The following is a 50,863-nucleotide window of genomic DNA, read 5'->3' on the forward strand; positions in this document are numbered from 1 at the left end:
TAGGTGAACCTTTTTATAGTACGAAAGAAAAAGGTACCGGTATTGGATTGATGTTAAGTTATAAAATTATTGAAAGTCATCAAGGAACAATAAGTATAATGAGTGAGGTTGGTGTCGGGACAACTGTAACGATTTACTTGCCAAAAATGCAGAGTAAACAATCTCTATCAAATTGTGATGATAGATGTATTTCAATACGTTCTAATATTAAATCTTAAAATACTTAATACCCAATAACAAAGCTAAGCTTTTGTTATTGGGTATTTTTATATTTAATTTAGTAAACTTTACCTTTTCTTTATGTTTGTTTTAATTTCTATTAAGTTTTGAACGTTATATTTATATGCGTACAAAGTAATGTGTGGAAATTGTACATTACTTTTAATATAGAAAGCGTAAAAGTATTAAAAATGTTGTAAGGAGGAGATTATGACGAGGTGAAAAAGAAAGAGAAAAAGAGTGGTAGAGCAATACCGATGCGCTTAAATATTTTATTCTTTTGTGTATTTTTATTATTTTCTGCCATGATTATACAGTTAGGTAAAGTACAAATTGTCGATGGAGAGACATATAAAAATGAAGTAGAGAAGAGAGAAAATGCAACTGTAAGTCTTTCCGTCCCGCGTGGGAAAATATTTGATCGAGAAGGGAATCCAGTTGTTGATAATAAGTCTTTACGCACGATTACGTATACAAAGGTGAAAGGTGTAAAATCAGAAGATATACTAAAAACTGCAAGACAACTTGAGGAAATAATTGAAATGCCGCAAGAAGATATAGACAAGTTAACTGAGACGGATAAGAAAGATTTTTGGATGCAATTAAATCCAAAACTCGCACAAAATTTAATATCAAAAAAAGAAATAGACAAGTTTAGGGAAAAAGATATTACGGGTAAAGACCTAGATAAGAAAATAGAAGATTTAAGAAGAAAGCGTGTTACAGATAAAAATCTTCAAGAGTTAACAGCTCAAGATATAAAAGTGTTAGCTATTAAAAGTAAAATGACTGCAGGTTACCAAATGACTCCTCAAATTATTAAAAAAGATGTGAGTGAAAAGGAATATGCAAAAGTTAGTGAAAATTTAGGAAATCTTTCAGGGGTAGACGCATCGGTTGATTGGGAGAGACACTATGTAAATGATGGCTTATTTCGTTCAGTCCTTGGAAACGTTTCGAATGCTGATGAAGGATTGCCACGTGAACGATTAGATTATTATTTAGTGCGTGATTATAGCCGAAATGACAGGATAGGGAAAAGTTACATTGAGCAGCAATACGAGGATGTGCTTCACGGCTCGAAAAAAGAAGTGAGAAGTGTAGCTGATAAGCAAGGAAATACAATGAGAATGGAAACAGTTTCTGAGGGGAAAAGTGGGAAAAATTTAACGTTAACAATTGATATGGAATTACAGAAAAAAGTTGAAGAGAGCATAGAAAAAATATTAAAGGCATATAAAGGTTCAGAATCAATGTTAGACCGTGCTTTCGTTGTAATGATGAATCCGAAAAACGGCCAAGTATTATCAATGGCTGGGAAAAAGCTTATAGAAAAAGACGGAAAAACGGAAGTAGAAGATTATGCTTTAGGTACGATGACAAGTTCATATGAGCTTGGATCAACTGTTAAAGGTGCAACAGTATTAACAGGATTTGAAACGAAAGCTATAACACCAGGTACATATTTTTATGATGCACCAATGAAGTTTAAAGGAACTAAGGAAAAAAAGTCTTGGAAAGAGTTCGGAAATATTGATGATCTAAGGGCGTTACAAGTTTCTTCAAACGTTTATATGTTTAATACAGCATTGAAAATTGCAGGTGTAGATTATGTGAAAAATAGTTCGTTAAATATTAAACAGGAATATTTTGATAAAATGAGATATTATTTCAGGCAATTTGGATTAGGTGTTCCAACTGGTATTGATTTACCGAACGAAACAGCTGGACAAATTGGTAAAAAAGATAATCAACCTGGTTTCTTACTAGACTACTCGATTGGACAGTATGATACGTATACACCACTTCAGCTTGTACAGTATATTTCGACTATCGCAAACGGCGGTTATCGAATGAAACCACAAATTGTTCAAGAGATTAGAGAACAAACCGCTCAAAAGGATGAAATCGGTAAAGTGATGCATGCAATAGAACCTGTTGTTTTAAATAGAATTGATATGAAAGAAGAATATATCAATCAAGTAAAAGAAGGGTTTAGAAGAGTATTCCAAGAAGGGGATGGAACGGGAGTAAGGGCGTTCCAAAAAGCACCGTATAAACCAGCTGGCAAAACAGGAACTGCACAGACTGTATACGGTGGAGAAAGTGATATTGGGAGAAATGAGAAAGGCGATCGTAGAGAATGCTATAATTTAACATTAGCAGGATATGCGCCATATGATGATCCAGAAGTAGCATTTTCCGTTGTAGTACCATGGGTTATAAATGATAAGTCGGGTATTAACTCTGATATTGGGAAAGAAGTTTTAGATGCTTATTTTGATTTGAAAAATAAGCGATTAACTGGCGAAGCACCAAAAACTTATGACTCTAAAGAGAATTAATATATACGAAACGTCTCTAGCATTTATATGAACTAGAGGCGTTTTTACATACGAATAGGTTAGAAATGAGGTATATATGAAGCAATTAATTCTAAAAGATTGGAGAAAAATATGCAGCTATATTTTAATTATAATAGGCATTCTTTTTATTAATAAGTCATTTTTATTTTGTATGGTAGAAGGAATTTCAATGCAACCTACTTTGAATGAAAATAATCGAATACTAGTTAATAAGGCTAGTATCTATTTTTCTTCTTTTCATCATGGTGATGTTGTAATAATAAAAAAAGAAGACGAGCCTACATACTACGTGAAACGAATTATTGGATTACCAGGGGATAACGTACAAGTAAGAAACGATGTGGTATATATTAACGGCAAAAAACGAGATGAGTTGTATATACAGTTAGATATGTCACAAGTATCAAATCGTTTTTCAAACTTTAGAGAAATGAAAGTTCCCACGCATAAATTATTTGTGTTAGGTGATAATCGAAATCATAGTAAAGATAGTAGGAATACGCTTGGACTAATTGATGAGTCAAATATAATAGGTAAAGTAAAAATGGTATATTATCCATTTGATCAAATAAAATGGTTAAAATAATTCTATTAACTATTCACGTTTTATAAAATAATTCATATATTGATAGCATAGGACAAGCAGAAAAGCTTATCCTAACCTCACAGAACACTCCTTATCACAGTTAGGCATCTACTTATGTAGATGCCTTTTCCGATGAATAATAATTATTTATCAACCTAAAGTAGTAAGCAAATTGGGACTATTAGGGGAAGATTGCTTGTAATAATTACAGTACGATTAATAAGAACATTGAATTGTAAGGAGTGAGAAATACGTGTTGAATATTTTAATAGTTAATTTTCCTGCAGAGGGACATGTAAATCCTACATTAAGTTTAGTAAAGGCTTTTACTGAAAGAGGAGATAAGGTACACTATATTACAACGGAAAACTTTAAGGAAAGGCTTGAAGTTTTGGGAGCTATTGTACATACTCATCCGGATTTATTAAAGGAGATTTCTATTGATAATGAAACTTCCTATGGATTAACAACTTTCTTTCATGTACATGTTCAAACTTCTTTATATATATTAGAAATTACGAAAGAATTATGTAAAAGCATAAATTTTGATTTCGTAGTTTATGATATATTTGGTGCCGGAGAGTTAGTAAAGGAATATTTACAAGTTCCAGGCATAGTTTCCTCTCCTATATTTTTAATTCCACCAGAAGTATTGGAAACCTTGCCTTTTCATCCAAATGCAGAAAAACAATTCCAACCCGATGAACTCTCTGAAAAGTTACTGTATCAAATGGAACATGAATTTGGAGTAAAGCCCAAAAATCATCTTCAATTTATGCAAAATAAGGGAGACATTAGTCTCGTGTATACAAGTCGTTATTTTCAACCTAATAGCGATTCGTTCGGAGAAAAGAATGTTTTTATTGGGCCGAGTATGATAAAGCGCAAAACAAATATAAAGTTTCCACTTGAATTGCTTTCAAAAAAGAAAGTTATTTATATTTCAATGGGAACACTTCTTGAAGGGCTCGAACCATTCTTTAATACTTGTATTGATGCTTTTTCAAATTTCGAAGGGATTGTAGTAATGGCGATCGGTGATAGAAATGATATTTCAAAAATTAAGCAAGCTCCAGACAATTTTATTATATCCCCTTACGTACCTCAATCAGAAATATTAAGTGAAGCAAATGTTTTTATTACACATGGTGGAATGAATAGTGTACACGATGCAATTCATTACAATGTCCCATTTGTGATAATACCGCATGATAAAGATCAACCAATGATAGCGCAAAGATTAACTGAACTTGAGGCAGCACATAGATTATTGAAAGAGCATGTTAATGTGCAAACTTTAAAAGAGGCGGTAACAGACGTTCTTTCAAATGAAAAGTATAAACATGGCATTCGAAAACTGAATGAAAGTTTTTTAGGGTGTGGTGGTTCCAAAAGAGCCATTGCAGTTATTGATGCTCTTTTAAATAAATAGTTCGGACAATATACAAGCATAGAGGCTCTACCTTTATGCTTGTATATTATTATCCAGCAAATTGTACAGCAGTATTTGCATGTAAAAAAGCAGTATCAAAAACAGGAACAGTAAGGTCATTTTGGGAAATAAGTAATGGTATTTCAGTACAGCCTAGTAATATACCTTCCGCACCGTTTTGAATTAATGAATTGGTAATTTGTATTAGTTTCTCTCTTGAAGTTTCTGAAATAATGCCTCTACTTAATTCGTTTAATATGACGTGATGGATAAAAGTTCTTTCTTCGTCATTTGGGATAAGTGTCTCAATGTTATATTTTGCTAGTCGCGATGTATAAAAATCTTGTTCCATCGTTTGTTTCGTTCCTAATAGTCCGATACGTTTTATATTCTGTTCTACCATTTCTTTAGCACTTACATCACCGATATGAAGAAGTGGAATTGATATTGCTTGTTCTACTTCCTCAGCAAATAAATGGACTGTATTTGAACACATTAATAAACATTCCGCCCCGGACTTTTCAACCTTTTTAGCAACTGTGACTAATTCGTTTTTTACTTCTTCATATTGATGGTTTTGTAATAAAGTAGTTACTTCTCCAAAATCCATACTATATAAAACGAGCTTCGCATTTTGATCGTATTGAGAGAGTGTTAGCGTATTAATATGTTTATAGTATAGTGATGTAGATTCCCAGCTTAACCCACCAATTAAACCAATTACTTTCATCATACATTCCCCCTTGTAACAATTTCGAATCCATTATTTCATAATTCCGATAAGAATACAATGATTTAAATACACTATTTAATAAAAAATAAAAATAATTAGAAAAGTGTTGAAATTTATCTTTCTTAGTGCCATAATACGAATTACAAATTAATACTTATCCAGAGAGGTGGAGGGAACGGCCCTAAGAAACCTCAGCAACCCCTATGTGCATTCATAGGAAGGTGCTAATTCCGCAGAGGACACGATGTGTTTTTTGAAAGATAAGAGGATTCTTGCACGTGAAAGAAAATGACCTCTTATGTAAGAGGTCATTTTTTGTTGTATAGAAAGGGAGTGTCGATGCATAATTCATTATTAAAATAAATATAGAGTAATGAAAGCTGACTAATTTGAGAGGAGAATTGAAATGAACAAATTATCAACAAAGTTAGTAGTAGCAATCGGAATCGGAGCAGCTTTATATGGGATATTAGGACTTTGGGGATTTACTATTGCACCAAATACATTTATTAAACCTGGATTAGCTATATTAACCATTTTTGGAGCGTTATTTGGTCCAGTAGCAGGACTGTTAATAGGACTTATCGGTCATACCGTAACAGATACGATCTCTGGTGGGGGGATTTGGTGGGGCTGGGTTCTGAGCTCAGGAATTATTGGTTTTGCGATGGGGCTCATTCAAAAAAGAGGTGGGTTTAATGTGAAAAATGGGTCGTTTAGTAAGGGAGATATTTCTTATTTAGCAATTACTGGTTTAGTAGGTATTGTCATTGCTATTATATTTGCTGGGGTATTCGATATTATCGTGATGGGAGAACCGTTTGACAAAATTGTTATACAAGTATTAGGGGCAACCATTGCTGATGTTATTGTTTTCTTAGTTCTTGGATTACCGATTACAATTGGCCTAGCAAAATCGAATAAAAAACATACACATTTAAAAATTGAAAAGTAGGGATGTTAACATGCAACCAATTATTTCGTTTGAAGAATTCAGCTTTCAATATAAGCATGCTGCGCAGCCTACTTTGAAAGATATTACATTTCATATCAACCCTGGAGAAAAAGTACTAATTGCTGGACGAAGCGGTTCTGGGAAGTCGACATTAGCTCATTGTATTAATGGGCTAATCCCATTTTCGTATGAAGGGATTAGTACTGGTAACGTATTAATTGCTGGTAAAGACCCGAGGAAAGGCAGTATTTTTGAACAGAGTAAGCATGTAGGAACAATATTACAAGATCAAGATGCTCAGTTTATTGGCCTTACAGTAGAAGAAGATGTCGCTTTTTATTTAGAAAATGAATGTGTAAATCAAGATGATATGAAAAAGAGTGTTGCAGACTCATTAACAAAGGTAAAGATGCATACTTTTCGTAAACAAAGTCCGCATGAATTATCAGGAGGACAAAAACAAACGGTTTCTCTTGCAGGTCTCTTAACAACAAATGCGGATATATTATTGTTCGATGAACCTTTAGCAAACTTAGATCCGCTAAGCGCCATACATACGATAGAACTTATGAAAGATATACATGCACAAACTAATAAAACAATTGTAATTATTGAACATCGAATAGAAGAAATATTAAAATTGGATTTAGATAAAATGATTTTAATTGATGAAGGTAAAGTCATTACGGTAGGGACTCCGGAAGAAATATTAGCATCAAATATATTGCCTCGTATTGGCTTAAGGGAGCCGATTTATATTGAAGCATTAAAGAGATTACATTTTGATAGTAATAATGCCGTAATATATCCACTGGAAAAAATTCAAAAGGAAAAAATTAGTGGCGTTTTAAAAGAATGGATGCAGAAGCAAGTTTTTTTAAAAGATGCTACTAAAAATAAAGAATTATTAAGAGTAGAGAATTTATCATTTTCCTATCCTAATAGACAAAGAGTATTGGAAAATATAAACTTTTCGATAAGTAAAGGAGAACTTATCGCTCTTTTAGGACACAATGGAGCTGGAAAATCAACATTAGCTCACAGTCTTATTGGTATAAATAAAACAAGTAATGCAGGGATTTTATTAGATGGAGAAAATATTAGTTCTTGGTCTATTCGTAAGCGTGGGGAGATGATCTCTTATGTGATGCAAAATCCAAATCATATGATTACACAACCTACTGTTTTAGAAGAGGTTTCATTCACATTAAAATTAAAAAAGTTTCCTAAGGAAGAAGTTAACTATAGAGCTGAAGAATCATTAAAAATCTGTGGTTTATATCCATTTCGTAATTGGCCAATTCAGGCATTAAGCTATGGGCAGAAAAAGAGATTAACTATCGCATCTGTATTAACAACAAATCCTAAACTTATCATATTAGATGAACCGACGGCTGGACAAGATTATTATCATTATAAACAGTTTATGTCATTTATTAGAAACCTGGCTAAAAAGGGAATATCCTTTATTTTTATAACACACGATATGAATCTAGCATTAGAATATGCAGACCGAGCGGTAGTTCTACATGAGGGAGAAATCATTGCGGATAATACTGCAACTACTGTATTAGGACATAAAGAAACGTTACAAAGAGCCAATCTAAGAGAGAGTTCTTTATTCGAGCTTGTTACATTTAGTGAAATTTCATGTCCAGAAAAGTTTATGGAACTTTATTGCAATGTTAGTAGGAGGGAGGAAAATGCATAATACATATTTTCGTCGTATGGATGGGGCTGTGAAATTAGTTTTGTTTATATTTTCTATGACGCTTACTTTTATGTTTTTTGATTTTCGCATATTACTAATTTTATTTATGTTTGGATGTATCGGACTCTTACTTGCTAAAATTCCACTTCGTAAAATTTTACTTATTTTTACTGTTATATTTACATTTAGTTTATTAAACACGGTTATGATTTTATTAATTACACCGACTCATGGATCTGAATTAACTGGATCGTATACTTCGTTTTTACATATTGGTTATGCAACAATTACATATGAAACATTATTTTATGCAGTTACACTTTCATTAAAATATTTTACGTTGTTACCATTTACACTTATCTTTATTTACACGACAGATCCAAGTGAATTTGTAAGTGGCTTAAGTAAACTTGGTATTCATTATAAGATTACATATGCAATAAATATTGCACTACGTTATATACCTGATATTCAGTCCGAATATCAAATTATTAAACATGCGCAAGAAGCGAGAGGAGTAGCTTTTGAAAAAGGAGAAGCGAACTTATGGATTCGTATGAAAAACCGTATTTTAATTTTCTGGCCGCTAATCACTCATTCTTTAGAAAGAATCGATACCGTTTCAAATGCAATGGATTTAAGAGGGTTTGGAAAGAAGGATAAACGTACGTGGTTCTATACAAGTAAAGCGGAAAGTGGTGATTTCATTGCTTTATTTACAGGTGTTTTTATTTTAATGGTTGCAGTATATTTAAAACTAACTGTATTTCAAAACTTTTGGTATCCATTTTAAAGCACTCGCAATCGAGTGCTTTTACTTATTTTTAAGTAGACATGCTCAAAAAAGGGATATATACATAATGTATAATACGAACCAGTTAAAATGATCAACTACCTATTAGTTTTCAAACCAAAAGGAGGAAAAAATATGAGTTACGGTGGTTCTTGTGGTTTTGGTGGAGGTTTCGCTTTATTAGTTGTGTTATTCATTTTATTAATAATTGTAGGATGCAGCTGTTGGGGCGGAGGATACTAATTTTTAATTAGTCTTCACAAATGTAAACTTAAAAAACATAGAAGATACTTATGTATCGAGACAAAGAAAAAAGGAGCTATTATGCTCCTTTTTTCTTTGTTATATATTTTTATCTTTTGGGAATGTAATCGTTAAAGCCGTTCCTTTACTAACGGTACTTTGGATTTTTAAATTACCATGCATCGTTTCAATAATTTTAACAGCAACCATCGTACCTAAACCAGTACCTTTTGATTTTGTACTAAAATAAGGTTCGCCAAACCTGTTAATTTGCTCTTGTGACATTCCAATTCCGCTATCTTCAATTCGTATTATAACTTTATTATTGCTTATAGTGGAGGATATATTTAAGGTACCACCATTAGGCATTGCTTCAATACTATTTTTTATTAAGTTTAAAAAACATTGTTGAAAGTGTTGTTTATTACCAACAATGGTTGCCTTTGAGAAATCTTTTGTAATATGTATCGTATTCATATTACATAATGGCAATATCATATTAATAGCTCGATTTAACTCTTGGTCTATTGAAATATGATCTAGTTTTTCTGGTGCTGGTTTAGCAAACGTTAAATAGTCATCAATAATCTCTTGCGCACGATTTAATTCTTCAAGTATATGTTCAATGTATTCGTCCCTTGATTCAGGAGATAAATTTGGTGTTTTTAAAAGTTGTGTAAATCCCTTTACGACAGTTAAGGGATTTCTTACTTCGTGCGATATACTAGCAGCAAGTTGACTAACGATCTCCATCTTTTCCATTTTAATTAATTTTGAGCGCATAAATACTGCATCTTTTAAAACTTCATTAAAATAAACAATAAATAACATTAAAGTAGTCGGTAATAATATGAAATAAATAATATATAAATTATTTACTTCAAATTCTGATAATGTTAGTACAATCACAGTTGTAAATATTGCTAGGAAAAAAGTTAAAAACATAGCAAAAGCTACTTTAACCTTTCTATTGTATCTATTAAATTTTGTAGATGCGAATGCTGTTATGATGAACATTGTGCCATAAACGATAACTGTTAACATGTTAAATCCATAAAATAAAACTCTTGTAATTAATAAAATAGTAAACAATATAATGCCGACAGGGAATCCACCATAAAGTGTACCTATTATTACTGGGATTTGTCTTAAATCATGAATACAACTTTCATCCATATAGATAGGGTATCGCATACATAAAATAAGTGGGATACTCGTACAAAGAATAATAAGCAGTTTTTTATGTTTCTTCAAATAGCGCCCACTATCATATATAAAATAAAAAATAAATATACTACTTAAAATGTAAAGAAGATTATTTAATACATTTTGATTAATATAAACAAAGTCCATAATATTAGCCTCGTTATTCTGAATTTCCATTTCATATGTATTATACATGATAAAAGTATAAACTCTATATTTGTTTTAAAAATATAGAGTTTATATCATTTTAGCACGAGATACTTTTAACCATGCTTCATAAAATTCTTTTACTGATGTATACCGTTCTGCACGGTTTTCATTTACAGCACGAGAGGCAACCTCATATAATTCTTTACTTGCATCCCATTTTATAAAGGAACGATCTTGTTCACCACCTAAAAGTACGAAAGCTACCGCGCCCATATTAAATACATTTGTTTTTTCATCAATTATAGCGTTTAACTCAAATTCTTCAGGAGACATAAAACGAGAGGAACCCCATAGTCTTCCCATTTTATTTATGTATGGTTTTATAGAGTATAAATCAATATCACAAATCTTCGTCTCATTTGTACTAAAATTATATAAAATACTACCGTCATAAAAATCTATAGCTACATAGTTTTTCTGTTCTACATGAGCATGGAAAGAAAAAATGGCATTCAATGAATAAATTCGTTCCACAACAGTTAAATGTCTAAATTTATAAAATGGAGAGTTTGGATTTTTATATTTCTCAGGAGGTGGGAAACTCCAATGCGGGTGAAGCGATTCCCCATCAAACCAATCAAATATTAAAACATATCCATTTTGTACTGGAAAGTGTTCAATTAAAGTTATTAGTGATTCGTGTTTTAATTCATCGTAAAGGGAAACTGATTTTATTAATGTTTCAATAGCGGCCTCTGGAGTTCCATTATATGCAATTGCTTGTGCCCCTGCATATTTAATAAATTTCTTATGACCATCCTTTTCTACACCAAAACATATATTACCCGAATCTTGCTGGTCAAAAACGGCAAATACAGTTCCTAATTTCAAAAGCCAATCAAAATTATGATGCTCTTTTAATTGTAATGTTACTTGATTCAACTGAATTTCAACTGGAATATCTTTCATAATGTACCTCGCATTTATTATAATAAAGTTGTATGTTTTAATATTCGACATATTTTGTGAAAATCCTATATTAATAACATGCAATTTTATAAATATAATGATAAAAGCTTTTTAGGAGGCAAATAAAATGGATCAAAAAATTATTATAAAATCCTATCAAAAAGACTGGCATGAAGAATACTTAAAGGAAAGATACAAATTTAATTCTTTATTAGGGGAAGAAATCGTTGCTATTGAACATATAGGAAGCACTGCCGTAGAAGGGTTAGGCGCTAAACCTCTTATTGATATGATGATTGGCGTAACGGATTTACAAATTACCGAAAAGTGGACTCATATCCTTTCGAAAATTGGATATGAGTATGTCCCAAAAGAAACACCAAGTTGGCGGTTTTTCAGAAAGGGGAAATGGAGAGCGGGTACTCATCATTTGCATGTTTATATTTATAATAGCGAGGAATGGAGAAATAATCTTTTGTTTCGAGACTTTCTAAAAAAACATGAATGGGCACGTAAAGAATATAGAGAACTAAAAGAGGGGCTTGCAGCTACATATCCTTTTGATCGTGTGTCGTATACAAATGCAAAAGCGCCATTTATTCGAAATATAATAGAATTGGCTAGAATTAATTAAAGTTAAATTTACAGTTTTTTATCTAAATAGTTTTGACAATAGTACTGATAAATCCTTCTTTTGCTTTTTAAAAGGAAGGATTTTCTGTTTTGTCATAAAAATATACTTTCTTTCTATTTATTGGAGACAGATTGTTTTATTTATTTCGATGTTTCTAGTACATTAAAAATATTAAGGGGGAATGAAACAATGAAAGCAATTATACATCAATATAAAAAAGGCTTAGAGGGGTTAGAATATAAAATTTTATCTGAATTAACTCCTAATGCTGGTGAAGTAAAAGTAAAGTTAAAAGCTGCAGGGTTAAATCATAGAGACTTATTTATAATAAATAATAGAAAAGAAATGGATATACCATTAGTAATAGGATCAGATGGATCGGGCATTGTTACAGAAATCGGAGAAGGGGTTTCAAATATTTCACTACATACCGAGGTTATTATTAATCCTAGTATTGGATGGGATAGTATTGCTAATGTGCCAGAGTTACCTGAAGTGTTAGGTGGACCGAAAGATGGAACGTTTGCTGAATATGTAATTGTACCAGCTGAAAATGTAGTGGAAAAGCCGTCATATCTTACTTGGGAAGAATCCGGTGTTCTATCATTATCGGCATTAACTGCATATAGAGCACTTTTTACAAAGGGGAGATTGAAGTGCGGTGAACATGTTTTAATTCCAGGAATAAGCGGTGGTGTGGCAACCTTTTCCATGTTATTTGCGAAAGCAATTGGTGCAAAAGTAAGTGTTACTTCAAGGTCAAAGAACAAAAGAGTGATTGCTGAAAAATATGGTGCAGACTGTTCTTTTAATAGTTCTGGAAATTGGGAAGAGAGCTTGCAAGGAGAAAAAGTAGATTTAATTATAGATAGTATTGGTCCTGCGACGTTCTTAAAATATTTTGATGTATTAAAACCAAATGGAAGAATTGTTAATTTTGGTGCAAGCTCAGGAGATAAAATTGAATTGCCATTACGTGCATTATTTTATAATCAAATCGATATTATGGGAACATCTATGGGAAGCCGTGAGGAATTTAATGAAATGATTCAGTTTATAAAAAAACATAAAATTAAACCAATTATGGATAAAAGTTTTTCGTTAGAAGAAGCAGTTCAGGCATTAAATCGTATGGAACAAGGCGAACAATTTGGTAATATCGCTCTACGTATGGAATAAAAATATGATTTAACAACTAATATTTTTATATCAATATGGTATGTATTTTATGTATGTATAGATTTTTAATTTTGTTATTTAGAAAGGTTTTTTAACAATATATATTTTTAACGCATGTAAATAGTTACATAATTGTAAAATGAAAAATAGTAAAAACAAATAAAGTGAAAATCCAAATGTGACTAAATGTTGTATACTGTGTAAATCAAGTAAACTCGTATCTTTATTTTAAGAACGATGAGAAAAGTTAAGGAGAGAGTAACGTGAATTACACAGTATTTCAATGGATAAACAATTTAGCCGGTACATCTACACTATTAGATAAGGTAATGATTGTTATTACAAATAGCGCTGCATATGTGGCGATTCTATTTATGTTTATCTTATGGTTTCATAATGGAAAAAAAGAGAAAGCGATAAGAAAACAATACACAGTGTTATATACGACACTTTCTGTAATGATTGCATTATTAGTAAATGTTTTCATTCATGCGGTATATTACCATCCGCGTCCGTTTATAGCACATGATGTGCATCAATTAGTACCACATGCAGAAAATTCATCATTCGTGAGCGATCATTCTGTACTTGTATTTTCGATTGCGTTCGTCTTTATGCTTAGAGGAGAAAAACTTAAATATATAGCGCTTATTTGGGCGGTATTAGTTGGCATATCACGTTTGTATGTAGGTGTTCATTTCCCGTTAGATGTAATTGGTGCCGCTGTAATAACAATTATAACAAGCGGCTTGTTGTTGCAGAATAAACGAATATTTGAACCAATCGCAAAAATCGTTTTCAAAATGTATGCGTTGGTAGCAAAACGAATTCCTTTTTTAGCAAAATATAACCATATAGCTTAGGGTTAAAATCTACTATTTATAAGTTTGGTTTAAAAAAGTTCCCACCTTGGGTATCCATAGGGGGAACTTTTTTTATTGAATAAAAGAATGGTATTGGAAATGAAATGTAGAAAGAACTGATGATTGTCAACAAGTAGTTAGAGTAAATAATGTAGGAAATATGAGTACAGTAAGGGGTGTAATAATAACATTATTATCGGTAATCTCAAATTTTTTTATTTAGGAGAGCTTTACATTATATATTATAACAGCCAGGTTACGAAAAATAGTTAAAAAGTTACGGTATCGATAATATAAGGATTACACCTACAACAGTCACGGCTATAATTTTAATTACTTCGCTCTTTACTTCCTTCTCCAAAACAACACCTCCCGACGCGTTTAAAAATCTATTGTAATAATACTATCATTAGACAACCTTATTTTTCCAATTAGAATATTCATGTTAAACACTTGAAGAAATTACTTATCTATATAGCAAATAAATGTTTTTAGTCTCTCTTTACACGATAAAGGAAAGCTAACTTTAAAAAATGTATTTTTATTTGAATATTCATTAATTTCACATACCGTACTATAAATGAATAAAATTAAACCAAAAATAATAATAGTTGGTTTTGTTTTAAAGGAATTAAACAGAAAACTTCGAAACATATAGTATCGAAAATAAAAACAAAAACTACATATTTTAAAGTGCATCTTCGCAGAAATCAATTACAAATGAAAGGAGATAAGTATGCATAAACTTCAAACGAATAAAGGTGCTCGATATATGATGATTGCTTTTATTGTTTTGTTTCTTACTATGCTTTTGCGTATATTCTATATACAAGCAGTAGGAGTCGTGCATAATGTGGATGTAAAAGATCTCGCGAATGAACAACATAATAAAAATGGAGTATTAGAAGCAAACCGTGGCACAATTTATGACCAAACTGGAAAGGTACTAGTACAAGATTCCGCAACGTATCGAGTTGTTGTGAATTTAAAAGGAAAAGATAAAGTGAAAAATAGTGATGAAACGGCACAACAATTAGCTGATGTACTTGAAATTGATAAAGAGGAAGTAATAAAAAATTTTCATGAAGGACGCACACAAGTTGAAATTGGAAAAATTGGTCGGAACTTATCTAGAGAAACGAAGGAGAAAATTAGGAAATTAAAAATACCGGGTGTATCTTTTATGCCTGAAAAAGCAAGAGTGTATCCAAATGAAGATTTTGCATCCTATATACTTGGTTTTGCTAGACCAGATGATAAAGGAAATACGGAAGGGAAATTTGGACTTGAAAAAAGTTTGGATAAATATTTGCGCTCTACGAACGGGAATATAGAATATGTAGGAACACGAAGAGGTATCCCACTTACAAATGACATAGGTAAAGTAGAACCTGCTAAACATGGAAATAACGTATATCTTACGCTTGATAAGCAAATTAATAGTTTTTTAGAAGAAGCGATGAACAAAGCACATCAACACTATGATCCTTCTATGTTAATAGGAATTATTGCAGATCCAAAAACTGGTAAGGTTTTAGCGATGTCTAGTAAGCCTAGTTATAATCCTAATAAAGGCGATATCGAATACTTTTTAAATGATCCAATTGCAAACGCATATGAACCAGGTTCAACAATGAAAGTGTTTACGTTAGCTGCTGCTATTAATGAAGGTGTATATAACGGGAAAGAATATTTTCAATCAGGAAAATATTTGGTTGGTTCAACAGATATAAAGGACCATAATGGTGGATTTGGATGGGGCTCAATTACATTTGATGAAGGCTTTGAAAGATCGTCAAACGTAGCTTTTTCTATTTTAGAAGATCAGTTATTAAAACCGAATAAATTTAAGCAATATATGAATAAATTTGGTTTCAATCAAAAAACAGGAATAGATTTACCCGGAGAAAGTAAAAATACATTATTATTAAACACACAAATCCAACAAGTTACAACTTCTTTCGGGCAAGGTTCCACTGTCACTCCTATTCAATTAATACAAGCCGCTACGGCAATAGCAAATGACGGGAAAATGATGCAACCATATATCGTTGATAAAGTTGTAAATCCAACAAACAAACAAGTTATTATGGAAAATCAACCGAAAGAAATTGGGAATCCAATAAAAAACGAGACAGCGGACAAGGTAAGAAGCTTAATGGAGCGTGTTATTACGTCTTCAAAAGGAACTGGTACAATGTATAAAGTGGATGGTTATCCAATTGGAGGTAAGACAGGAACAGCACAAATTCCGAACCCTGAAAATGGACGATATATGGAAGGAAAAGAAAATTATATTTTTTCATTTTTAGGAATGGCTCCAATTGATGACCCAGAGTTAATCGTATATTTAGCTATTAAGCAGCCGAAATTAAAGGGAGACGAGTATGGAGCCCAGCCTCTTGCTGAAATATTTAAACCAGTTATAAAAAATAGTCTTGAATATTTAAAGGTGAAACCATATACAGAAAAACAAATTGCAGATGCAACGAAGCAATCTCAATTAAAAGTACAAAGTTATGTGAATCAATCGATGGATACAGCAGAGGAAAGTGTAGAAAAAGAGAAGCTACAGCCGGTTATTTTAGGAGAAGGAAAAATAATAAAACAATACCCACAGTCTGGTGAGGTAATGAGTGAAGGAGATCGCATATTTCTATTGGGAAATAACGCAAAAATGCCAAATATAAAAGGTTGGTCCATGCGTGATGTTATGTATTTCTCTAAGCTTTTGAACTTAGATTTAAAAACTTCAGGGACGGGTTATGTAACAAATCAAAGTATTGAAAAAGGGCAAGATTTACAAGAAGGTGATACGTTAAAACTAGAATTAGAACCACCGCTACAACCGTTAGTAGAGGCAAATACGAATTAATTTGGACATTGTGAAGGGCCTATATATAAGAGGCTCTTTTTTTTAGAGATTCTAGTAATTTCACGCACCGTAATTTTTAGAAAAAATAATAAATAAGACTGTTAACATTGGCATAATTTTAAATATGTGATTATTTATTATTTACAGTTAAATATATATGTGATAATATGGAAAAAATCAAATGCAGTGAAGAGAAGAGTAAATAAAATGAATTTTTCACAGAGAGCTCCATAAAGCTGAAAAGGAGCAAAAATTCTTTATTGAACCAAGCCTCTGAGCAGTACATCGGAATCTTTTATAAGAGGATGGTGTGACGGGAGCTCCCGTTATAGAGCTACGGTATAAGCATGAAAACAATGCAGTACCTGATAAGTTTAATATGGCGACATATTAATAAACTAGGGTGGCACCGCGATGATAAATCTCGTCCCTAAGACTATAAGTCTTGGGGGTGGGATTTTTTATTGTTTTAAAACAATATGGAAAGCGGGGGCCTAAAGTGAAAAAAATACTTAAAGATTGGAAATATCCTTTATTACTACTGTCCGGAGTTGGTATTGCGAATTTAGGTGCATGGATTTACTTAATAGCACTGAATGTAATTGTCTATAATATGGGTGGCTCAGCCTTAGCTGTTGCTACTTTATATGTAATAAAGCCACTAGCCGCTTTATTTACAAACGCTTGGTCAGGAAGTATGATTGATCGTTTAAATAAACGAAAATTAATGATACACCTTGATATATATCGTGCAATATGTATTGCTATGTTACCTTTACTTTCATCACTTTGGATTGTTTATGTATTCGTATTCTTTATAAGTATGGCCAGCGCGATTTATGAGCCGACTACTATGACGTATATGACGAAATTAATTCCAGTAGAGCAAAGACAACGTTTCAATTCACTACGTAGCTTAATATCATCCGGTGCATTTTTAATTGGTCCGGCGGTAGCGGGAGCTTTATTAATAGCGAGTACACCAGAGTTTACTATATATATGAATACTATAGCATTTCTCTTATCAGGATTAATTACACTACTTTTACCTAATCTTGATAAAAAAGAAGCTTCTCATTCACCTAGTAATACAATATCTATTTCACTATTAAAAAAAGATTGGAACACTGTTATAAATTTTAGTAGAAAACATGTGTATGTCGTATGTGTGTACTTCTTATTCCAAGGAATGATGATATTAGCTACCGCAACTGATTCACTTGAATTATCATTTGCGAAAGAAATTTTATTGTTAACAGATAGTGAGTATGGCTTTTTAGTAAGTATTGGTGGAGCGGGCTGTATTTTAGGCGCCATAACAAATACAATTTTATCAAAAAGATTAGCACCTTCATTTCTAATTGGGATAGGATCATTATTCATCGCACTCGGATATTTAATCTACGCTTTTTCAAGTGGATTTTTAATAGCTGCTACCGGATTTCTTATTTTATCTTTCTCTATGGCATATGCAAATACAGGGTATTATACATTTTACCAAAATAACGTTCCTGTTCATATGATGGGACGGATTGGGAGTATATATGGGCTCTTTATTGCAGTAGTAACAATTTTTATTACAATATTGTCCGCTGTTGCAACGCAATTCATTTCTATACAACTTGTAGTCATTGTAGGAACATTAGGAATGCTGTTTATAACTATCGTATTGTGTGTATTTACTTTATTACCATCACAATTTAAGTGGGGTTCCGATGAATCAATAAATTCGAAATGAATTTTGTGTTCTTATTAATAATTTATCGTATTCAATTAAAGGGTTCTTTCTCCTTTATATGGAAAAATAATAAGGGGAAAGAACAATAAGAAAAGACAAGGGTGGTTGTCGTGATAAAAACAAAAGGGGAAATAGACAAAATTGTAAAAGAGATGTATCGGAATATAGATTTCTCTGGGGTAGTTTTAGTGAAAAAAGAAAAAAACTTAATCTATGAAGAGGCGTTTGGTTACGCAAATAGAAGTGAATGTATAAACAATACACTACAAACAAAATTCGGAATTGCTTCAGGATGTAAATTATTCACTGCAATCGGCATCTGTCAACTTGTTGAAAAAGGTGTAATTACTTTTCATACAAAGTTAAAAGATTGTCTACATATTAAATTTCCAAACTTCAATGATGATATTACAATACACCAACTTTTAACACATAGTTCTGGTATTCCAGATTATTTTGACGAAAGTATAATGGATAACTTTGAGGATCTTTGGAAGCAAACACCTATGTACCTTTTAAAAAGTTTAAAAGACTTTTTACCATTATTTCAAAACAATAATATGATGTTTGCACCAGGAAGTAAGTTTCACTACAACAATGCAGGCTTTATCTTACTTGGATTAATAATAGAAGAGCAAACAGGACTTGAGTTTGCGGAATATATAGAGCAAAAAATATTGAATCCAATTGGCATGAATGATTCCGGCTATTTCTCTTTAGATACATTACCAAAGCACACCGCTCTTGGATATATAAAAGATGTAAATAACCAAAAATGGAGAACAAATGCATATTCCATACCGATAAAAGGTGGTTCTGATGGCGGTGCTTATATTACCGCACCAGACATGCTTAAGTTCTGGGAAGCATTATTTAACTATGAAATATTAAGCCAAGAATATACTAATTTACTTTTAACTTCTCATATTCAAGTAAATAATAATCAGTTTTACGGCTATGGAATATGGATTGAAACAAGACAAAATAATATTTTTAAATATCATATAATGGGCTATGATCCAGGTGTTAGTTTTCGCTCGGCCATTTATCCAGACTTAGGAATTACATTAGTTATTCCTTCGAATAAAGGAGCAGGACCTGAAAAATTAATGAAAGAACTAGAAAAATCTTTTTGAAAAAGTTAAAAGAGTTCATAATTGCATCTGCCTTGAAATGTACTCTGTATAAGTCTTCATTTTAATTATTAAATGAAGACTTTCTGTAATTGATTAACACTGTTTTATGATTGTATATCGATATTTATATGTAATATTAAAGAGGTGGGGAAAATTTGTATATATTAAACGGTAGTATGTTTATTGTTTTTGGAGTCATCTCCTATTTAATTGTACGAAGTATTTTAATTGGGATGAAAAATAAAAAAAATGTAAATTGGTGGAAAGAATTAATTCGTTTTCTATTCGTAGTATACATTTGTATGGTTGTTGCCGTAACTTTATTTCCTTTACCAATTGGTTTTCCTTCTAGTGCTGAAAATCTTAGTCGTTCAGTTAATATTATTCCCTTTGCATCAATTTTTAAGGATATTGGTCAAATAGGAAGTGCTTATGATGGTGATGTCCTATTTATGATCGGTCTAATCGTAAGAAATGTTGGTGGGAACGTTTTATTATTAATACCTTTAGGTTTTTTAGCACCAATTATATGGGATACATATAAAAAGATTAAAAATACTATTTTATTAGGATTTACCATATCAGTTAGTATTGAATTATTACAACTAATTGAGTCTTTATTTAGTGGATCGGCACGTATTACTGATATTGATGATGTGATCTGTAACGTTCTAGGTTCTATTGTTGGTTATTTTATTTATAAAATCACTTTAAAGCTAGCTGCTACATTTAATATGCAAGTAGTAGATAAAACTAGTTCTAAAGATGTTAAGTAATGATAAAGGTTAAACGAGTTTATGAATGTAATAATAAAGACGTACGAGTAATAAGTATGTCTTTTTATTTTTATAACTAATGAGTAAGATTGATGGGAAATTACATTCCACATTATACACTTTAAAGTAGCTATCGTATTTCAAGTATGGGATGAAAAGAGGCGAATATAATTTTCAAAGGCAAACAAGTATATAGGAGGACTCTAAATGGATATTCTATTTGTTATTCTACTTGTTATTCTTATAATTATATTAATGCAAGGTAAGGAATATAAAGTGAATATTAATCGTATTTGGATCATTCCGGCTTTGCTGTGCTTCGTAACAATCCAGTCCATTATTCATATGGGACAATTAAATATATTACAAGTACTACTATTTGTTGCAATGCTCGGTATTGGATTGGGTCTTGGGGTTATTAGGGGAAAAGCATTAACATTTCGATTAGATAGTGAAACTGGTCATGTAATACGAAAGGGAAATTGGTTAAGTACAATTATTCTACTTGGTATTTTAGGTGCAAAAGTTGTGATTAAGCAGAGTATGTTTTCTGGCAGTACGCATCAAACATTAACGATTGTAACGAATGCCTTTTTATGTATCACATTAGGTACTGTAATTAGTAGAAGATATTATATTTGGAAAAAATATAATGATTTAACACAAAAAGCGTAATTTCATTCTTCCCTTGTTTAACAATGCTATGAACGGTAATACTAAATAACATTGAACATTTACAACAAGGGATGATAATATGATATTCATTTACACAGACTTCGGTGGTACACATACAACTTCACTAGCTGCAGCGTATCATTTAAATAAATTACCAACTGATCGGAAGTTAACGAAAGAAGAAATATTAAATGTAGAGTACTTCAATAAATTAAAAACAGAAGATATGGGGAAAATTATTTTTCATGGAATAGACGAAAATGGCAATCCTGTATATACGATTGGATGCGGCGCATCAAAAGTCGTTGTACCTGCGATGAAGCATTTAGGAGAGATTCTACAAAAACATTATGAAAGCCATGAAAAGATTATTTTTTCTAATACATCACCAACAGTGCCTTTACCAATGACTTTTGGTGGTCTGTTTTCTAGGAGGTTTCATATCGATTTTATCGGCGTACCCTTACTCGTATGGGGAGCAAAAATTTGTTGTGATAACATACAAAGGCTTGTCAGTTATACGAAAGAAGCTGGGCGATTGACGAATGATTATGTTGTAATTTTAGATAATGAAAATTTTAAATAATGTATGGAAGAAGAAAATCGGACATATGCTCCGATTTTCTTTTTTTATTGGTGAAACAGACAAGAAATAGTCACATTTAATTTTCATCTACTATAGCCAAAACAATAAAGTCCTGTTACTATTACAGGGATATTCTCTTTTCATAGCATAAATATATAGAAAAATTAGAAAAGAGGAATTGAATTAAGGGAGGAACAACATGAAGCGTGTTGCTTGGATTACTGATAGTACAACTGCGAGTTTTACAACAGAAGGAGATAACTTTGTTATCCCAATCGAAGTTATTATTGATGGTGTGTCGTACAAAGATTGTGAAGAAGGTGTACGTGAACGTGTTTATAATGCGTTAAACGAAGGTAAGACAGTCACTACATCACAACCTAACATTGGGGAAATGGTAGAGTTATTTACGAAATGCAAAGAAGAATATGAAGAAGGATTTGCAGTTGCTATTAGCGGAAAAGTAAGTGGAACCTATCAAAACATGAAATTAGCTGCAGAAATGGCTGGGTTCCCATTAACGGTATTAGACAGTGAAACGACAAGTTATCCAATGGATGAACTAATTAGAAAAGCGAAATTGTTATACAATGATGGTATGACTTTACAAGATATACACAAAACATTAGTAGATGAAAAAAGAAGACCTTTTCATGTATTTCCAAAGAGCTTAAAAGGTTTGTATGCAAGTGGACGTGTAAAGGGAGTTCAATTTTTACTTGGAAGTTTATTAAGTGTCAACTTAATATTAGAAGTAAAAGGCGGCGAACTTTTACTTGAAAAGAAAGTTCGTAAAATCCAAAAATGTCGAGAATATATTAAAAATGAGCTTGAAAAAGAATTACCTAAAGTACTTCATATGTTCCATGCTAATGACAAAGATGGAGCTGAAGAATGGATTTCAGATATAAGACAAGCATTCCCTGAAATGGACTTCAAACTATATCCATTACCGATTTCATTTGCTGTTCATGCAGGTGAGGGAACAATAGCAATTAGTTATTAAAGTAAAACCCGTGAATCATTCACGGGTTTTTTATTTAATTAAAATGAAATGGATCCCTGCCAAATCTCCATCGAGCTTAGAAATCGATGATTCCTCAATACCTCATAGAAAACTGTGGAATGCTCTTTTTATGGCTTATCCGATTATTTCTTACAAGATTTAGGGAGGATCGAGTTGAAAACGGGGTTATTTTAGTGTAAAATTACACTAAATAAAACATTAGTTACTTTTGGAGGAGAGAAAGTGAATAAAGACCATACAATTGAACTCATTTCAACGAAAATAAAGTTAATACGTACTGAAAAAAGATATACGCAAGATAAAATGGCTGAAATTCTCGGGATATCAAAAAAAACGCTTGTTCAAATTGAGAAAGGGAGAACGAATGCAGGCTGGACCAACACCATTGCTATTTGTGCATTGTTTAGAGATAGTGAAGTTTTACAGAATGCTCTTGGGGATGATCCATTAGTAGTAATCGAAACAATGGCCCACAGTAGCACTAGCAATTTCAAAGAAAAAACATTGGGAGGAAAAGTCTGGTGGAAACAGATTCAAGAAAAAGGGAACTTTCGTTTACAACAAAATCTGATTAGTCAGCATTATCGTATTTTAGACAAACAGGATTACCGTTGGTTTAATTCATTTGATTTAGAAGAAGCGCTAAATCAAATGAATCAATTAGCAACGGATTCAGACAGTCAAATAACCCCTTAAAATTATAGAGAATGCAGAAAAATTGGAGGGAATTACATATGATCATTTTGAGTTTACTTTGGATCTACTATATGCCTTATCTTGTGTTATGCGGATTTTTTGGTGGATTGTATTTAATTATTAATGGGATTAAACATCGTAACTTACTCGTAAGTATACTAGGATTACTTAGCCTTTCCTTTGTCGTACTGCCTTTTATTTTTTGGGGAATGGGGATTTCTGAGAATAAACTTCTTGATATTCCTACAGAATTATACTGGATTCTATTTTCTTTAACTGGGCTATTAGCTGGAATCATTGGATTACGGTCAAAAATTAAAGGAATACGTAATATGGGATTTATTATTTTTACTAGTGGAATAGTAGGAGACCTTTTTTATGTTTTAATGTCTGTACCTGATTCCATGTATATCAACTAGTTTTTTAAACTTAGCTCATTTTTATTTACTACTACATGGTGACTTAATCCAAAAAAGATAGCACAACAAAGGTAGAGGAAGAATCGCTGTCTTTCTTTATGAATCAGTACATAAAAAGGAGATGCTATAGTACCTATAGCATCTCCTTTTTCACATGAATCATTTCCCTATTAGCTGGATTGCACATAAACGTTTGATTTCATCCAGTACGTAGTAGGTAGCATATCGATAGCTATCATCCTCTGACTTTAAATGATAAAGGTAATGTTATCACAGTTGTTCCTGCAAGGGAAAAAGAAAAAATAAATAGTGTAGTAAACACATTCTAGAATAAAGAAGCTTAGGAATATGGGATATAAAATATGGTAAATACGAGTTGTTAGAAATTTTCGAGAATGAACGGAAGAATACAAAGCATAAGAAAGTTTACAATTTTCATGCCAACACTACAAACTTGACATGCTTATTGAGAAAGAGTGAGAATGAGTAATATAACACTTATCTAATACATTCAGGTGATATTAGTATTGGATTTATTTTTAAGGGGGATGTTTAATGAAACCAGAACTAATTGTTAGAAATTTCTTCAAAGAAGTGCGTTCAGGGAATAATCCAGACTTTTCAAATCGATATATGGCAGATAAAGTATTGGCACATCAAGTTATATCTGAAGAGGAACAAACAGTATACAGATCGCCAAAAGATTATGCTGAGCATGTAAGAGAGATGATTGAAGTATACGGAAATTTCTCTTTAGAAATTCAAGAATTATTAGTACAAGATAGTAAAGTATATGTACGCTGGAAGCAAGTAGGTACACACATAGGAGAAATAGATGGATATGAACCTACAGGCCTCCCTATAATTCAAATAGCAAGTGCGGTATATAGAATTGAAAACGGGAAAATTTCAGAGTATTGGATTCAAATTGATAGATCAGGAATTCAAAATCAATTTGAGTACAATAAGAACATTCAATAAATTATCTTTAAGAATAATAGTAAAAAGCACAAAAACAAGATTTTTAAAACGATTATTTCTATTACATAAAGGATACAAATCAATGCACTTTTTTACTGAAAGATTCATTCAAATTAATAAAAAAAGAGCATGTTTTAATAAATCTTTTAAAATATGCTCTTTTTTATTGTTTCTACGTGTACTGACATCAGCTTAGTGTAACTTTATTATATGGTAACAACAAACATAGACACATGTTTATGAACCCAAAAAATAGCAATAATTGTTCATGCGGTTTAAATTCGGGATAGACTAGCTAACAATGAAAATAATAGAATCAAGTTGTAATGTGTATTTCGTTTTACACTGTAAGTCATTCATATTAAGTAATAGAATTGTAGAAACATATAATAGAATATTCGCACTAATATTTATACAGTTACAATCTATTTACATATAAGATTATTAGGATTATATTGGCAATGAAAGAGAAAACAATAGATGGAAGGGGATGTTTTTTATGTTTAAAAAAGCAGCACTAGGGATTTCATCGTTAGCAATCACAGCGTTCGTCGGTTTAGGAATGGCAACAGAAGCTTCAGCTGGACCTGCAGCACCACTTACTTCACTAAACGTCGTACAAGTAGAGTCTGAGCTGGGCGGAGTAGAAACAATTAACCCAAACAGCTTTAGCACATCACGTAACCACGGGGGAAAATACTTATATATTACAACGAAAGAGATGGGATACGGTCAAAATCCATTTACTAAAATGAATGGTTCTAATGTAAAAAGTATTGGATCCACAATAATCGGCGGAAAACCAATCGTTGGCTGGTATTACAAATGGGATGCTTCTGGACATCAACAAGGAACATTTGAATACCAAAAAACATCTATAAACGCGCCATTTAATACAATGCGTACGTCAATTTATATCCAATAATTTTTGAAAACGTTCGCATATATAGAATAGTCAAAAAAGGTACTCCTAGGAGTACCTTTTTTGACTATTCTATATTTACAATGCCGATCCCACAGCAAGAACACTTCCCATAAAATAACATCCTAAACGTCTATGAAATTGATAGGAACGGGTAGTACAAGTCCTCTATAGTTAAAGTACGTAACCTTACATATTCCAATTCAATGAAAACAGAAAAAGACTGTAGTACTTACGCCAAAATTCAAGATTAAAAAAGAATAGCTAAACTCATCCAGCTAAACTTATATAAGCTTAGCTGGATGAGTATGTGACGGAACCCTAAAATGAATTACATCTTTTTCATACCATAAATAATTTTGTATAGGGAGATGAAAGGATTTTTTAAAATAATAAAGAAGTATGTATAAACAAATATATAAATGGTAGTGATAGTATGAAAATCAGTAAGTTTGCAGAAGTAAATACTGTAAGTGTAGATACGATTAGACATTATATAGACCTCGGTCTCATTATTCCTGAAAAGAAAGGTGGGCACTATTTTTTTGATGAGTATTGTCAAAAAGATATGGAACTTATTTTAGAGTACAAAAGGCTAGGATTTAGCTTAAATGAAATTAAAGATCTTTTTCTTTATAAAAATTTAGGGAAATCTATAGATTACGAAAAAAATACTTTTTATCAATCTTTATTTAAATTGAAATATGAAAAGATTGAACAGGAAATAAAAAAATTAGAGGAACAAAAAGATAAATTAAAGGAAGCGTTAAATAATTTATCTATCCCTAAAATTTCGAATTCAATTTTAGGGATAGATTTAAACGTACTTAATGTATTTAAGTGTTTTAAGTGTAACGGAAATTTGATTCTTGAAGATGGCATTATCAATAAGAATCAAATTGTTGAGGGAAAGTTAATTTGTAATTGTGGTGAAGAATACGCGATTATTTCAGGGGTTTTAACAGCTGGAAACTCATGTAAAGCATATGAAAAGACATCACTTGAAGATTCTATTTCGGATTATATCCATGAAACTGATACTGCTTTTTTGGAAAATGTTCAAAGAGGAGGAGAATGGGCGAAAAAGAAACTAATGCAACTAGATTTAAATGAAAAAATACTACTTGATTTAGGATCTGGTATTGGGTTCTTTTTACGAAATATTTATGAGGAACTACCAGGAAATTGCCTATATATTGCTGTTGATCGAGATTTGAATAAACTTTTATTTTTAAAAGATGTAATTGAAAGAAGAAACCCGAAAAGAAACATTCTATTTATCTGTGCCGACTTTTTAAACATACCTATTCAGAATTATTCTGCTGATATTGTCATTGATCAGTCTGGTACAAGTAATTATAGTTTTGAGCATGAAAACTTTTTGTTGCATGAATTAAATCCACTTTTTAAGCCAGAGTGTTATATGCTAAGCTCATATATTTTATTTAAAAATTTCAGCATACATAGTCATATATCAATTAGATTACGAGAGAATTTTACCTCTTCAAAAGTTAAGGGAGAAATTCAAAAACTACAGTTTCAAACCATTGATGAAAGAACTTCTAATTATTTGGAAAGAGGCGGGAAATACGAAAATTTCTTCGTTCAAGGAGAAGAAATTTATACATATTCATTTTTCGGAAGAAGATGGGGTTAACCCCATCTTCTTTTATTTTTCTTTTAAAACTTTTTAATAATAGCATATTGATATTGGGTTGACCCGAGAACTTACACTGTATGTAATACAAAGTTAAACGGGAGGAAAGAGTTATGGGACGTTTACGAATACATTCACAAAATGAGCAAAGTACTCAAGAACTAAGAAATATTTATCTCTATTCATTTGGGAAAACAGTATCAATATTTGGTAGCTCTATTTATAGTTTCGCATTAGGATTATATGTGTTACAAATAACCGGATCAGCATGGAATTTCGCAATTACGCTTATTTTAGGAACGATTCCAATGATTGTTATGAATCCATTTGCAGGTGTAATCGCAGATAAAGTTGATAAAAAGAAACTGGTCGTTTGTATGGATTTACTAAGTGGAGGCTTATTAATTACTGTTTATATATTGAGCAGTAATTATGGATTAAACTTATTCATCATTTATACTACTACTTTTCTTTTAACAGTATTTACAACGTTTTTTGGAATAGGATTAGAATCCGCAAAACCGAATATCGTCTCTAAAGAGAGGTTAATGAGTATTAATTCTATAAGTAAAATTATCGATTCTGTATCTTTAATTCTCGGTCCTATGTTAGGTGGTATCGTTTTTGCTGTTGTAGACATAAAACTTTTTATAATGATAAACGGTATTTCATTTATCCTTTCTGGCATATCCATACTGTTTATTCACTTTAAATTGTTCGGGCACGATATAAAGGAAGAATGTTCAATAAGAGAAATTAATTTTATTAAAGATATAAAAGAGGGATACTTTTACTTAATGGAGAGGGAAAGCTTAAAGAATACGTTTCATATTTTAATTTCGCTTAATTTCTTCTTAGGATTTGCTGTAACTGTTCCATTACCATACATTATTAACACAGTTCTCAATCTTAGTTCGAAGCAATTTGGTATCATTCAAGGAACTTTTCCAGTAGGGATGATAATTGGTGCAATTTTAGTGAAAAAGATAACTAATCGTTTTTCTTACTCTTATCTTTTGAAAAAGCTAAGTTCAATGTTGGCAGTTTTTATGATTATTTCAGGAATTCCAGTTTTATTCAAAAGTTTTGAAGCAAATGATTTTGTATGCGTTATTACGTATTGTGTTGTTATGTTCTCTTTCGGGCTAATAATAGCGTTAATTGATATTCCTTTAATTTATTTCATGCAAAAAGAAGTTCCTGATGAATATAGGGGAAGAGTGCTCAGTATTGGATTAAGTATAGGTAAAATGATGCAGCCGATAGCACTGACATTATCAGGTCTATTATTAAATTATATTCCGGCCTACACGCTTCCAATTACAGGAGGTATAGTATTTCTTATTTTGAATAAAGCTTATTCAAATAAGTTGAATTTAGAAATTCATTCCACAGATTATAGTGTTTAACGTAACTATTTAATATTGTTACAGATAAAAAAGCGCAGGATGATGACCCTGCGCTTTTTTATCGTAATTCAGCTGTCTTTCTAATAACAATCTTATCAATATCATCTTCTTCATCACCAATAAATAATCCACGCTCTTTTAAATACATTTCAAAGTATAAATCTGCTTCTGCACGTTCATCATATGGTTTTACAGAAAGTACGAAACCTAATTTGTTTTGCTCATCTAAATGAGAAGTGGAGATATAAGCCGGTACATTATGGCGTAAAAAGAGTTCTTTAACGGGAATGATCATATCTTTCATTAACTTTGTTAACATACCCATTTCAAACTCAAAATTAAAGCGATCTATACTAGATAAATCAGCGAATACTACACCGATAAAACCTGTATTAAATACTTCTTGGTATTCTACATCTTCGTTACCATAAAAATTCTTTTCGATCAAATAATTTATAAAATAAGACACACCATCACTTTGTTCAAAAGGTTTTGTTGAAAGAACAAAGCCGATTTTCTTTTGGTTATGTAAATACACACATGACATGTATGCAGTGATATTATGTTCTTTAAATAATGCGCTCATTGCTCCAGATAGACCATCAAGTACATGATGAACAATTTGAAGTTTTTTACGAGCGAAATAATAGGATTTCTTTTGTAACTCCAATGTATCAATAAAGACAGAGCCGATAAAGCCTGTATTTGAAATAATAGGTGTTTGCTTTTTTCTTCCTCTGCGCTTTGCTTGAGTCATTGTAAAAATCATCCCTTCATGAACAATTAAAGTAAAAGAACATTTGTTCGTATATGTATATTTTACTATTAAAACACTCTAAAGTAAAGGGTTTTTGATGAAAAAAACAACAAAAAAGACACCTGTAAAAGGTGTCTTAAACGCTGTAGGGAATAGGGTTTATCCCGTTTATTTATATTATGATACAGAAACAATCTCTTCTGTATCTTCTACATCTAAATGACAGTCCATAGTACGTACATCTTGATCTTCATGACTTCCGAAATAAATAGTAATTTTCATATGTATCGCTCCTTTATTCTAGGAATACCTAAAATAATTACTAGTAATGTTAATGTTTATTATATACCACTTTTTTCATTCCGACAACGTTATATCATTTTTAATTCTTTTAAGCTATACCGCATAAATTAAAGAGATATTTTTATAGAAAAAGGTAAATAACTTATGTGTTATATTTAAAATCGAAGAGTTCGGGTACTAATTTTTATGAAAGGAGCACCATTTATGAATTATAAACAGTTACTATTAGATAATTTTACATTTAAAATCTCATATATTGCTAGACTTGTGCAAGGAATGAATGTAAAAGAAACGAAAGATTACATTACTGTCGACTGTGGTTTACCTGCAGATACATTTAATATCATTACTTTACTTAACAATAATGTAACAGATAGAGCTAAGCAATTAAATAAGGAGGTAGAATACTATAATCAAAAGAAGTTTCCAATGTGTGTTTGGCTTTGGGATGAAGAACAAGGGCAGACTATTAAGAGCGAGTTATTAAAACTTGGTTTAAAAGAAGCAGAACATAATATTGCGATGGTTGCAGACTTAAAAACAATTTCTCCAACAATAGACACGCCAGTTGGCTTTACAATTCAAAAAACATCTTCGCTCGGACAAATACAAAGATTTGGAGAAACGTTAGCTGATCTATTCGGTACATCAGAGGAAGGTATACATGTACAATCATTCTATAATCAAATTTCTTCTTTCGATTTATGGAATAGTGAAAATATGAAGCTATACTTAGGTATGTATAAAGATGAAGTCGTAACTGTTGGTTCGTTGGTCTGTACAAAAGATAGTATTGGTATTTATGACATAGCAACTCAAGAAGAGATGAGAGGACGAGGATTCTGTTCAACTATGTTTAACTTCTTGCTGCAAGAAGCCAAGCAATTAAAAAATACTTATTGCGTTTTACAAGCTTCACCTGATGGAATCAATATTTATAAAAAGTCGGGCTTTCAAGCTGTAGGACAAATGACTGTTTTTGAAAATCGACATTTATTTGAGTAAATCATAGAAGTCAAATTGTTTTAAATATAGGAGTTAACATACCGTTATGAAAAAAATATCTCTAATTACAATCATTTGTTTTTTCATAGTAATAAGTATCTTTGTTTTTCGGCAAATAAACGAACATAAATACACTAAAGCTATTAATCAATCAAATCATATAAAAAATATCGCACATAGAGGCGCTTCTGCGTATGCACCTGAACATACAATAGCAGCATATAAATTAGGTCAACAATTGAAGGGAGATTACATAGAAATTGATCTCCAAATGACAAAAGACGGACATTTAGTAGCTATGCATGATGAAACCGTAAATCGTACAACAAACGGAAAGGGATTAGTAAAAGAACATACATTAGAAGAAATGAAGCAACTAAACGCAGGCTCTTTTTTCAATGAAAAATATCCGAATTTAGCAAAGAAAGAATTTGAAAATGATAAAGTTCCAACATTAAAAGAAATTATAGAAATATTTGGGTATAATGCTAATTATTATATAGAAACAAAGTCACCAGATGAATATCCTGGTATGGAAGAAAAGCTATTAGAAATTATAAAGTACTACCAAATAAGTGATAAAGTTATTATTCAATCCTTTAGTGAAGAAAGTCTGCAAAAGATTCATAGCTTACATGCTAATATCCCACTAGTACAATTATTATCATATCAAAAGGCAGTTCAAGTAAATGAATTAGAGATAGAAAAGTATAAAACATACTGCATAGGTCTTGGTATGAATTACAAGTATATTGATTCAGCTTACGTAAAGAAAATAAAGAAACACGGATTAGAAGTTCATCCATTTACAGTAGATAATGAAAAAGATATGAAAAAGTTACTTTCATGGGGAGTCGACGGGATGTTTACTAATTATCCAGATCGTTTACATTCAATATTGGATGTAAAAAGTCATGAATAAAAAGAATTATCCGATAGGAAATGATGTACGGTTGTTTTCATGATGGTAATATCATTGAATACATTGAGCCGAAGTTTAAATAACTATGCAAAAGAGAAAATAAAAAGAATCCAATAATTTTATTGGATTCTTTTTATTTAGTTCTATGCACCCATCGTGAAACAATAGGATAATGAAACTCTTTATTTTGTAATTCATATAAAATCCCTTTAAGTGGTCCTAAAATTACAGCAGCTAAAAGTGTTATATATAGTGGAATTGTTCCAAAAATAACAAACAAGGAATTTGTACTCAAGTCAATGTGTAATAAGGAAAACATGAGCGTACGGACTACTACGAAGTTCCAAAGAAATACAGCGAGCCATACTCCAAATTGAAAAAGGGCTGATTCTAGATTCATTTCTTTTATACTTTGTGATTTGAAAACGAAATAAAGTATGAGCGGTATAAAGAAAAGTGTATTACCAAAGAGGAAAAAGGCCAAGAAAGATAATAAAGTAATTCCATGTATCGCTAGTTTAATGTTTTTATCTTGTGATAGTATCATCAAAATCCTCCTATATTTAATGTAGATGGTAAAAAACAATACAACCCATTATATCATAGGAAACATGGAATAAAAATGAACTAGAAAGTAATCAAAATGTAACTAATTTTAACTACGCTTTTTATATTTTTTTGATACACTGACTACGAGAGGAATACCGATTAACGTCGGTAAAAACCAAAACCATATAGGCGGCAGTAAATTAATAATAGGAATATGAATTCCGACGTTTACTAAAAGTGCGGTAACGGCACCGATATAGGAGCCTAACATGCCTCTAATATGGTGGCGAATCCAATTTTCCCAACGCTTTTTTCCTGCAATATAGCCATAAATCGCAAATGAATAAGAGAAAATTGCTACATAAAATAAATATGCGATTTTATCCCAATTTATTATGGACAATATGATTGCAGTAAGGGTGATAACAACATAAGATGCATGATATATTTCGCCCCATTCTGTATGTTTGCCTTTCTTCTTTTGAGCAACCATCGCTACAATACCGGTAATTAAGCATATTGTTCCAAATAAAATGTGTATGGATAAAAGAATGTTGAAAATGCTCATAATAATTCCTCCTTTTTTATTTTTATAGTATTGCAGTATAGGAGAAAAGTTGAAACATATTGTTTATTCGTCTTAATATATTGAAATAAAGGTACTCTTAGAACAAATTTAAACGGACAAATTTTCTTGAATTTAGTGAGTCACGTATTACGTGAAATGAAGGAGAGACTTCCATGTTTACATCTATTACATATTTACAATCAGGGAATGACAAGCAACAAAAAGTATATGATGTTTTGAATACATTAAACATAATGGAGGATTTAGCTTTGTATAGTCCCGTTCTTTGTGGGACAATACCTATAAGAATTGATACTCTTCAATCTGACTTAGATATTGTAATGGAAGTACATAACTTTGATGTTTTTGAACAGGAAATGAGATCTTTATATGGTTCTTATGAAGGATTCAAAATAAAAAAGAAAAAAATTAAAAATACTGAATCAATAAAGGTGAATTTTAAATTTGAAGGTTTTGATTTTGAATTATTTGCCCAACCTAAGCCAGTGCGTAGCCAAAATGCATATAAACATATGATTGTTGAGCACATGATATTAATGCAGAATCCACATGTAAGGGAAGAAATTATTCGCTTAAAAGAACAAGGGATAAAAACAGAACTAGCTTTTGCTCAAGTATTAAAGATTGACGGAGATCCTTATGAAGAACTTATTTTATTGGGACAGGAAATGCGTTTGTGGTAAATAAGGTACACAAAAAATCCTCTTATAAATAAAAGAGGATTTTTTATTATGTCATTAACTTACGGATTAATCCACTTAACAATTTTATCCCGGTAATTATTTGTTCTGGAGAAGCATATCCATACGATAAACGTATACATTGATCTGATTCTTCTTCATAAATACGTCCTGGGTTTAAAAGAATCCCTTTTGATAGTGCCTCTGAAAATAGTCTCTTCATCGGAATGTTAGGTACAACCTTTAGCCATATAAAAAATCCACCACTAGGAATATCCCAAGTCGCTATGTCTGCGCAATACATATGTAAAGCTTGTACCATCATTTTTCTTCGTTCTTTTAAATGCGTTCTTACGTTCGCTACATGGTCTTCATAGAAACCTTTATTTATCCATTCAGCAGCAACTCTTTGAGATAAAGAACTAGACCCATAGTCTGTTTGCATTTTTATATCTGATAATCTATCAATAACAGGTTCTGGTCCGATAATCCATCCAATTCTAAGTCCTGGAGTAAGTGTTTTAGAGAGGCTACCAACATATAATACATGTCCATGTTTATCTATCGATTTTAAAGGAGCTGGAGGTGGTTCATCAATCCATAACTCACGGTAAATATCGTCTTCGATGATAGGTAACTGTTCTTTTTCACATATTTTTAATATTTCTTTCCGGCGCTTTTCAGACATTAATATTCCTGTTGGATTTTGAAAACAAGGAATAGAATATAAAATATTTTTCTTTTGACTATATTTAATACGTGTTAATAAATCGCTAGGTAAAATCCCGTAATGATCCATCGCTATACCAGATAGGTGTATATTTGCTGATTGAAAAACATGAAGTGAATATAAGTAAGAAGGTTGTTCGAGTAAAACGGTTGATTTTCTATGTAAAAGACCAATTGATATTAATTGTAATGCTTGTAATGCACCGGAGACGATTAATATAGAGTTAGGCGATACGTGTATTCCAAACGATTTTACGTAATTACTTATTGCTTCACGTAACGGAAAAAAACCTTTTTGTTCCTCATATCCGAAATAATCTAATTCCTCACTAACGTTTTTCATAATGGATTGCATTGTTTCTAGTGGGAAAAGATGCGGGGCAAGTTCGCCTTTACTAAGATGGATAAGTGTTTTATTTGATTCCGCTTCATTTATTTCACGTACCATTACCTTACTTGGTTTATGAATACCAGCCTTTACATATTCACTCCAATTAGGCGGGGGATTCGTTGCTAATAAGGACCACGTATTATTCATAACAATTGTTCCTGCCCCGATTTGCCCTTGAATTAAGCCGTCAGCCATAAGCTCTTCTAGCGCAGTTATTACAGTACTCCGATTTACATGAAATAACTTTGCTAACTGCCGCTGGCTAGGAATCTTACTTCCGATTGGCCATTCTCCGTTTTCAATTTTTTCTTTCATATAGTCTATTATCTGCCGATATTTAGGCACCTTTTTATCGATTGTCATATAAAAAACTCCCTCGTTTATTTAAAAATGAAAAGTGGTTGGTTTTTTCGATAAATAACTGGTTGAAGACATTGTATCAACTATTAAATATGATGAAAAGAAATAATTGGCAATTTGAAAATGGTTGGTTTATTGGAGAGGAAGAGAAAACATGCTTAATAAAAAATGGGATTTCCAAATCATATGTGCTCACGCTTTTACGATTCTAATATGGGGAACTGCATTTCCGGTAATTCGTATGGGGCTTGAATCATACACACCTGAACATCTTACTTTACTACGCTTGTTAATCGCTTCATTCATACTTCTTGTGTTTTCCTTTATATACAAACTACGATTACCTGATTTGAAAGACATTCCAGCGATTTTTATATTCGGTGCTTTAGGGTTTACTATTTATCACATTGCATTAAACTACGGTGAAAAAACTGTAAATGCTGGATCGGCAAGTTTAATTGTTTCAGTTACTCCTATTGTAACGGCAATTCTTGCTTTTGTTTTTTTGAATGAAAAAATGAAATTAAATGGTTGGATCGGTGGTGTAATTAGTTTTATTGGAATTGCTCTCATATCATTTAGTCAAGGAGGTTCTATTCAATTTAATAGCGGAGGATTATTTATATTATTAGCAGCCGTTTCAGAAAGCCTATTTTTCGTTTTCCAAACTTCTTACTTGAAAAAGTACGGCTTTTTGCCATTTACCATATATACAATTTTATCTAGCACTGTATGTATGCTTATTTTCTTACCGGGAATTTATACAGAAATACTAGCAGCTCCTCTTGAAGTGAATGTGAGTGTTATATATTTAGGTTTATTTCCAACAGTACTCCCGTATCTTGCCTTAGCGTATATTATATCTCGTGCTGGTGCTTCCGAGGCAACAAGTTCTCTATATTTAACGCCAGTCACTGCGTGCTTTATAGCTTGGGTATGGTTAGGTGAAGTACCGACTTTTATTTCTGTAATTGGAGGTGGGATTACTATACTTGGGATATTGATTGCTCATATACGAGTAGTAAGAAAAGAAAAACATAGGAATCTAGTAAACAATAAATCGATATAACTTAATTAAATAATGATTTTATGATACTTTTTGATATAGTTTCTTTCTTATGTTGATAAATATAATATTTTGTATTTCAGTTAAATATTGTATGTTACATTTTATGTAGTAAGCATTTTAAAAGGAGCTGACAACATAATGAATGGAAAAAGAAATATTTTCATATGTATTTCTATTGTAGGAATCGGACTAGCTAGTTTTTCTAATTCTAGTTTCGCAGCAAGTGTAACGGACAATTCAATACAAAATTCTATTCCCATAGTTAATCAACAAGTAGCTGCTGCAAAGGAAATGAAACCATTTCCCCAGCAAGTTAATTATGCAGGTGTTATAAAACCGAATCATGTTACACAGGAAAGTTTAAATGCTTCTGTAAGAAGTTACTACGATAATTGGAAAAAGAAATATTTGAAAAATGATTTATCTTCTTTACCTGGTGGTTATTACGTAAAAGGAGAGATTACAGGTGATGCGGATGGGTTTAAGCCACTTGGAACTTCAGAAGGTCAAGGGTATGGGATGATAATTACAGTATTAATGGCTGGTTATGATTCGAATGCTCAAAAAATCTATGACGGTTTATTTAAAACAGCAAGAACTTTTAAAAGCTCTCAAAATCCTAATTTAATGGGATGGGTTGTCGCAGATAGTAAAAAAGCACAAGGTCATTTTGATTCTGCTACTGATGGGGATTTAGATATTGCGTATTCTCTTCTTCTTGCTCATAAGCAGTGGGGATCTAATGGAACAGTTAATTATTTGAAAGAAGCACAAGACATGATTACAAAAGGTATTAAAGCTAGTAATGTTACAAATAATAACCGACTAAATTTAGGAGATTGGGATTCTAAAAGTTCACTTGATACGAGACCATCTGATTGGATAATGTCACATCTTAGAGCTTTTTATGAATTTACAGGTGATAAAACTTGGCTTACTGTTATTAATAATTTGTACGATGTTTATACGCAATTTAGTAATAAGTACTCTCCAAATACAGGGCTTATTTCAGATTTTGTTGTAAAAAACCCACCACAACCCGCACCTAAAGATTTCTTAGATGAGTCAGAATATACAAATGCATATTATTACAATGCTAGTCGGGTACCATTAAGAATTGTAATGGACTATGCGATGTACGGCGAGAAAAGAAGTAAAGTCATTTCTGATAAAGTCTCTTCATGGATTCAAAATAAAACGAATGGAAATCCTTCAAAAATTGTGGATGGTTATCAATTAAACGGATCAAATATTGGTAGTTATCCAACTGCTGTATTTGTTTCACCGTTTATTGCTGCAAGTATAACGAGTAGCAATAATCAAAAGTGGGTAAATAGTGGTTGGGATTGGATGAAGAATAAGAGAGAAAGTTATTTTAGTGATAGTTATAATTTATTAACGATGCTATTTATTACAGGAAATTGGTGGAAACCTGTACCTGATGATAAAAAAATACAAAATCAAATAAATGATGCAATTTATGAAGGATACGATAATTAATTAAATTTGAGAATGGTTACTTAAGAAAGGAATTAGCATACGCTAGTTCCTTTTTAATATTTTGTAAAACATTATCCATTCTAAAATTCGCATAGATATACTTGCTTTTTTCATATACATAGTTATTGATGACTCTATGTTTTTATGAGGGGAGAGTATTTCTTGGAAAAAGTATTATTTTTCGGAGACCCAGGTATTGATGACTCATTTGCCATTATGTATGGTTTACTGCATCCCGAAATTGAAATTGTAGGTATTGTAACTGGATACGGAAATGTTGAGCATATACATGCTGCACATAATGCAGCGTATATTTTACAGTTAGCAAATAGACAAGACATTCCTGTCATTAGTGGTGCAACAAAACCACTTACAGAAGAAATTACTACGTACTACCCTGAAATTCACGGAGCAGAAGGATTAGGGCACATCCATGTTCCAGAAAGCGTATTATCTATTCCAATATACAATTTTGGTAGTATCGCTGCGATTCTTGTAAAGTACGGAAAAGATTTAACGATTGTCGATGTAGGAAGATCTACCTCGTTAGCAATTGCTTTTAATTTATGGAGTGACTTAATGCTGAATGTAAAAGGAATCTATTTCATGGGTGGCGTCTTTTTAGAAGTAGGAAATGTAACACCATTAGCGGAGGCAAACGTGTATGGAGATCCTATAGCAAGTAAAATTGTTTTCCATCAAGCAAAGAATTTATTAATATTCCCTTTAAATGTAACAAACAAAGCTGTGTTAACACCAAATGTATTTAGCTATATTCAAGCTAATACAAAGAATCCATTTCATATGATAATGAAACCCATGTATGATTACTATCTATCCGCATACCAAAAGCTTAATCCATCTATGGAAGGACCTTTGCTACATGATGTGGTTGCAATAAGTGGATTAGTAAATCCAAGTTTTTTTGAATTTGTGCATCGTACAGTAAATGTAGATACATACGGAGATACGAAAGGACAAACATTTGCTGATTTTCGCCCTAGCTCTATATCTGAAGGAGCCCGTATAGCACTAGAAATAGATGAACAAAAATTCATTCAAGATTTTATAAAAATCATGTTATAAGTTGTTGTCGAAAAAGGGAATTATTTCACTACGTTGAATATAAACATACATCCTCTATATAAGGGAGCTTACAATATTGAATGTCCAGTTAAAGGTTGTTACGAGAGAAAATTGGGAAGAAGCATTAAAGCTACAAGTAAAAGGAAATCAGTTGAAATTTGTTCCATCCGTAGCAGTTTCGCTTGCTAAAGTATATATAAAACCAGATGGTGACAATGTAGAATACATACCATTCGTTATATACGATGGTGACCTTATGGTTGGTTTTGTTATGCATGCTGTTGTAATAGAGACATCGGATATGTATTGGATTAACGGATTTATTATTGATCAATCGCAGCAAGGTAATGGTTATGGAAAAGCAGCATTACAAGAAAGTATTGATATAATAAAAAATACTTTTAAATCGTGTAAAGAAATAAGATTAACCGTACATAAAGATAATCTCTCTGCAAAGAAATTATATGAACGATATGGTTTCATATCATTAGGACAGGAGTATGATGGTGAGCAAGTATATCGTTTATTTGTTTAACTATTAGGAAGTAAAGGTGTGAAATGAAATATGCAATTTACTGAAGTGAAAATTGAAGTGTTCATTCCTGAAGAATATATTGAAACATTAAGGGATGAATTAAATAAAATTGGAGCATGTAAAACGGGCGAATATGACCATTGTCTTTCCTATAGTTCAGTGAAAGGATATTGGAGACCTTTAGAAGAGGCATCTCCTTTTAATGGAGAAATTGGTCGAATATGCGAAGGGCAAGAATGTAAAGTTGAAATAAAGTGTAAACGAGAACTTGTAAAAGATGCTCTTGAAGTTATTAATGATATTCATCTGTATGAAACACCTATGATTTATATTATGCCAATACTAAATGACTATTTTGAGCAACTATACATTGAATAACTAGGAGGAATATCAATTGAAAAGTAAATTTCATCATATTGTACGAGCAGTCATGATAAAAGATGAAAAATTATTAGTTGCTGAATATATCGGCCATCATTATTTTTTACCAGGTGGCCATGTTGAAATCGGGGAATCAGCAGAGCATGCATTAATAAGAGAGCTACGAGAAGAGCTTGGAGTAAACTGCAGTATAAAACAATTTTTAGGAGTTATAGAAAACCGATGGCAAGATAAAGAAATGCTTCATCATGAAATCAACCACATTTTTGAAGTATCTTCAAAAGAGTTGTATATTGATTTACCACCAAAGTCTAGAGAATCTCATTTAGCATTTCATTGGATAGATTATAGTAAAGAATCTTTAAAAACTTATAAAATCATGCCAATGCCCTCCGTTAAAGAATTACTAGAAAGAAAATTAAATGATGAACTACTAAATTGTTGGATAAGTAATTTTTAAATCACTCTATGTATAGTAAATACGTCCTTCGAAAGGATATAAAGAAAATAGGCTAAAAAACAAGGTACATCACCTAGTGTAAGTTCATATTTTGTTGATGTACGTATTTAGTCTGTAGCTTTGTTTCTATTTGGTTTACAAAAATATATAAACTTTTTACATTTGGGCGGAATTACTTATAAATGGAGGGGTTCGTAATGAATCAGTTTCAACAAGAACTACAATCATTAAACCTTAATGATTATCAATCTGGTAATGTAGTTTATTGGGATCAACAACAAAATCAATATCCATACTATTATATTCAAGACGATGCACGTCGTTGCGGTGGATGCGGAGGTTGTGGTGGACGCTGTGGTGGATGTGGCGGCAGATGCGGTGGTTGTGCAGGACGTTGCGGCGGATGTGTAGGTTGCGCAGGATGTTTCAGTTGCTTTAATTGCTGGAACTGGTGGATCATTTAAGTATAGAAAATCAATAATATTTCACATGAAAGAAAGGTGTTTATAGTAATACTTTTCTTTCATGTTGTGATTTTTTATGAGTATTAAGGGGGATTTATTTGTATACATACGATAAGTTGATTTCTTGGGTAGAGAATATAAAAGAAAAAAATCATAGTTCTGCTACAGCACTATGTATTATAAAGGATAACAAAATTGTACTAGAGCATTATAGTGGATATCATTCAAATACATCTACTAGTAAAAAAGTAACAGCATCTTCACAGTTCAACGTCGCTTCTGCGAGAAAAAGTTATTTAGGATTCATGGTAGCGTATGCGCTTTATGATGGGAAAATAAACTCTATTGATGATGAAGCGATAAAGTATTTTAAAGACTTCGATCCTACATTACTTGATAAAACAACGATTAGGCATTTAGTAACTCATACACACGGTCTAGGAGAAACGGATGACGGGACAATTTTCCGTGAATTTGAAGCTGGACAAGATTGGGCATATAGAGATATTAATGTAAGAATGATGACGCATCTCATTTATCGGCTTTATAATAAAAGTTTTCCTGAATTGTTAAAGGAGCGTGTATTTACTCCTGCTAATTTCCAAGAAACAGGATGGAGAATACAGCAAAATGAAAATTTAGTTAAAGTTGTTAATAATCCAAATGAAGACGCGATCAGTGAGGTCGGTACAGTAGATGACGGTACTGAAAAAAATCTGTTTGTCTCAGCTAGAGAGTTTGCTTATTGGGGCAACCTTCATTTAAATCAAGGCATGATAAATGGTAAACAAGTTGTTCCAAAAGAAGTTATAAAAATTGCTACTAGCTTGCAGAGTCCAGCTTTTAATAATAATGAACTACCACAAAACGGATTGTTTTGGTTCGTTCAAAATGAACCAAAACAATTAAGTGAACTTGGTGAACGTGTTCCAAAAGGTTCGTATCAAATATTAGGAATTACTGGACCAACCATTTTAGTAATACCTGAGTATAATGTAGTTGTTGCGAAAATGTACAATAAAAGATATAACTACGGCGGTGATAATTACTTATATTATTTACGTGAATTTAGCAATTTAGTCGCCGATACATTTACTAGCTGTAATAGGGCATAATTACTCCTATAACAAAAAGGAGTGAAAGAATTTGAAAGATAAAGTGAGCAAAGATAAAAAGCAAAATATAAAAGATGTAAATACAGAGCAAAATGCGATTTTTAGCGATCCGAAAGATGCAGCTAACATGCAAACTGTACCGCAGCCGAAAGATTTTGATGAAATCGAATATTAATTTCTCATCCGACTATATGACGAATAAAAAATACGTCTTAAGTCCCATCACATGTAAGAAAATATTTGATAACATATATACATAAGCACTTGAAAATGGCTTATCTTAACAAAGCTTTCTTTAAATGTATCTGATATAACCTGCAAAAAGACACTTCATGATGAAGTGTCTTTTTGTGTACATAAACTTAATTTCCATTTTCCGTACAGTATCTTGCAATTTATGATGGATATACTAACTGTGAAAATTCATGTCAAGATAAAAGAAGGGGACAGTTAGTATGAAACAAACTTCTATAAATCCGCTATTAATTGTTCTAGGTACAATCATTGTTCAAATTGGCCTTGGAACAATTTATACATGGAGTTTATTTAATCAACCCCTTGTAAGTAAGTTCGGATGGAATCTCAATTCAGTTGCGATAACTTTCTCCATAACAAGCTTTTCTTTATCATTTTCAACCTTGTTTGCAGCAAAGTTGCAGCGAAAATTAGGACTTCGTAAACTTATCGCTACTGCAGGAATTGTTCTAGGACTCGGTTTAATACTTAGTTCACAAGTTTCTTCCTTACCATTACTATATTTATTAGCTGGTGTTGTTGTTGGGTATGCGGATGGAACAGCTTATATTACGTCACTATCTAATTTAATTAAATGGTTTCCAAATCGAAAAGGACTTATTTCTGGAATATCTGTTTCAGCATATGGAATGGGCAGTTTAATTTTTAGATATATAAACGGAAATCTTATCGATATCCTAGGTGTATCACAAGCATTTTTATATTGGGGCATTATCGTCTTACTTTTAGTATTAATCGGATCGTTCTTCTTACGTGAAGCGATTGTAAGTAATACGGTAACAGAAACATTACACAATGATTATACGCCACGTGAAATGATGAGAACGAAACAAGTATATCTATTGTTTTTCATGTTATTCACATCGTGTATGGGTGGTCTATACTTAATCGGTATGGTAAAAGATATCGGCGTACAACTCGTTGGACTTAGCGCAGCAACCGCCGCTAACGCCGTCGCAATGATTGCAGTCTTTAATACAGTAGGTAGAATCATTCTTGGAACGTTATCAGATAAAATTGGTAGAATGAAAATTGTCTCTGCAACATTTATTATTATTGGAGTATCCGTCTTTACTCTTAGTTTCATTCCATTAAATTACGGGATTTATTTTGCTTGTGTAGCAAGTGTCGCCTTTTGCTTCGGCGGTAATATTACAATATTCCCAGCCATTGTCGGAGATTTCTTCGGTTTAAAAAATCATAGTACAAATTACGGGATTGTATATCAAGGTTTCGGATTTGGTGCACTTGCAGGTTCATTCATTGGAGCATTACTTGGTGGATTTCAACCAACCTTTATTACAATAGGTGTTTTATGTGCGATTTCTTTCATTATTTCTATATTAATTCGTCCGCCAAATGTAGAGAAGAAAAAGGAAATCAAGCAGTTACATCGAAAAATAGCTTAGTTTTAAAAAGAGTCCTTATCGTAGGGCTCTTTTTCATTACAACGTTAACTATGCTCCTTTCATTGATTAGTAAAGACAGGACAATACAATTATGAAATGGAATAGATAAAATAAAAGGAGTGTGATATGTAAAATGAAGATAGTAAAGCAATGGGTTCAAGAAGATAGTGATTACATACGAGAGAAAGTAATTGAATATAATCAAAAACATCTTTCAAATGAAGAGAAAACACCTTCGGAAAAGGTTAGTTTTATAGTGAAAAATGAAAAAGAGGAAATAGTAGGTGGGATAACAGCTATAACATTTTGGCACCATGTACATGTTGATTTCCTATGGGTTTCTGAAGAATGCAGACACGAAGGATACGGAAGTAAATTAATAAAACTTATCGAAGAATTTGCAATTGAAAAAGGATGTAGGCTAATCAACTTAGATACGTTTAGCTTTCAAGCTCCGGATTTTTATAAAAAACATGGATTTATAGTCATTGGAGTGAGTGAAGATCATCCAAAAGGACATAATCATTATTATTTAGAGAAAAGGTTATAAAGTGTATGGAATTAATTAATCTCAATATATAAAATTCAATAAATTAAAAAGAACGTATTTTGAATCATCTATATCAAAATACGTTCTTTTTAATTTGTATGTATCTGGTAAAATGAAATAGAGGCAGAAAATTCTTATTAATAAAGGGGTAAATATGAAAAAGGTTAATGTTACATACGCGCTTTTGTACGATAAAACGAACGAAAAAATCTTAATGGTAAAAAACAAAGGAAAAAATGGGTCTTATTACACATTACCAGGTGGCTCAGTTAAATTTGGGGAAACGTTAGAAGAGGCAGTCATTCGGGAAGTAAAAGAAGAAACAGGGCTACATATAACTGTAAAGGGGATTTGTTCCATAAGCGAAGCCTTTTTCGAGGAGAGAGGCCATCATGCCATTTTCTTTAATTTTTTAGGTGAAATAATCGGCGGAGAGACATATATATCCCGTCCAAAAGAAATCGAAGAGATTACTTGGATGGAATTACATATAGCAGCACCGTATTTACGTATACCTGAACAGTTACTAGATTTTTTACAAAGGAAAGAAACAGTACCTTACTTTTTTAACGGAACAATCGTTCATCAATCTTTATAAATAAATTATTTCATTTAAGGCGGGGAAAAAATGGAGTTTATCGTTAGTCACAAACATTTCACTCAAGCACTTTCAGAAGTAAGTAAAGCTATATCTACAAAAGTTTTAATTCCTATATTATCTGGTATCAAAATAACAGCCGATCAATCTGGAATTACTTTAATCGCAAGTAACTCGAATGTTTTTATTAAAAAATTTATACCTAATTCAATCGAAGACGAACAGATTGCAACTATATTACAAGCAGGAACTATTGTTGTACCTGCAAAATATTTCATTGAAATTATAAAGAAAATGCCAAGTGATATAGTAATAAAAAGTAAAAATGAGCAAATCATTACGATACAATCAGAAGAAATCACATTAAACTTAAATGGACTTCCAGCAAATGAGTTTCCGAATGTACCACTTATAGGGGATCATGCAGAAATACAAGTAGAAACAGAACAATTGATTGAAGTGTTTAAACAAACTGTTTTTGCAGTAGCTAAAAATGAATCCAGACCTGTTCTCACCGGAGTACATATAGAGTTAGATCACAATAAATTAGTTTGCGCTGCTACTGACTCACATAGACTAGCTATACGTGAAACGCTAGTTTCTTCAGATGCGAAAGCAAATTGTATCGTACCAAGCGCAACCATTAGTGAACTTCTAAAATTAATGAACAGTAATACGGAATTCGTATACATATACCTTTCAGACAGTCACGTTATTTTTACATTCGGAACAACTACGTTTTATTCAAGACTCATTGAAGGGAAATATCCTAATATATCTAATCTCATTCCAAATGAATTTCAAACGGTTATTAACGTAGAAAGAAAAAAGATTTTACAAGGTGTAGATCGATCAAGCTTATTAGCAAGTGAATGGGCAAATAACAACGTCAACTTAGAAATCATCAATGAATCCACAATTAAAATTTCTTCTAACGCTTCTCAGATTGGTAAAATAGCTGAAACACAACAAGTAGATGCGATTCAAGGTGAAAAACAATTAAATATATCTTTCGACGGACGATTTATGGTAGATGCTTTAAGGGCAATAACAGAAGAAATGGTTACTTTAAGTTTTGGTGGTTCAATGAGACCGATATTAATCGAAGCAGGAGAGCAATCTGCCGCAGTACATCTTATATCGCCAGTAAGAGCTTATTAGGAACAAAGGAAGGACTTACATTATGCACAAGCACACTTTATGCTTCATAAAAAGAAATGAAGAAATACTGATGCTAAATAGAGAATATGACCCTGTAAAAGGATTATGGAACGGGGTAGGAGGGAAGATAGAACCGGGAGAAACCGTGAAATAAAAGAAGAGACTGATATAGATGTTAAGCAAAATCAAATTCAATTTAAAGGAATTGTTAAGTGGGAAGACTCTTCATACTCTGGTGGCAGTTTATGTGGTAGAACTACAAAATGAAGTTTCATATGATACACCTAAAAAAGTATCCGAAGGGATTTTAGATTGGAAAAGTGTGTCTTGGATATTAAGCGACTATAATTACGGTGTAGGAGAGATGTTACCTAAATTATTACCTGAAGTACTTCATAATGAATTCATATTAGAGCACAATTTTGTATTATCTAATCATAAATTAATAGATTATAGGAATGAAGAATTGGTTATGTTGGACAGCAAATTTAATAGGAAGAAGCAGATGAAATTATTTAAGAAATATTTTTAAATAAGTAAATCTTTTAACATAAAAGAGCGGATAATTTTTAACTAATAGGTGCGCTTAAATGCAAAGAAACCTAATTACAAAAAGAGCGAATCCCTTATAAAAAGGTTCGCTCTTTTTTACATATACAATTAAACTTCGCGCCACCAAGCTGATGAAAGATAGTTTGTAGATTTTAATGTAATTGATTCACCAATTTGTGGCGTTGCAACTGTAACTCCTAAACGTTTTGCTTCTTTCGTAACACGTTCAATTGGATCGCTCCATTCATGCAACGCTAATGTAAAAGCACCCCAATGAATCGGAAGTAGTAATTTTCCTTTAACGTCAATATGAGCTTGTACCGTCTCTTCTGGCAACATATGAATAGCAGACCAACGTGTATCATATTGCCCGCATTCCATTAAAGTAAGATCAAATGGACCGTATTTATCACCAATCTCTTTAAAGTGAGGAGCATATCCGCTATCACCACTAAAAAAGACTTTAGTTTCTTGACCAAGAATAAGCCATGAACACCATAACGAACGATCTCTATCTGTCATACTTCGTCCAGAGAAATGCCTTGCAGGAGCGCATACTAACTTAATAGTATCAAACGTAATTTCATCCCACCATTTATGCTCACTAATCTTACTAGGTGAAACACCCCATTTAATAAGATATTGTGCAACTCCCGTCGGAACGTAAAAATGCTTCGTACGATCTTTTAACTCCATAATACTTTTATAATTTAAGTGGTCATAGTGATTATGTGAAATGATAATCGCATCAATTTCTTGAAGGTCTTCACGTTCTAAAGAAAACGCACCACTATACCGCTTACTATTAAAAATAGGAAATGGGGAAGAGGCATCACCAAGCATAGGATCTAATAACAGCTTTTTACCTTCTACTTTTAAAAGAGACGCAGAATGGCCAAACCATGTAACACTCTCTAAAGATTCATCGTCTTTATTTGATAAAACGATAGGTAAATCCTTTATAGGACGTAGCTTTGATTTCATTTTAAAATAATCCGTCATTAAACCTATAATATCTTTCGGTTTAAAACTCATATCAGTATGAATTTGATTTGTATATTTCTTATTCATTGGTTCTCCTTTTTACGTTTAACAATATACGTATGTTGTTATTGTAGCTATTTGTAGTTTAAACTATATCATTTTACCTTTCATCTTACATGCAGTACATTTCATAAATTCGTTATTCGTATATATAAAATGAAATTTATTCAGCAGCAGATAAAACTAATATGAAGTAAATGTAAATTATTTTAATTTAGTAAAATTCCTCTTATAAGAATCGAAGAACATATGTTTCGTTGTATGTTATAGAAGAGAATATGTCTTTAATGAACAATAGGAAGGAGAGGATGTAGATGCAAATAGAGAGAAAAAAGAAGTCAAAATGCAAACTATCAAAATCTGAAATCATCCAGCTGTATGCAGAAGGGAAGAGTACCTCAGAAATTGCTATACTTGCTAATGTGTCTGCAAGGTATATTCGTATGGTTTTAAAAGACAATAACGTACCAAGACGAGCTATAGGTAGTTGGAAGAGGAAGTATGACCTAAAAGAAGATTATTTTAAAACTTGGTCAAATAACATGTCTTATATTTTAGGGTTTATAGCAGCAGATGGTGTAATACAAAAAGAAAACCAATGTGTCAGTATCTCACAAAAAGAAAGTGACATTTTAGAAGATATTAAAAAAGAATTAAACACAAACCAGCCACTTTACCAAAATAAAAAAACAGGCGTATATATGCTAAACATTAATAGTAAAACAATAAAAGACGACCTTATGAACATACACGGAATCATGCCGTGTAAATCATTTAACATCGAATTTCCTTTTGTACCAGAAGAATATTTACATCATTTTGTTCGTGGATATTTTGATGGGGATGGTTACGTCAAGTATGAAACTTATACAGTAAGCTTTGTAGGAGGATCATATAGCTTTATGAATTCTTTAAATCAGGTACTACAAAATCACAATTTACTAAATCAAAATAAACATTATCGTGTCATATTAACAGGGAGAAAATCAATACAACTATTTTCAAATTGGATTTATAAAGACAAAGATATTTATTTGCATAGAAAATATGAAGAATTTCGAAAAGAAAGTCTAAGTCTAGATCAATTACAAGATCGAAAACTAAAACAAACTCAAACTGCCGTTAAACAAAGAAAACAAAATTTCCTTAATGAATATATGGAAAATAAATGTAATGATACAGCTTGCTCTAATTTAAAAATAAGCGAATCAACTTTTAAGCGTTGGTTAAAAAATGATAATCAATTTAAAAAAGACTATGAAAGAATTCATTCACTATAAAAATGCAAAAAACCTTAGTATATCTATGCTAAGGTTTTTAATTTGAGATTATTAGAGGATACTTATTTTCGTTTATAGAACTTAATAAATACATAGATTTTACAATGAATTTACTAGTAAGGGAGGGAATATGAAATGCCCACTAATAATAGTCCGGAGAATATATTACATACATCTTATGAAACTAAAATGATTTCATCTTGGTTTTGAGTCAAATGCTATAAAAATGATGCTAAATTGGACAAATGATGAATTTGAAAAGCGCGTTAATTCATTAGAAGTAGAGGGGCTATTGAAACAAACAGGGGGGAGGTACTATCCAACGTGTATGGTGATAACAGCTTGTGAAGGAAAAAACTTTATAATCTTTGTGAACCTCTAATTAAACCAACACTTAAGATCATTGAAAATCATTCAAATCAAATTGAATTTATCTCAAAAAGAATCGACACGTTTAATCATTTACCTAAAGAATCGTATAGTCTTTTACTGTATAGTGGTGTGCTATTAGATTTTGGACAAATAAATTACATTGAAGAAAACTATTTAAAAAAGAAACGACCTTTAAGAAATAAGAAAAGATATTATTATACTATTCAAGAACAAGAACTAGCAGATATAGGGGCTTTCGGGATGTATAGTAATGCGTATTTAGATTTAGGAGAAGTTCAAATTGGTCTTTATGGAAATTCTCGATATTCAACATTAAATTTAATAACAGCAAATAACGAAATATTTGAAGAATATTTTCAAAACACTAATACTGATATTAATTATAAGAAAAAGCAATTTGTAAAAGGTTTCGTAGCAGCAGATAGACAAATAGATTTAAATTTAAATGTAGTTTATGAAAAATTAGGCTTATATCAAAATTCACAACCTATTATCCCGGTGTTTAAAAGAAAAGACTTATCTACGCTTCACGAAATTGCAAACACAATCAGTGAAGATTTAATCTCGTTATTTAAAGAATACGATAAACCTTTAAAACAATACTTTGCCAGCAGCAGATCCTCAAATGAAATAACTTATGAAGAGTTTTTTATCTGGTGGTATCACTTTTTCTATACAAAAGTAACTGAAGAATTAATAAAACAAGGTGTAATTATAACAAGCGCACAAGAAAATCAAACGTACATGATCCATTAATAACTTTAAATTAAAGTGCTAATATACTTTTACATATGTAGCAGCTGAATGGATAAATAATTATTAGTAAATAGGGGATAATCTGAAATTAAAATCTAATATAAAGAAAATAAGATATTCAAAGGGGAGAAGAGCCATGCAAAAGAAATTTATCAATCCAGAAACGATGCCACCAACTTTTGGATACTCACATGTAGTCGAAGTTACTAACGTTAAACGAACAATTTACATATCTGGACAAGTAGCGATTAACACTGATGGTCAAATAGTCGGCATTGGTGATTTAGCTACACAAACACGACAAGTTTTCGAAAATATTAAATGTGCATTAAAAACTTCAAATTTAAACTTTAATGATGTAGTAAAATTAACATTTTTCTTAACAGATATTTCTCAAATGGCCATTGTTAGAGATATTCGAGATCAATACATTGATACTAAGAATCCACCAGCAAGTTCTGCTGTGGAAGTTAGAAAATTAATTAACGATAACTTATTAATTGAAATTGAAGCAATTGCTGTAGCAAACTAAATTTAAAAGCTTATTAGGAATTAATATCAATACAATTCGTTTAATGTGTTTATTTCAAACGAATTGTATTTTTTATTGTCTTAAATATAATTACCACACAATACGTCACACAGTATTAATTCAAAGAGAAAGGGGAAGCATAAAGACTAGAATTAACGTATAATAAGTTTATTATTTTTAATTAGTTAACATAATATATATTATAGGTAGTTGTGGAAACAAAGTATTTACAGGTATCAAAAACCAAGTAAACTATACTTAATGAGACGGAACAGAGATTTTCAGTGAGATTCCTATAAAATCTTATCTATATGAATTTCTACAGTTTTATCGTTTATTTTGCTTTAAATGAATCACAGCAAATTTTTATCGATTTTCTGATTAAAATTTTATGAGTCAAAAATAATTTTAAATCAGAAAGAAAATTATTATGCGAAATAATTTTTTTATACAAATATAAATTAATAATTTTATTTTATGTTTTACTTTATAGATTTATTGC

At 31.6% G+C, this 50,863-nt stretch carries 50 protein-coding genes, 2 pseudogenes, 1 riboswitch and 1 other annotated feature (1 of these 54 running past the window's edge); of the genes and pseudogenes, 44 read left to right on the plus strand and 8 right to left on the minus strand.

The annotated features are described in order from the left end of the window. The 4 genes from JDS95_RS22180 to JDS95_RS22195 form a co-directional block, all read left to right on the plus strand. Positions 1-218 carry the 3' end of a PAS domain-containing sensor histidine kinase gene (locus tag JDS95_RS22180; protein WP_139823488.1) on the plus strand. 1,570 nt of this gene lie to the left of the window's left edge, so only the last 218 of its 1,788 coding nucleotides appear in the window; its start codon lies off the left edge, out of view; its stop codon occupies positions 216-218. Positions 219-437: 219 nt separating this feature from the next. Continuing rightward, on the plus strand, positions 438-2,564 hold the full coding sequence (locus tag JDS95_RS22185) for a peptidoglycan D,D-transpeptidase FtsI family protein (protein ID WP_085450217.1): 2,127 nt from the start codon (positions 438-440) through the stop codon (positions 2,562-2,564). Between the two features lie 76 nt (positions 2,565-2,640). Beyond that, a complete protein-coding gene (gene lepB, locus JDS95_RS22190) occupies positions 2,641-3,171 on the plus strand; it encodes a signal peptidase I (RefSeq protein ID WP_000811461.1) in 531 nt (176 codons plus the stop codon). Between the two features lie 253 nt (positions 3,172-3,424). After that, positions 3,425-4,603, plus strand: coding sequence for a macrolide family glycosyltransferase (locus JDS95_RS22195; RefSeq protein ID WP_000932110.1), 1,179 nt, complete (start codon positions 3,425-3,427; stop codon positions 4,601-4,603). A 49-nt stretch (positions 4,604-4,652) separates the two neighbouring features. Here JDS95_RS22195 and JDS95_RS22200 read toward each other — a convergent pair whose 3' ends face one another. Beyond that, positions 4,653-5,336: an aspartate/glutamate racemase family protein gene (locus JDS95_RS22200; protein WP_002048228.1), complete on the minus strand. Its 684-nt coding sequence runs from the start codon at positions 5,334-5,336 to the stop codon at positions 4,653-4,655. Between the two features lie 151 nt (positions 5,337-5,487). Next, positions 5,488-5,603, plus strand: a riboswitch (SAM riboswitch). Between the two features lie 139 nt (positions 5,604-5,742). Between JDS95_RS22200 and JDS95_RS22205 the strand changes: the two genes are divergently transcribed. From JDS95_RS22205 to JDS95_RS22220, 4 genes are all read left to right on the plus strand, one after another. Next, positions 5,743-6,291, plus strand: coding sequence for an ECF-type riboflavin transporter substrate-binding protein (locus tag JDS95_RS22205; RefSeq protein WP_001038218.1), 549 nt, complete (start codon positions 5,743-5,745; stop codon positions 6,289-6,291). 10 nt (positions 6,292-6,301) lie between these two features. Further along, complete coding sequence (locus JDS95_RS22210; RefSeq protein WP_016108520.1) at positions 6,302-8,002, plus strand: ABC transporter ATP-binding protein; 1,701 nt, start codon at positions 6,302-6,304, stop codon at positions 8,000-8,002. Then, positions 7,995-8,795, plus strand: a complete 801-nt coding sequence (locus tag JDS95_RS22215; RefSeq protein WP_199690793.1) for an energy-coupling factor transporter transmembrane component T family protein — start codon at positions 7,995-7,997, stop codon at positions 8,793-8,795. Before JDS95_RS22210 ends, JDS95_RS22215 begins: the two co-directional genes overlap by 8 nt. Positions 8,796-8,930: 135 nt before the next feature. After that, entirely contained in the window at positions 8,931-9,038 is a 108-nt protein-coding gene (locus JDS95_RS22220; RefSeq protein ID WP_000120182.1) for a YjcZ family sporulation protein, read from the plus strand. Positions 9,039-9,137: 99 nt separating this feature from the next. Here JDS95_RS22220 and JDS95_RS22225 read toward each other — a convergent pair whose 3' ends face one another. Beyond that, positions 9,138-10,439 (minus strand): sensor histidine kinase, encoded by a 1,302-nt coding sequence (locus JDS95_RS22225; RefSeq protein WP_139823489.1) that lies wholly within the window; start codon positions 10,437-10,439, stop codon positions 9,138-9,140. Positions 10,440-10,481: 42 nt separating this feature from the next. Then, complete coding sequence (locus JDS95_RS22230; RefSeq protein WP_144467130.1) at positions 10,482-11,363, minus strand: serine/threonine-protein kinase; 882 nt, start codon at positions 11,361-11,363, stop codon at positions 10,482-10,484. A gap of 127 nt (positions 11,364-11,490) precedes the next feature. Here JDS95_RS22230 and JDS95_RS22235 point away from each other — a divergent pair, with 127 nt between their 5' ends. From JDS95_RS22235 to JDS95_RS22310, 16 genes are all read left to right on the plus strand, one after another. Further along, a complete protein-coding gene (locus tag JDS95_RS22235; protein ID WP_085450224.1) occupies positions 11,491-11,997 on the plus strand; it encodes a GrpB family protein in 507 nt (168 codons plus the stop codon). A gap of 189 nt (positions 11,998-12,186) precedes the next feature. Then, a complete protein-coding gene (locus JDS95_RS22240) occupies positions 12,187-13,176 on the plus strand; it encodes a zinc-binding dehydrogenase (protein WP_085450225.1) in 990 nt (329 codons plus the stop codon). 263 nt (positions 13,177-13,439) lie between these two features. Further along, positions 13,440-14,039 (plus strand): undecaprenyl-diphosphatase, encoded by a 600-nt coding sequence (locus JDS95_RS22245; RefSeq protein WP_199690794.1) that lies wholly within the window; start codon positions 13,440-13,442, stop codon positions 14,037-14,039. 736 nt (positions 14,040-14,775) lie between these two features. Continuing rightward, positions 14,776-16,914, plus strand: a complete 2,139-nt coding sequence (locus JDS95_RS22250; protein ID WP_000549370.1) for a penicillin-binding protein — start codon at positions 14,776-14,778, stop codon at positions 16,912-16,914. 177 nt (positions 16,915-17,091) lie between these two features. Then, positions 17,092-17,349 (plus strand) — a binding site (T-box leader). A gap of 64 nt (positions 17,350-17,413) precedes the next feature. Further along, positions 17,414-18,652: an MFS transporter gene (locus tag JDS95_RS22255; RefSeq protein WP_000722087.1), complete on the plus strand. Its 1,239-nt coding sequence runs from the start codon at positions 17,414-17,416 to the stop codon at positions 18,650-18,652. Between the two features lie 110 nt (positions 18,653-18,762). Next, positions 18,763-19,788, plus strand: a complete 1,026-nt coding sequence (locus tag JDS95_RS22260) for a serine hydrolase domain-containing protein (protein ID WP_199690795.1) — start codon at positions 18,763-18,765, stop codon at positions 19,786-19,788. Positions 19,789-19,943: 155 nt separating this feature from the next. Beyond that, on the plus strand, positions 19,944-20,564 hold the full coding sequence (locus JDS95_RS22265) for a VanZ family protein (protein ID WP_199690796.1): 621 nt from the start codon (positions 19,944-19,946) through the stop codon (positions 20,562-20,564). Between the two features lie 207 nt (positions 20,565-20,771). Further along, entirely contained in the window at positions 20,772-21,239 is a 468-nt protein-coding gene (locus JDS95_RS22270) for a CcdC protein domain-containing protein (protein ID WP_085450229.1), read from the plus strand. Between the two features lie 79 nt (positions 21,240-21,318). After that, complete coding sequence (locus tag JDS95_RS22275) at positions 21,319-21,825, plus strand: DUF3189 family protein (RefSeq protein ID WP_000576344.1); 507 nt, start codon at positions 21,319-21,321, stop codon at positions 21,823-21,825. 199 nt (positions 21,826-22,024) lie between these two features. Further along, positions 22,025-22,831 carry a DegV family protein gene (locus tag JDS95_RS22280; RefSeq protein ID WP_000831953.1) on the plus strand — a complete coding sequence of 269 codons (807 nt, stop codon included), beginning with the start codon at positions 22,025-22,027 and terminating at the stop codon, positions 22,829-22,831. A 243-nt stretch (positions 22,832-23,074) separates the two neighbouring features. Beyond that, positions 23,075-23,548, plus strand: coding sequence for a helix-turn-helix transcriptional regulator (locus JDS95_RS22285; RefSeq protein ID WP_001030625.1), 474 nt, complete (start codon positions 23,075-23,077; stop codon positions 23,546-23,548). 38 nt (positions 23,549-23,586) lie between these two features. After that, positions 23,587-23,967 carry a hypothetical protein gene (locus JDS95_RS22290; RefSeq protein ID WP_000584988.1) on the plus strand — a complete coding sequence of 127 codons (381 nt, stop codon included), beginning with the start codon at positions 23,587-23,589 and terminating at the stop codon, positions 23,965-23,967. Positions 23,968-24,522: 555 nt separating this feature from the next. Continuing rightward, positions 24,523-24,948, plus strand: a complete 426-nt coding sequence (locus tag JDS95_RS22295) for an ester cyclase (RefSeq protein WP_000801760.1) — start codon at positions 24,523-24,525, stop codon at positions 24,946-24,948. Positions 24,949-25,447: 499 nt separating this feature from the next. After that, positions 25,448-25,873 carry a DUF4879 domain-containing protein gene (locus JDS95_RS22300; RefSeq protein WP_000472913.1) on the plus strand — a complete coding sequence of 142 codons (426 nt, stop codon included), beginning with the start codon at positions 25,448-25,450 and terminating at the stop codon, positions 25,871-25,873. A gap of 433 nt (positions 25,874-26,306) precedes the next feature. After that, on the plus strand, positions 26,307-27,527 hold the full coding sequence (locus tag JDS95_RS22305) for a methyltransferase domain-containing protein (RefSeq protein ID WP_000703292.1): 1,221 nt from the start codon (positions 26,307-26,309) through the stop codon (positions 27,525-27,527). 113 nt (positions 27,528-27,640) lie between these two features. After that, on the plus strand, positions 27,641-28,936 hold the full coding sequence (locus JDS95_RS22310; RefSeq protein ID WP_085450230.1) for an MFS transporter: 1,296 nt from the start codon (positions 27,641-27,643) through the stop codon (positions 28,934-28,936). A gap of 58 nt (positions 28,937-28,994) precedes the next feature. Here the strand turns inward: JDS95_RS22310 and JDS95_RS22315 are convergent, their stop codons facing one another. Beyond that, a complete protein-coding gene (locus tag JDS95_RS22315) occupies positions 28,995-29,705 on the minus strand; it encodes a hypothetical protein (protein WP_002043630.1) in 711 nt (236 codons plus the stop codon). Between the two features lie 495 nt (positions 29,706-30,200). Here JDS95_RS22315 and JDS95_RS22320 point away from each other — a divergent pair, with 495 nt between their 5' ends. Together JDS95_RS22320 and JDS95_RS22325 are read left to right on the plus strand one after the other, a co-directional pair. Continuing rightward, a complete protein-coding gene (locus JDS95_RS22320; RefSeq protein ID WP_199690797.1) occupies positions 30,201-31,001 on the plus strand; it encodes a GNAT family N-acetyltransferase in 801 nt (266 codons plus the stop codon). A 46-nt stretch (positions 31,002-31,047) separates the two neighbouring features. Then, positions 31,048-31,923, plus strand: a complete 876-nt coding sequence (locus tag JDS95_RS22325; protein ID WP_085450232.1) for a glycerophosphodiester phosphodiesterase — start codon at positions 31,048-31,050, stop codon at positions 31,921-31,923. A gap of 133 nt (positions 31,924-32,056) precedes the next feature. Here the strand turns inward: JDS95_RS22325 and JDS95_RS22330 are convergent, their stop codons facing one another. Together JDS95_RS22330 and JDS95_RS22335 are read right to left on the minus strand one after the other, a co-directional pair. After that, a complete protein-coding gene (locus JDS95_RS22330; RefSeq protein WP_000603896.1) occupies positions 32,057-32,470 on the minus strand; it encodes a magnetosome magnetite crystal formation protein family in 414 nt (137 codons plus the stop codon). A 108-nt stretch (positions 32,471-32,578) separates the two neighbouring features. Further along, positions 32,579-33,040 (minus strand): DUF2306 domain-containing protein, encoded by a 462-nt coding sequence (locus JDS95_RS22335; protein ID WP_000021721.1) that lies wholly within the window; start codon positions 33,038-33,040, stop codon positions 32,579-32,581. 173 nt (positions 33,041-33,213) lie between these two features. Here JDS95_RS22335 and JDS95_RS22340 point away from each other — a divergent pair, with 173 nt between their 5' ends. After that, the gene (locus tag JDS95_RS22340; protein WP_000495194.1) at positions 33,214-33,744 is read left to right on the plus strand and encodes a DUF4269 domain-containing protein; all 531 of its coding nucleotides are present in this window, start codon (positions 33,214-33,216) and stop codon (positions 33,742-33,744) included. 46 nt (positions 33,745-33,790) lie between these two features. On the opposite strand, the gene pdxR is transcribed toward JDS95_RS22340, so the two are convergent. Further along, on the minus strand, positions 33,791-35,224 hold the full coding sequence (pdxR, locus tag JDS95_RS22345; protein ID WP_000150998.1) for a MocR-like pyridoxine biosynthesis transcription factor PdxR: 1,434 nt from the start codon (positions 35,222-35,224) through the stop codon (positions 33,791-33,793). 151 nt (positions 35,225-35,375) lie between these two features. On the opposite strand from pdxR, the gene JDS95_RS22350 reads away from it, so the two are divergent. From JDS95_RS22350 to JDS95_RS22415, 14 genes and pseudogenes are all read left to right on the plus strand, one after another. Beyond that, positions 35,376-36,290 (plus strand): DMT family transporter, encoded by a 915-nt coding sequence (locus JDS95_RS22350; RefSeq protein WP_000932794.1) that lies wholly within the window; start codon positions 35,376-35,378, stop codon positions 36,288-36,290. Positions 36,291-36,428: 138 nt separating this feature from the next. Then, positions 36,429-37,790 (plus strand): family 8 glycosyl hydrolase, encoded by a 1,362-nt coding sequence (locus JDS95_RS22355; RefSeq protein WP_001013604.1) that lies wholly within the window; start codon positions 36,429-36,431, stop codon positions 37,788-37,790. Between the two features lie 162 nt (positions 37,791-37,952). After that, on the plus strand, positions 37,953-38,876 hold the full coding sequence (locus tag JDS95_RS22360; RefSeq protein WP_199690798.1) for a nucleoside hydrolase: 924 nt from the start codon (positions 37,953-37,955) through the stop codon (positions 38,874-38,876). Between the two features lie 76 nt (positions 38,877-38,952). Next, complete coding sequence (locus JDS95_RS22365; RefSeq protein ID WP_001102688.1) at positions 38,953-39,411, plus strand: GNAT family N-acetyltransferase; 459 nt, start codon at positions 38,953-38,955, stop codon at positions 39,409-39,411. A 30-nt stretch (positions 39,412-39,441) separates the two neighbouring features. Continuing rightward, the gene (gene cutA / locus JDS95_RS22370; protein ID WP_001160793.1) at positions 39,442-39,789 is read left to right on the plus strand and encodes a divalent cation tolerance protein CutA; all 348 of its coding nucleotides are present in this window, start codon (positions 39,442-39,444) and stop codon (positions 39,787-39,789) included. Between the two features lie 16 nt (positions 39,790-39,805). Next, positions 39,806-40,252, plus strand: coding sequence for an NUDIX domain-containing protein (locus JDS95_RS22375; RefSeq protein ID WP_033660567.1), 447 nt, complete (start codon positions 39,806-39,808; stop codon positions 40,250-40,252). Positions 40,253-40,449: 197 nt separating this feature from the next. Continuing rightward, positions 40,450-40,716 carry a heterocycloanthracin/sonorensin family bacteriocin gene (locus JDS95_RS22380; protein WP_001071376.1) on the plus strand — a complete coding sequence of 89 codons (267 nt, stop codon included), beginning with the start codon at positions 40,450-40,452 and terminating at the stop codon, positions 40,714-40,716. A 98-nt stretch (positions 40,717-40,814) separates the two neighbouring features. Continuing rightward, complete coding sequence (locus tag JDS95_RS22385) at positions 40,815-41,831, plus strand: serine hydrolase domain-containing protein (protein WP_000288904.1); 1,017 nt, start codon at positions 40,815-40,817, stop codon at positions 41,829-41,831. Positions 41,832-41,862: 31 nt separating this feature from the next. Beyond that, on the plus strand, positions 41,863-42,006 hold the full coding sequence (locus JDS95_RS22390) for a hypothetical protein (protein ID WP_000653682.1): 144 nt from the start codon (positions 41,863-41,865) through the stop codon (positions 42,004-42,006). 280 nt (positions 42,007-42,286) lie between these two features. Further along, positions 42,287-43,495 carry an L-lactate MFS transporter gene (locus JDS95_RS22395; protein ID WP_000815139.1) on the plus strand — a complete coding sequence of 403 codons (1,209 nt, stop codon included), beginning with the start codon at positions 42,287-42,289 and terminating at the stop codon, positions 43,493-43,495. A 133-nt stretch (positions 43,496-43,628) separates the two neighbouring features. Then, the gene (locus JDS95_RS22400; RefSeq protein ID WP_000706728.1) at positions 43,629-44,045 is read left to right on the plus strand and encodes a GNAT family N-acetyltransferase; all 417 of its coding nucleotides are present in this window, start codon (positions 43,629-43,631) and stop codon (positions 44,043-44,045) included. Positions 44,046-44,199: 154 nt separating this feature from the next. Beyond that, a complete protein-coding gene (locus JDS95_RS22405; protein ID WP_000757645.1) occupies positions 44,200-44,643 on the plus strand; it encodes an NUDIX hydrolase in 444 nt (147 codons plus the stop codon). Positions 44,644-44,673: 30 nt separating this feature from the next. Further along, complete coding sequence (dnaN, locus tag JDS95_RS22410) at positions 44,674-45,804, plus strand: DNA polymerase III subunit beta (protein ID WP_000394493.1); 1,131 nt, start codon at positions 44,674-44,676, stop codon at positions 45,802-45,804. Between the two features lie 22 nt (positions 45,805-45,826). Then, positions 45,827-46,336: pseudogene (locus JDS95_RS22415) on the plus strand (NUDIX hydrolase). 128 nt (positions 46,337-46,464) lie between these two features. On the opposite strand, the gene JDS95_RS22420 reads toward JDS95_RS22415, so the two are convergent. Further along, complete coding sequence (locus JDS95_RS22420; protein WP_199690799.1) at positions 46,465-47,427, minus strand: MBL fold metallo-hydrolase; 963 nt, start codon at positions 47,425-47,427, stop codon at positions 46,465-46,467. 287 nt (positions 47,428-47,714) lie between these two features. Between JDS95_RS22420 and JDS95_RS22425 the strand changes: the two genes are divergently transcribed. From JDS95_RS22425 to JDS95_RS22435, 3 genes and pseudogenes are all read left to right on the plus strand, one after another. Next, positions 47,715-48,680 carry a helix-turn-helix domain-containing protein gene (locus JDS95_RS22425; protein WP_001165396.1) on the plus strand — a complete coding sequence of 322 codons (966 nt, stop codon included), beginning with the start codon at positions 47,715-47,717 and terminating at the stop codon, positions 48,678-48,680. A 135-nt stretch (positions 48,681-48,815) separates the two neighbouring features. Beyond that, positions 48,816-49,829: pseudogene (locus JDS95_RS22430) on the plus strand (hypothetical protein). Between the two features lie 136 nt (positions 49,830-49,965). Next, complete coding sequence (locus JDS95_RS22435) at positions 49,966-50,361, plus strand: RidA family protein (RefSeq protein ID WP_001169715.1); 396 nt, start codon at positions 49,966-49,968, stop codon at positions 50,359-50,361. Positions 50,362-50,863 lie beyond the last annotated feature (502 nt).

The organism is Bacillus cereus group sp. N24 (genome assembly GCF_016483345.1).
Lineage (GTDB): Bacteria > Bacillota > Bacilli > Bacillales > Bacillaceae_G > Bacillus_A > Bacillus_A toyonensis.

What these genes read in the sequence shown, in the direction of transcription:
- lepB (WP_000811461.1), top strand. Translation starts at nt 2,641, where the DNA reads ATGAAGCAATTAATTCTAAAAGATTGGAGAAAAATATGCAGCTATATT.
- JDS95_RS22200 (WP_002048228.1), bottom strand. Translation starts at nt 5,336, where the DNA reads ATGATGAAAGTAATTGGTTTAATTGGTGGGTTAAGCTGGGAATCTACA.
- JDS95_RS22205 (WP_001038218.1), top strand. Translation starts at nt 5,743, where the DNA reads ATGAACAAATTATCAACAAAGTTAGTAGTAGCAATCGGAATCGGAGCA.
- JDS95_RS22210 (WP_016108520.1), top strand. Translation starts at nt 6,302, where the DNA reads ATGCAACCAATTATTTCGTTTGAAGAATTCAGCTTTCAATATAAGCAT.
- JDS95_RS22215 (WP_199690793.1), top strand. Translation starts at nt 7,995, where the DNA reads ATGCATAATACATATTTTCGTCGTATGGATGGGGCTGTGAAATTAGTT.
- JDS95_RS22220 (WP_000120182.1), top strand. Translation starts at nt 8,931, where the DNA reads ATGAGTTACGGTGGTTCTTGTGGTTTTGGTGGAGGTTTCGCTTTATTA.
- JDS95_RS22225 (WP_139823489.1), bottom strand. Translation starts at nt 10,439, where the DNA reads ATGTATAATACATATGAAATGGAAATTCAGAATAACGAGGCTAATATT.
- JDS95_RS22230 (WP_144467130.1), bottom strand. Translation starts at nt 11,363, where the DNA reads ATGAAAGATATTCCAGTTGAAATTCAGTTGAATCAAGTAACATTACAA.
- JDS95_RS22235 (WP_085450224.1), top strand. Translation starts at nt 11,491, where the DNA reads ATGGATCAAAAAATTATTATAAAATCCTATCAAAAAGACTGGCATGAA.
- JDS95_RS22240 (WP_085450225.1), top strand. Translation starts at nt 12,187, where the DNA reads ATGAAAGCAATTATACATCAATATAAAAAAGGCTTAGAGGGGTTAGAA.
- JDS95_RS22250 (WP_000549370.1), top strand. Translation starts at nt 14,776, where the DNA reads ATGCATAAACTTCAAACGAATAAAGGTGCTCGATATATGATGATTGCT.
- JDS95_RS22270 (WP_085450229.1), top strand. Translation starts at nt 20,772, where the DNA reads ATGGATATTCTATTTGTTATTCTACTTGTTATTCTTATAATTATATTA.
- JDS95_RS22275 (WP_000576344.1), top strand. Translation starts at nt 21,319, where the DNA reads ATGATATTCATTTACACAGACTTCGGTGGTACACATACAACTTCACTA.
- JDS95_RS22280 (WP_000831953.1), top strand. Translation starts at nt 22,025, where the DNA reads ATGAAGCGTGTTGCTTGGATTACTGATAGTACAACTGCGAGTTTTACA.
- JDS95_RS22290 (WP_000584988.1), top strand. Translation starts at nt 23,587, where the DNA reads ATGATCATTTTGAGTTTACTTTGGATCTACTATATGCCTTATCTTGTG.
- JDS95_RS22295 (WP_000801760.1), top strand. Translation starts at nt 24,523, where the DNA reads ATGAAACCAGAACTAATTGTTAGAAATTTCTTCAAAGAAGTGCGTTCA.
- JDS95_RS22300 (WP_000472913.1), top strand. Translation starts at nt 25,448, where the DNA reads ATGTTTAAAAAAGCAGCACTAGGGATTTCATCGTTAGCAATCACAGCG.
- JDS95_RS22305 (WP_000703292.1), top strand. Translation starts at nt 26,307, where the DNA reads ATGAAAATCAGTAAGTTTGCAGAAGTAAATACTGTAAGTGTAGATACG.
- JDS95_RS22310 (WP_085450230.1), top strand. Translation starts at nt 27,641, where the DNA reads ATGGGACGTTTACGAATACATTCACAAAATGAGCAAAGTACTCAAGAA.
- JDS95_RS22315 (WP_002043630.1), bottom strand. Translation starts at nt 29,705, where the DNA reads ATGATTTTTACAATGACTCAAGCAAAGCGCAGAGGAAGAAAAAAGCAA.
- JDS95_RS22320 (WP_199690797.1), top strand. Translation starts at nt 30,201, where the DNA reads ATGAATTATAAACAGTTACTATTAGATAATTTTACATTTAAAATCTCA.
- JDS95_RS22325 (WP_085450232.1), top strand. Translation starts at nt 31,048, where the DNA reads ATGAAAAAAATATCTCTAATTACAATCATTTGTTTTTTCATAGTAATA.
- JDS95_RS22330 (WP_000603896.1), bottom strand. Translation starts at nt 32,470, where the DNA reads ATGATACTATCACAAGATAAAAACATTAAACTAGCGATACATGGAATT.
- JDS95_RS22335 (WP_000021721.1), bottom strand. Translation starts at nt 33,040, where the DNA reads ATGAGCATTTTCAACATTCTTTTATCCATACACATTTTATTTGGAACA.
- JDS95_RS22340 (WP_000495194.1), top strand. Translation starts at nt 33,214, where the DNA reads ATGTTTACATCTATTACATATTTACAATCAGGGAATGACAAGCAACAA.
- pdxR (WP_000150998.1), bottom strand. Translation starts at nt 35,224, where the DNA reads ATGACAATCGATAAAAAGGTGCCTAAATATCGGCAGATAATAGACTAT.
- JDS95_RS22350 (WP_000932794.1), top strand. Translation starts at nt 35,376, where the DNA reads ATGCTTAATAAAAAATGGGATTTCCAAATCATATGTGCTCACGCTTTT.
- JDS95_RS22355 (WP_001013604.1), top strand. Translation starts at nt 36,429, where the DNA reads ATGAATGGAAAAAGAAATATTTTCATATGTATTTCTATTGTAGGAATC.
- cutA (WP_001160793.1), top strand. Translation starts at nt 39,442, where the DNA reads ATGCAATTTACTGAAGTGAAAATTGAAGTGTTCATTCCTGAAGAATAT.
- JDS95_RS22380 (WP_001071376.1), top strand. Translation starts at nt 40,450, where the DNA reads ATGAATCAGTTTCAACAAGAACTACAATCATTAAACCTTAATGATTAT.
- JDS95_RS22395 (WP_000815139.1), top strand. Translation starts at nt 42,287, where the DNA reads ATGAAACAAACTTCTATAAATCCGCTATTAATTGTTCTAGGTACAATC.
- JDS95_RS22400 (WP_000706728.1), top strand. Translation starts at nt 43,629, where the DNA reads ATGAAGATAGTAAAGCAATGGGTTCAAGAAGATAGTGATTACATACGA.
- JDS95_RS22405 (WP_000757645.1), top strand. Translation starts at nt 44,200, where the DNA reads ATGAAAAAGGTTAATGTTACATACGCGCTTTTGTACGATAAAACGAAC.
- dnaN (WP_000394493.1), top strand. Translation starts at nt 44,674, where the DNA reads ATGGAGTTTATCGTTAGTCACAAACATTTCACTCAAGCACTTTCAGAA.
- JDS95_RS22420 (WP_199690799.1), bottom strand. Translation starts at nt 47,427, where the DNA reads ATGAATAAGAAATATACAAATCAAATTCATACTGATATGAGTTTTAAA.
- JDS95_RS22425 (WP_001165396.1), top strand. Translation starts at nt 47,715, where the DNA reads ATGCAAATAGAGAGAAAAAAGAAGTCAAAATGCAAACTATCAAAATCT.
- JDS95_RS22435 (WP_001169715.1), top strand. Translation starts at nt 49,966, where the DNA reads ATGCAAAAGAAATTTATCAATCCAGAAACGATGCCACCAACTTTTGGA.